The organism is Micromonospora sp. BQ32, from assembly GCF_059358895.1.
Window position 1 is genome coordinate 1 of record NZ_JCADBI010000027.1, and the last position, 51259, is coordinate 51259.

Here is a 51259-nt window from a genome sequence, read left to right on the forward strand (position 1 = left end):
CGCTCAGCCCACGTCAGATAGACACCCTGGCCGCCCTGTCGGAGGCGGTACTGGAGAGCATCCAGGACCAGGAGACGACCCCCAGGGCGGGCAAGCGGGGCGCATCCGCCGAGGCGTAGAGGCCGTGGCCCGCGTCCGGTATAACCTTTCCTTCGGATGGCCCGGGGCGGCCCGTCCCGGCGCTTCGCATCGACTGACGCGGTTTCAGTGGACGGCCGGCCGTTCGCTTTTATCCGTGAACTGTCACCTCACACTTCGTTTGAATACGCCGATTAAGTGATCAAAAGGGTCAGCGGTTGCAACGCCTGTTGCGTCGCGGTAGCGGCTCGGTTGTGCAGCTGCGGCGGGCGATGGCCGTGCTCGCCTCGGCCAAAGGGAACACCGTGCCAACGATCGCCCGCCTCGTGTAGGCGGGCGAGGACTCCGCGCGGCAGGGGAGGCCCAGCCTGGACCCTCAGTGGGCGGGTGGCCGCCCCCACCAGATCAGTCCTGACGATGAGGCTTCCATCGTCACGACGGCCAACACCCACCCGATGAAGCTCGGGCGCCCGTTCACGAGGTGGATCATCCGCAAACTCGCCGAGCACCTCGCCGGCAACCCAGACCGGGTCGTCACCCGGTCAACGTTGATGGTCACAGCACTGGGTGGAGCCTGGACGGCACCGCAACAGACACATTAAGCGATGTGTCGCGCGTCATTTTTAGGTGACGTGTCACCTCCGGGTGCCTACCATGGCCCTGAGCATCAAGCTGCGGACGACGCCATGACGCAGCCGATTCGGTTCGTTCGAGAGGAACATTTGCCATGTCCGACCCAGTGAAGCTTGCTTTGATCTACTACTCGTCGACCGGAACCGGCACGGCGATCGCCAACGAGATGGTCAAAGCAGCGGAATCCGCCGGCGCCGTCGTTCGTGTCCGCAAAGCCGCCGAGCTGGCGCCGCAAGCCGTGATCGACGCGAATGAACTCTGGGCCGCGCACCACGATGCCACGAACGAGATCCCAGCCCCCACGCTCGACGATGTCGCGTGGGCAGACGCGATCATTCTCGGCTCGCCGACCCGGTTCGGCAACGTCGCCGCTCAGCTCAAGCAGTTCCTCGACACCCTGTCGCCGCTGTGGTCGGCCGGACAGCTCGCTGACAAGGTCTACAGTGGCTTCACCTCAACCGGCACCCGGCACGGCGGGCACGAGTCCACCCTGCTGGCGATCTACAACAGTATTTACCACTTCGGCGGCATCATCGTGCCGCCCGGATACACCGACCCGGTGAAGTTCGTCGACGGCAACCCGTACGGCACTTCGCACCACGCCGAGTTCGGCCCCAACCTCGGCTCGATCAACGACGACACCCGCAACGCTGCTCGTCACCAGGCCGAACGCGTCGTGCGGATCACGACTGCGTTGAAGCGTGGGCTAGCGGTCTGACCCGCGACGGCATCCAGCCGACGGTCCCGGCGATCAATGGCGGTCGTCGGGACCGTTTCATTCATGGTGGGGACCGGCGCCGAAGCAGGCGTTGCCTTGAACCAGAGGCCCGAAACCCGTCGGCACAAGTGAATCGACCGAAGAAGCAACGCCGAGGTTTCGATTTCCGTGGCCTCCGGCCTGCCGCGTCAATTCAAGGGCTGACGAACATTGGCGCCATCATGACCGTAGCGCGAGCGTGACACTCGCGGCGAACGCGGCCAGCACAGCGCCGAACATCAGGGGTCGCCGGCCGTATCGGTCACTGAGCGCCCCGGTGATCAGGTACGCGGCACCAACCCGAGTACGGGCGCAGGTGGGGCAGGCGCAGCTGCCGCTCCAGGTCGTTCTCCTGGGTCATCGACGGCCGAAAAGCACCGGCCATGGCGGTGCCGCGCCAGGCCACGAGCGGGTCCTTGATGTGCAGCCGATTCATCCCGGTGTCCACCAAGACGTTCCGGCCGTCGTCTAGGCGGAGCAGGTACGCCGAGACCAGGAGATTAACCAGCTCCCGTCACTGAACCCTGGCGCGACGATCGCCGGACAGGCACCACGTCAGCCACTCGCTGTGCGACATTCTCATCCTCGTCCAACGCAAGGACGACGGATCTAGAGCACCCCACCGGGCACACCGAGCCGCGTCGCGCACCATTGACGAAAAACACACCACCCAAGACGTGCTGGGCTACGATCACACCCTGCGTCGGCATCTACCTGGATCCCATCAAACGCGAAACCATTTTCCTGCCCAATGCTGGGAAGACCCATCTCAGCACACGACGCGCCACCGAAAATACGCAGCCAACCGCCATGCAGCAGAATGCCGTCGGAATTCAACGCGATAGCACTCAACCAGGAGCTCGCCGCCTCCTGCAACTGCACGGGACTACCCGCGCCACCTCACCATCGGCCGGAATGACCCGCGGCGCCGGCAACGCTCCGCGACAACAAATCCAGCGACGACCACCACGAGGACTGACCATCCTCACCTGACAAACGGAACCCGGGTCAGCAAGTTCAGCGCTCGCCACGCGGGCCGGCTGCCGTCACCCGTCGGAGGCGCTCCGAACCCCGTGGTTACAGCGAGCACGGTCACACTCGTCAACCTTGACCCTCTCCCTGGGAGAAGGCCAACCGTTGTCACCAGGCCGCTTCGGTCAGCGGGATCGGAAACGGCCGAGAGAAGGTCCCTTCCCTGAAAGCAAGGATCAACCGAAATGAACACCTGGTTCATCACTGGCGGCACGCCGGGCGGGTTCGGCATGGCCTACGCCGAGGCCGCCCTGGAAAACGGCGACCGCGTTGCGTTGACCGCCAGACGGCCCGAAGAACTTCAGTCGTGGGCACAGCCGTACGGCGAGCGGGTCCTGGTCCTGCCGCTCGACGTCACCGATCCGAAGCTGGTCGAAGAATCGGTGCGTGCTGCCGAGGAGCACTTCGGCGGTATCGATGTGCTGGTCAACAATGCGGGCCGCGGCTGGTTCGGGTCGATCGAGGGCATGGCCGACGCCGACGTCCGGCGCATGTTCGAGCTGAACTACTTCGCCGTCCTGACGGTCCTTCGTGCGGTCCTACCCGGCATGCGGGCACGAGGCAGCGGATGGATCATCAACATGTCCTCAGTCGCCGGACTGCGCGGCATCGAAGGATTCGGCTATTACAGCGCCTCCAAGTACGCCCTCGAAGCGACCACCGAGGTGCTGCGCGGAGAGGTAGAACCGCTGGGCATCCGAGTGATGGCGGTCGAGCCGGGCGCCTTCCGCACCCGCGCCTACACCGGCTTCGCCGACGAAGCCGTCAAGGAGACCATCCCGGAATATCTGCCGACCCTCGAGAAGGTACGGGGCGTCATGATCGAACAGAACGGCAACCAGCCCGGTGACCCAGCCCGCGGGGCTCGCGCGGTGATCGCCGCCATGTCTCAGGAGACGCCTCCCCACCGGCTGGTCCTCGGCAGCGCCGGATTCGACGCGGTCGTCTCCACGCTGAAGGAAACCCTCGACGATGTCCGCTCCTCCGAAGCGCTCTCCCGGGGAGCCGACTTCCCCACCTCCTGAGGCGGCGCGCCGGGTGCAGTGAGGCTGTGCCCGGCCCCCGCATCGGCGGCGATCGAGGACATCAGGCCGGACGGAACAACTCGCACCTCACGACGGTCCGGGAACCCTGACGCTCGTAGACCGGCCGGCCCATCGGTGATGCCTAAAGGGTCGCCACACGCAGCCCGGACGGCGCCTCTCGGCGATCGCGGCCCAGGTGAGGAACGCATCCATACCGCGACGCCGGGGCCCGCCACCCTGACGTCCTGGCCGCTCAACGCTGCGGACGCGCGCGCGTCCGCAGCGAACGCCAACACCGCTGGGGCCAACCCGCTACCCGCGCGGCCTGACCCCAACCCGGCCAACGTTTCCGGTCAGAGCATTAGCGGCGATGTACGAGGCAGCCGTCCCCCTGCATCGCTCCGAGCAGTACGTGGTCCACGTCAGCGACAAGCACCCCGGCGTCTACACCTACAACGAGCGATGGCCAAGCGGAGCCGACTTGATCAGGCACATGGAAGAGGTTCAGCCAGTACCTGGAATTCGAGATCTCCTGGCTCCGGCCGATCGACGCGTGCCAGATCGAGCGTCCTCCCCGGAGGAGGCCCGATCATGACCGGATAGCGCCCGGCGCCGGCGAAAAATCGCCGGCGCCGGGCCTCTTTATCTCAAACATTGCTCTGTCTCAGCACTGCCGGGGTGGACCGACCACGCCGTTGATCGTCGCGCCCGCATGATGCCAAAGCGGAACCGTCGACTCGAGCATCGGGAACGGGAACGGGAGTTTCACCTTGGTCAGCTCATCGAGCCGGGCCAGGTCCTCTGCCGGGATCTCGACCTCCAGCGAGGCGAGGTTCGCCTCCAACTGCTCGACCGTACGGGCGCCGGTGATCGTCGTCGTCACCTCTTCCCGCCCGCACACCCACGCGAGGGCGACGGACGCGACCGAGGTCTTCAACTTCTTCGCGATGTCCGTCAACTCGTCGAGGAGCACGTACGTGGACTCCGGCAGCGCCTCGGACTTGCCCGTGGTGGCCCGGCCGGAATCAGCCGGCCGATGAACGGTCCGGGTGTATTTGCCGGACAGCACGCCTCCGCTGAGCGGGCTCCACGGGGTGACACCCAGGCCGAGCGCCCGTACGGCCGCGAACAGCTCGCCCTCGACCGTGCGCTCCAGCAGCGAATACTCCACCTGGATACCGGCGATAGCGCTCCACCCACGCAGTTCGGAGATGGTCACCATTCGCGCGACCGCCCAGGCGGGGGTGTCCGACAGCCCGATGTACCGGATCTTTCCGGCGCGAACCAGATCCTCGAGCGTGCCGAGAGTCTCTTCCAACGGGGTGTGCGGATCCAGGTTGTGCAGCCAGTAGAGGTCGATGTAATCCGTGCCGAGGCGACCCAGCGAGGCATCCACCTGGTGCATGATCGCCTTGCGTCCGGCCCCACCACCGTTGGGGTCGCCCGGGAACATGCTACCGGCGAACTTCGTCGCCAAGACGACACGGTCACGCCGGCCGGGACGCTTGGCGAAGAAGCCGCCAATCGATTCCTCCGAGCGCCCTTCCGTGTACCCGTTGGCGGTGTCCAGCGTGTTGCCGCCGGCGTCGAGGTAACGGTCGATGATCGCTTCGGACGTCCTCACGTCCGCGCCCCACGTCGGGTCGCCGAAATTCATCGTCCCGAGGGTGATCGGACTGACGCGCAAACCGGTCCTGCCGAAGGTGCGATAGTCAGTGAGTTGCATGATTCTCGCTTCGCCCGGTTACGGAAGGTCCTTGATGAACGCCAGGATGGCGTCTGTCACGGCCTGTGGCTGTTCCTCCGGCACCCAGTGCCCTGCCCCGGAAATAATGGTGGTGCCGCGGAATCCGGGGTGATTCTTCGTCAGGACCTTGACGAAATCCTGATAGTCGAACATCGAGCGAACCACGTCCTTCTCACCCAGGAGCAGCATCGAGGGCATGGAGAGCTTGACCGTCTCGAAGGGCGCGGTCAGTTCCCACGTGCGATCCAGGTTGCGGTAGAAGTTGAGCGACGCCGTGAATCCGTACTTGTCGAAGGAGTCCGCGAGCAGGTCGAAATATCGCTCGGACATCCAGTCGGGCAGACGCCCGGGATCGGGCCAGGTGTCGAGCAGTCCGTGGCCCGGCTGCACGATCATGCGCTCATCGGTCTCGCCTACCTCATAGCCGTACTGAAGTACGTCGAACGCGCCGCGCAGAGTAGCCCGCGGGTCGCGGTCGAACTCCGTGTCGACCGGTCCGACGTCTCGGATGTAGTCGAGGTAGAACCGCCTGCCGTCGGTGAACATGTCTCGCGAGACTGTGAGCATGCCGGCGGGACCCCGGGGAATCTGCGGCGGCCCGCTGATTCCGATAACACCGCGAACGAGGTCGGGTCGCATCATGGCGGTGCCCCACGCGGTCACGCTGCCCCAGTCGTGCCCGACGATGACCGCTTGGTCAGCCTCGACATGGGCCAGAAGCGCGACGAGATCCCCGACGAAGTGCAGAACCGTGTAGGCGTCGGCCTCGGCGGGATGGTCGCTGTTTCCGAAGCCTCGTAGGTCAGGTGCGATCACGCGGTAGCCGTTGGCCGTAAGGGCCTCGATCTGGTGATGCCACGAGTAGCTGCTCTCCGGCCAGCCGTGCAACAGGACGACGAGTGGACCGACGCCCTCGTCGATGTAAGCCACCCGGATGCCGTTCGCCGTGGTCTCGTGCTGGCGATATTGCTTTTTCAAAGCTCACTCTCCTCATGTGGTGCGTCGGCCTGATTGGCGATCAGGCCCAGTCGTCGCCCTTCGGCAGCAAGATCATGTTGTGAACCTTGAGGGCCTCCCCCATCGCCTCGAATCGCTCCTGCGTCCATTCCGGCGGCGGGTTGCCGGCCGGGTCGGGATCGTCGGCGTACTTGAGGAAGAACTGCTCGGCCCCGGCCGGCGTGTAGAACACCATCAGGGTGCCCGTGTCCGCGCCGATGTTCTTGAACCCGTGCCGGGTGAGCCGGGGGATGTACACAAAGTCGCCCGCACCGGCCTCGAAGGTTCCGGCGCCGTTGACGAAGCGGAACTCCCCGGACGCGATGTAGAAGGCCTCGTCCTCAGCCCCATGGGCGTGCGGGAAGTTGCCAAAGCCGGGCGCGACGTCCATCTCCATCAGACTGAGCTGACCGCCGGTCTGTTCGCCGGTCACCTTGACCTTGGCCTTCTCCCCACCGCCGTTGAGGAGTTTGAGCGGGCCCTCCTCCTTGCGCACCACGAAACCTCGCGCGGCGGTCCAGATCGGGTCGTCCTCAGCCGGAACGGGTACTTGCAGGTCCATACCAATTACCACCTTGATCGCTGTTGCCCGGCAATTTCGCTCTACCCAACCCGGAGCGAAGCGCGGGCGCCGACTGCGCTTTGGGTCAGCCGTTCGTGATTCGAAAAATTACTACCGGACACTGTGGAGCGCAAGAAAACATTGGCCATAGTCTTGTGAGTAACTACACCGGCCAAGTCTTGAACGAGCCTGAACACCGGACACTTTCATCCGTATCCGACGCGATCGAAAGCCGCCCGTGCACCCGACCGTAAGACGCGTCGCTGAAGACGCGAGCAAGGCCAGCATGATGAGGGGGCGGACATAAAAGTCTCACCCCCGAACAACGGGTTACCTCTTTAGTTGATTGCAAATTTCGAATGGTTTGCCGACCTCTCAGACCTCGGCCGCTCTGCGACGGTCCGAAAGCGTCGAAGGTGGCCCGTCGCTCCACCTTCGACGTTGACCCGCTGACCGGTGACAAATCTCGACTCGTCCGATACGAGGAACACCACCGCGCCGGCCACATCGGCCGGCTCTCCGACATAGGGCAGCATCTGGGAGCCCGGCAGCAACTGCGCCGGCGCGACCCTCGGGCGCGTCACGTCGCCGGAAGGTTGTGGCGCGGCAGGCGGCGGGACCAGTCCCGGACCATCCGGGCGCCTTCGGCAGCCATGGCCCGCACCCCGGCGAGCCCGAGACTGCCGGCCGCGCCGGTAACGATCGCCACTTTTTCCTTCAACCGGCCCATGATGCACCTCATCAGGTAGTTGAATATTCAGCTCGATGGCAACGATACCATCGGTGCTCGAACTTTCAACTACCTGTGCGAGGTCGAGAGATGACGGAGAGCCGGTGGCTGGACGACGAGGAGCAGCGGACGTGGCGCAGCTTCCTGATGGCCAGCAGACTGTTGTTCGATCGGCTGGAGCGGGACCTGAAACAGGATTCAGATCTTTCTTTCGCCTACTACGAAATCCTTACCCGGCTGTCGGAGGCTCCCGGGCGCTCGATGCGGATGGCCACCCTGGCGGCCGCGTGCGTCTTCGACCGCAGCAGGCTGAGCCACGCTGTCGACCGGCTGGTGAAGGAGGGCTGGGTCAGCCGGGTGCCTGCCGACGTGGACGGGCGAGGGCAACTGGCCGAACTCACCGACGAAGGCATGGAGCGGGTCCGGCAGGCCGCCCCCTTCCACGTCGAGCGGGTTCGTGCCCTGATGTTCGACCGCCTCACGCGAGAGCAGCAGACGACGCTAAGAGAGATCAGCGAAGTAGTGGCCTCCGGGATCACCGACATGGACAAGTTGACGAAGATGGGATGGCCGTCACCATGACACCTGGCGCCCACTCCCATCAGAGTGCGGCGATCCTGCCCTCGCACAGCTCGAGGTAGGTCGTCTCCAGAGCCTCGGCATGGGGGCCGAGCGCACCGGGGTGGCGATGTTGTGGCCGATACCCCAGGAGGCGGGGACGACGAAGCTGCTCGACCGGCCCAGCGACGACGTCACCACGGCGGTCCGATTGAGATCGATGAAGGTGTCGGCTTCCGAGGTGACCAAGCCGACCGACTTCGGCGCCCGCCTCGGCTCGCCGTCGAGGGTGCGGGCAATCCGCAGGTACTGCGACAGGGGCGCGTGCGAGAAGCCGCTGCTGTTGAAGTGGTCGGGCAGCAGCCGATTGCCGTACAGCACGATCACCGGCTTCACCTGCCATGCCGGCGCCTGCGACGCGGACGGGGCATAAATCGGTGACAGGGCCAGCAGACGGGCCAACGGCCGATGCGCCGTCAGCCAGGTCGCCAGCGCGGCGCCGCCCGAGATACCGACCAGCCCGGCCTCGTCGCCGAGGCCGACCGCAAGGTCCAGAGATTCCGAGGCGTACGCGAGAAGCTCGTCGACGTGCAACGCCGCCCGCGCCTTCGGGTCCGTGACACCGTGCCGGGGCGCGCGCGGAACGAACACGTCGTAGCCCTGGGCGTAGTAACGCTGGGCCAGCGACGAGAACTGGGCCGGGCATTCGGTATCACCGTGCAGCATCAGCACGGCCTTGGCCGCGCGCCCGGGATGGACCAGAGCCCGTGTACGGCACCCGGCAGTTACCGCCGAATCAGCCTCGTCCCGCGCGAACGTGTGAGCGACGCACGTCTGCGCCTCGGTGAACGAGACGGGATGGGCAGCGCCCTCGTCGAGGCCGAGCGGCCAAGCATAGATCGCGCTGACCGCCACCAGGACGGCAAGGAAAAGGGCGGCGCCGCCACGCAGAAACCACCGCAGGATCACGAAACAGCTGACGGACGGGGCAGCTCGAAGTTCACCTCTGAGGGCCCAGATCGCGCCATGCCGAGGCCGCAGAGGCGAGCAAGCGCCTGGCGCAGCGGGGCGAGCCCGAGCGGACCCAGATGAAGCGGGTCCCGGTGGAAGGGTCTTGAGATTGAGGACAGTTCCGTTTCGCCGCCTCGCCTCCTCGCGCCCTGCAATCAGACCCTTTCCCCAAGCTTGGCGGACGACGCCTGCCCGGGCCGCCCCAGGTATGCCCGGCCTGCTCCGCCACCTGCCAGCGGATCTTGATCTCCAGATCGGCGAGTACGCCGATGAGGAACCGGGCCCCAGTCCGGCGGGGTTCGACTCGGGCGAACCGGCCCGCGAACGAGCTGGTCAGCAGGTCGATGGTTCGTCGCCGGGGCAGGCTCCACGCTGTGGCTCTCGGCGACCGCAAGGTCTGATGCCCTGTCCACAACACAGACGATCATGCAGTGGCGTCCTCATGCCCTCGGAATCTGAGGCCACCTCACGAACGGCGGCTGCCGTGCTGGGTACCGATCCGGGGCTGGCGGGTGGACAACCAGTAGCCAGCCAATGTGAGCGCGATGAACAAGCTGGCCAGAAACAGGTTCAGCGGGATGCCGAACAGCAGCCCGACCTCACCCGGGAACTCCTCGACGCTCGTGCCTGGCACGAACAACGGCACAAAGAACGCAGCCCACACCACGACCGGCACGGCCGTCGCTACCCGAAGGCTCGTCGTCGGGTCCGCCGAGCGCCGCCACACCAGCCACAAACCTACGACCGACATCGCGATCCCGATCGCCAGCAACATCACTTCGTGGTAGCGGGCGTGCGGCGGCCAGTCCGCGTTGAACACGTGGCTGTCGTTGAAGTCGACAATCGTCGGACCCAGCAAGGTCGCGGCGAGCGCGACCGTCAGGATGATCTTGCCCGCACGCACGCCCATCGGCCGAATACTACGGGCAACGTCGCCGATCCTCACCCCCGGACTCCTGACTTTCGAGGTGCGGAGGCGGCGCCGGCAGATGAGGGCGCAGCCGAGCTTGAGCATGGCCTCTCGTGGATATCGTTATGGATTCCCAGCGGATGCTTAGCCGCCGGAACCAATGCAGAACGCGAAGCTTTGCTCGACCACTCAGCGCAGGTTGCCGAGCCCTGAGCCGTGCGCGGTGCCACGGCGGACAATGACTAGCGTGACGTCGTTGCGGTGCCGCCGGTCAGCAGCACCGAAAGCGGGCACGGCCGATGTCGTGTTCGTCAGCGTTGCACCGCAGCGGCAGGCGCTGCCGCTGCGCGTTGACCCTACGGCCGCCGGTCCTGGCCGCCGCCGCAGGTAGCACCGCGACGATCACCAGCAGCAGGCCAGACCAGAACCTGGCGTCGAACCTCTCGGCCGCGGCGGCCGCGGCCGCCCCACTGCGAAACCACTGAGACCCACACCGCCACGACCAGCGTCACGCCGGCCAACACGTACCGCCCGCCCCGCTGCACCCGCCGCCCGAACCGAACGCCACCATCTCGTCACGGCTTCCGATCTGACGTACGATCGACTGCCCTATACGGCACACACGTAAAGCCGAGGTGTCCTACCTGGCCGCCGCGGGAGCTCACTCGAAGGCGCTGCTGTATGCGTTGATGGCCGGTTGGCCGCCGAGATGGGCGTAGAGCACGTGGGAGTCCTTCGGGATGTCGCCGTTGCGGATTAAGTCGATCAGCCCAGCCATCGACTTCCCCTCGTACACCGGATCGATGATCATGCCCTCCAGGCGCCCGGTGAGCCGGATGGCGTCCACGGTGGAGTCGACCGGGATACCGTAGCGATCACCGGCCCACCCCGGCAGCACGGTGATCTCGTCGTCGCGCAGGTCGCGGTCGAGACCGATAAGTTGCGCGGTGTTGCGGGCGATCTTCTCGACCTGGGCCCGGGTTTCGTCGATCTTCGCCGAGGCGTCGATGCCGAGGATCCGGCGAGGCCGGTCCTGGCCGGCGAACCCGGCGATCATCCCGGCCTGGGTGCTGCCGGTGACGCTGCAGACGACGATGGTGTCGAAGAAGATGCCGAGTTCCCGCTCCTGCTGCTGGACCTCGGCCGCCCAGTTGGCGAACCCGAGGCCGCCGAGCGGGTGGTCGGATGCGCCGGCCGGGATCGCGTACGGTCTGCCGCCGGCGGCACGGACGCCGTCGAGGGCCTGGCGCCAGCTGTCCTTGAAGCCGATACCAAAGCCCTCCCGCACCAGGCGCACCTCCGCCCCCATGATGCGGGAGAGCAGGATGTTGCCCACCCGGTTGTTGACCGGGTCGGGCCAGTCGACCCAGCTCTCCTGCACCAGCACGGCCTTGAGGCCGGCGCGGGCGGCGACCGCGGCGACCTGCCGCGTGTGGTTGGACTGGACGCCACCAATGGTGACCAGGGTGTCCGCGCTCTGGGCCAGCGCGTCCGGCAGCAGATACTCCAGTTTGCGGGTTTTGTTGCCACCGAAGGCCAGTCCGCTGTTGCAGTCCTCACGTTTGGCCCAGATCCGGGCCCCGCCGAGATGGTCGCTGAGCCGATCCAGCGGGTGGACCGGACTGGGCCCGAAAAGCAACGGATATCGGGGGAACTCGCCTAGCATCATGCAACATATTGCATATGAATATGCGGCTACCTGTCAAGGTGCCCTGCGACGGATCTGAGCCCCAGGCCCTCGCCGCTCGTGAGCGTCGGGACGGGCGCTCGCTTCCACCAGAGCGGCGTGAGCCGCGCGGGGATCGGCCTGGTGACTGTCCGAGCCGTGAAGTAGAGCAATCTACAAACCCGCCGCGCTCACGTGATGGAACTCCGGCGGAGGATTTCAGCGGCCGCGGTCTGTTCCAGGCTCGTCAGGCGATCCTGGAGCTCGGCCACCTGGGGCACCCGGAGGTGACGAAGGAGGCCGAGCGCCTCCTGCCAAGCCGCCCGGGCACCGGCCTGGTCGCCCAGGGCCAGTGCGGTATCGCCCAGTTGCCGCAGGCAGTCGACCGAGTTCATGCGCCATCCGGTACGCCGGTAGATATGCACCGCCTGCTCGTAGCCAGCCCGGGACGCGGACAGATTCCTCTGGGCCCGATGGCCCTTGGCCATGGTCTCGTGACACAGACCCTGGCCGTTGAGGTCGCCGAGGGCCACGGCGATCGGCAGGGCCCGTTCGGCCAGATCCGTGCTGGTGTCGTATCGGCCGAGGCCGGAATAGGCATCGGCGAGAAGGCACAGCACGGAGACCTGGTTGGGCAGATCCTCCAGGGACTCGAAGAGGCGCAGGGCCCGCTCGTACCAGGCCACGGCATCGGGGTAGTTCTCCTGCGCGAAGCTGATCTGGCCGAGATTGCGGTACACCAGAGCCTGTTCCGGCCGGTAGCCGAGCCCGATGAACAGGTCGAGCGCTTCATGCAGATGCCGCGCCGCGGAGCCGTTGTCACCCAGCACGTGCTCGGCGCCGGCCAGGCTCCGCGCCATCTGAGCGCGGCCGATGTCGTCTCCGGCGGTGATGACCGCTTGCCGGCAGGCCCGGGCCACCGTCGCCCAGTCATGCCACCAGCCCTCGTGCTGATAGAACGTCTGCAGACTCAGCGCCAGCTGCCAGGCCGACCTCGGGTGGCCGTCGTCGATCAGGCGGTGGATCAGGGCCTTGAGGACGTGCCGGTCGGCGTTGAGCCAGGCGATGGCTCCGGTGACATCGCTCAGCCGGCCGACGACCACCGCCTCCAGCACCTTCGGCGGGTCCAGCGCCAGGCTGGGGGTCATCATCGTGGCAGCCACGTATGCCGTCTGCCGGTAGTGGTTGGCGAGCCGGCCGAACGCCTGCTCCCTGGCCTCGCCGTCCTCGTGCAGCTGGACGAGCTCCTGGGCGTAGGCCCGGATGAGGTCGTGCGTGGTGAAGCGGCCGGGCGTGTGTTCGGCGAGCAGCCCGGTTCGGACCAGCTCGCTGACGAGCAGCCGGGCGTCGCCCACCGACACCCCGGCCAGACTGGCCGTCGCCGCGACAGTGATGTCCGGCCCGGGATGCAGCGACAGCAGGCGGAATGTGCGGGCCGCACGGGTGCCGAGCATCCGGTACGACCAAGAGAAGATGGCCCGGATGTCGTTGCCCATGTCGGAGAAACCGTCCAGGCTGCCCTGGGCGTCGCGCAGCTCACGGGCGACGGCGGTCAGCGAGTGGTCCGGATGGGCCAGGGCCCGGCCGGCGACCACGGCCAGGGCCAGCGGGAGCCGTCCGCAGCGTTCGACGATCTCCGCCAGGGCCGCCGGGTCCGCGGCGGTGCGCGCCGCGCCGATCCGCGAGGTCAAGAAGGTACGCGCATCCTCCGGCGACAGCACGTCGAGCGTCATGAGGTGGGCCCCCTGCGCCGTGGCCAGCCCGGTAAGGCGCTTGCGGCTGGTGACCAGCACCAGGCAACCGGGAGCGCCGGGCAGCAGCGGACGGACCTGCTCGACGCTGTGGGCGTTGTCCAGCACGACCAGGACGCGGCGGCCGGCCAGGGCACTGCGGTACAGGCCGGACCGGGCGTGGTGGCTCGCGGGAATGTCGGCGTCGGGAACGCCGAGAGCGTTGAGGAAGCCCTGCAGGGCCTCGGCCGGATGCAGCACGGACTGCTCGGCGTCGAAGCCCTGCAGATCGACATAGAGCTGCCCGTCGGGGTACGCGTCGGCCAGTTGATGGGCGAGGTGGATGGCCAGCGAGGTCTTCCCGATGCCGGGGATCCCGTCGATGGCGAGCACCGGCATCGATGCCTGCGTCAGGACGTGACCGTTGACCAGGCTGAGCGTGCGGCGCTGGGCCTCGTCCCGGCCGGTGAAGTAAGGAAGGTCGGCCGGCAATTGCGCGGGCAGCACCTCGATGAGCGAGGGCGCCCGGGCGGTCCGGGCCCGGCCCGGGTGCGGACCGGAGGACCCGGACTCGGCGGCCTCCTGCGCCGCGGATCCGGCAGCGCTCTGCCGCAGCACCAGCTGATACGCCTCGCGCAGCTCCGGACCCGGGTCCACGCCCAGTTCGTCGGCGAGCCGGCGGCGCACGTTCTGGTACAGCGCGATCCCCTCCGCCTGCTGGCCGTCCGCGGACAACGCGAGCAGGAGCTGGGCTTGGAGTGCCTCGTCCCACGGGCGGTGCTCCGCCACGCGCCGCAGCACGGGCAGCACGGACCGGGCCCGGTCCACGCGCAACGCCAACGCGGCGGCCTCGCGGGCCAGGTCGGCACATTCGTGGTCGATGGCGCTGAACGCCAGGTGGTCGTTCGCCCCGAGGTCCGTCGCCCCGCCGCAGGGACCACGCCACAGGGCGAGGGCCCCCTCATAGGCCGACATCGCCTCGGCCAGCCGTCCGGCGCCCTGGTCCGACCGGCCCTGCTCGGCCAGCGCCCGCATGCGCAACAGGTCCAGGTTGTCGGCGTCGACCTGCAACCGGTAACCGGCGGGGCCGCCCAGCAGCCAGCGCCCGGCGGACCGGGCCGGCAGCTCGGGTTCGAACAGCCGCCGCAGGGCGCCCACGTAGCGGTGCACGACATTCACGGCGCTCCGCGGTGGCCGCTGGCCCCACAGGACCTCGGCGATGTCGCTGAGGCCGACGGGCTGTCCGGCGTTGGCCAGCAGCAGACCCAGTATCAGCCGTTGCTGGCGGGGACCGAGATCTACCTCCGCGCCCCGGCGCCAGACCCGCACCGGTCCGAGCACGCCGAAACACAGCGCCGTTCGATCGTCATGTGTGACAGGCACGAGCCCATCCCCTCCGTCTGCCTGGGAGCCGTCGCCACCGGAAGCGCACCCGGCCGAAGGGCCGGCCCGGCATGACGGCCGCCGGTGAGGCCGTCATGCCGGGCGTCCGCCCCGATGGCTCAGCGGGTGGTGGCGCGGGCCGCTTCGTCGATCAGGTCGGCCACCGCTTCGGGCTCGGAGACCGTCACCGCGTGCGAGGCGTTGATCTCCACCGTGCGGGACTGGGCCCGCTGGGCCATGAACCGCATCGACTCCGCCGGGATGGCCAGATCCTGCCGGGTCACCATGAACCACGACCGGATCGACTTCCACGCCGTCCTCGTCGCCTTCTCATCCAGCGCCGCGGCCGTGATCGGACGCTGCGTGGCCGCCATCAGCGCCGTCTCCCGACGCGGCACGTCCGCCGCGAACACCCGCCGGAACTGGTCCTGCTTGATATACAGATCCGTGCCCACCCCGGCGCCCGGCACCGTCACCGGCACCTGGCTCAGCGCCTCACCCAACTGCCCACCCGGGAACTTCGCCGCCAGAGCAGACGTGCTCTCGCCCTTGTCCAGGGCGAAACTGGCGATATACACCAGCGCCTTGACGTCCTTGTCACCGTCAGCGGCCTGACTCATCACCGAGCCGCCGTACGAGTGGCCGGCCAGCACGATCGGGCCCGGCACGCTGGCCAGCACACTGCGCACATACTCAGCATCCGAGTGCAGACCCCGCAACGGATTCGCCGCGGCGACCACCGGGTAGCCGTCGCGTTTGAGGTTCCGGATGACGCCGTTCCAGCTCGAGGAGTCGGCGAACGCGCCGTGCACCAGCACCACCGTGGGCTTGACCCACGGGCGGTGTCCGGTGACCGCCTGCGCGGAGCCGGCGATGAGCGCTGCGGCGGCAACGCCTGCGGCGATGGCGGCCCAGGAGGCCATCGGCCTCGACATACGCGAGAAGAGTCTCATGGCAGTTGTCCTTTCGGTTCGGTCACTGGTGGAAGGAAGCGTGGAGCCTCAGGCGACGGCTGCGGCTCGGAGGATGAAGTCGGCCACCGCCTGCGGCTGGGACGCCGGGAGGGCGTGGGACGCCCCCGCAACCTCGACCGACTCCCGGGCGTTGGCCCGCTCGGCCATGAACCGGAACGTCTCGAGCGGGATGGCCAGGTCACGTTCCGGCGAGATGAACCAGGACGGAATCGTCTTCCAGGCCGGCTCGCCCGACGCCTCGTTGAGGGCGTTGGTGTTGAAAGGGCGCTGCGTGACTGCGGCCAGCTCAGCCTGGTCGAACGGCAGGTCGGCAGCGAAGTGCTCGTGGTAGCACTCCGCGAGGACATAGACGTCGGCGGTCCCGTCGGCCAAGGGCACCTCGTAGAGGTGATCGCCGAGAGTGGCGCCCGGGAACTTGCCGAGCAGGTCCGGCGTGGTCTCGCCCTTGTCCGGGGCCAGCGCGGCCACGTACACCAGGGCCTTGACGTTGTCGTTGCCGACCGCGGCGTTGGAGGCGACAGCACCGCCGTACGAGTGACCGACCAGCACGACCGGGCCCTCGATGGTGGCGATGAGACCGGACACGGCGGCGGCGTCCGAGGTGAGACTGCGCAGCGGGTTGGCGGCCGCGATGGTGCGGTGACCGGCCGCCCGGAGCCGGCTGATGACACCGTTCCAGCTGGCGGACTCGGCGAAGGCACCGTGGACAAGGACGATGGTGGGTTTCATGGGGACTCGGCTCCCTGGTGCTCGATGAATTCGGTGGCGGTCCGACCGGCGGGCCGCTGATGGATCCACAATCGCCGCCCGGGCGGCCGGCCGAATCAGTCATTCGCCCTCGGCCGGGTGACGGGGCCGGACCGGCAGCAGCGCCGAAATGTCCCAATAGTCCGATGTGATGGGCCGGTCTGAGCGGTCACGGGTCTCAGGCGGGGACGCGCGGCCCGAGGGCAGCGGCCGACCGGGCGCGACCCGGTTAAGTCATTCGACAGATAGCGTCCCGGTCGCCCGGATCAGCGCCCGGCCCGGCAACGACAAACGCGGCCGGACGCGAGTGGTTGCGCGTCCGACCGCGATCAGGGGCGTGGACATACCTGTAGGACGTAACCAGGCACTGAACGAGCTGTTCGTGGCCTGGGTCACAGCCGGCGGGCCGGCGAGCGCCTAGTACTCCAGCCGCACCTGGTGAAGTTGGAGTCTTCGCTGACAGTAGGCTGTTTTGGCGCGGTACTGGTGTCGGCGTCGCCATCGTGACCATCGATGAATTTCGGCGAAGGCCTGAGTCGTGGTGATCAGGTGTGCCAGGAGACGTCGGACCTCGCCGAGGGTGAGGGGAATGAGGCCGTCATCGGATTCGGCGCCCCCTTTTGGCGTGGGCGGCGGTGACGGCGAGGTAGGCGTGGGCGCAGGTAGTAGGCCAGGTCCGTGGGGTCGGTGATGCTGCGTCGGATCAGCAGCCAGTGGCCGTACCCGTCGACCGTAGCGGGCAGGGAGGCCACGGCCAGTCGTAGAGTCGTGGCCCTTTGGCGCCGTCGCCGCAGCTGCGACGCTTCCATGCCAGGGCCGGCGCGTTGGCGGCGAGGACGTCCGGGCGTGAGTTGCCCACCAGCGGCGACAGCAACCCAACCAGGCAAATTCAGCGCCTGCCGGCGCGGCTCCGCACGCCCGAACCGGTGCGCGAATCGCGCCAGCAGATCATCCAGACCGGCCCGCCAGTCCACAATCTCATCGATCAACACAAGCACGGGAGCCTGCCCGCCCTGCGACTGGCCACAACAGACAGACGATGCGACCACGCAACCTACCCACCGAATAACATCGACATTCGCAGCTACGCGGCAGGCTCAACTACGACATCGATCATGCCGGTGAGCTGCCAAAACTCCAGATCAGGCAACTGCGGCTGGAGTACTAACCCCCCGCGAGCGGGAAGTGACAGTACTGCTCAGCGACGGACTGACCAACACCGAGCTGGCCCGGCGCCTCTACATCCCCGAAAACCGCCGCCGTTCACGTCTCGAACATCCTGCGGAAGCTGGGCGTCTCGTCCCGGACCGAGGTGGGCGACCTCGTCGGCGGCACTGACCGCCTGTGGCGTGGGTAGTCGTCCTGCCGGGACGGGCGCCCCGCTCACCGGGTTCCGAGGATGAGATCGGCAGCGCGTTCCCCGATCATCAAGGTGGCCGCGGCGGTGTTGCCCGCGGGCGTCGTCGGCATGACCGAGGCGTCCGCGACCCGCAGCCCGGTGACGCCGTGCACGAGCAGCTGCGGGTCGACGACGGCCAGCGGGTCGGTGCCGATGCGCGCCGTGCCGACCTGGTGATGACCACTGTCCGCCGAGGCCCGGACATAGTCCCGGAGTGCGTCCCGGCTGACGCGGTCACGACCGGGGTAGACCTCGGAGGTGATCCAGTCAGCGAGCGCGGGGTGCCGGGCGATGTCGCGCAGTGATTCGAGGTGGTCGACGATGGCCTCGATGTCGCGAGGGTCGGACAGGATGCCGGGGTCGACGAGGAGCGGGTCGCCGGGGTTCGCGGAGCGCAGTCGCACCTGGCCCTGGCTGTGCGGGTGCAGCAGGATCGCCAGCGCGGTAAACCCCTGCTCCGGCAGGTTCTCCGTGATGGTGGAGTAGACGAAGGAAACGAAGACCGCCTGATGGTCGGGCTGGGTCGCCCCGGTGTCTGCGGAGTCGGAGATGACCTGGGCCTCGATGCCGGTCATCCGGGGTGTCGGGACAGCGCGCCCGCTCTCCCACACGACGGGGCTGCCGACGTGGTCGCGGAGGTTCCGGCCGACACCGGGCAGGTCCGCCACCACCGCGATGCCGTGCTGACGCAACTCGGCGGAGGCGCCGATGCCGGACAGCATGAGGAGCTGGGGCGTGCCGAAGGTTCCGGCGGAGAGCACGACCTCCCTAGCGGCGCGGATGACGTGGCGCTCGCCGTCGTGGACGTACTCCACCCCGACCGCTCGGCCGTTCTCGATGACGATCTTCGTGACCAGCGCGTCGGTGATGACCCGCAGGAGCGGGGAGTCGGCTACCGGGCCCACGTACGCCCGCCATGCCGTTACCCGGTTCCCGCCGTCGACCGTGGCCTGGGTGTAACTGGCCCCACGGCTGTTCCCGACGTTGTAGTCGTCGTTGAAGCGATGTCCGGCCTGGACCGCGGCGTCGACGAAGGCGGTTACCAGGGGGTCCGGGTCGGTGTTGCGGTGCACATGCAGCGGGCCGCCGGTGCCGCGGGCGCCGTCGGTCGCCCCGTCGTAGTTCTCGAGCCGACGGAAGTAGGGTTCGACCTCGCGCCAGGACCAGCCGGTCGCGCCGGCCGCGGCCCACCCGTCGTAGTCGCTGTGCGCACCACGGATGTACAACATGCCGTTGAGGATTGTGCTGCCGCCGAGGCTCTTGCCGCGGGGCTGGTAGAGCACGCGGTCGTTGGCGTGCGGCTGCGGCACGGTGGACAGCGACCAGTCAACCTCACTGGCGAAGAGTGCGCCCGCACCGAACGGGCTACCGATTTCGGGCCGCCCGTCCGCAGGGCCGGCCTCGACGACGGTGACGCGGTGTCCAGCATCGATGAGCCGCCGTACGACGACGGAGCCGGCGGTTCCGCCACCAACGACCACGACGTCGGCGCTTTCAATGGTTGTCATGTCTTGTGCCTCTTTCGGCTTTGAGGGCTGGCCACTGCAGCCAGCTCAACAAGCATGTTCACCAAATGATTGCGTCGACAACCTATGTAGTGGGCAACACACCGCCTGGTAGAGTTGGCGCATGTCCGACACCCACGCGTGCGACCTGGCAGCCGACCGCCAGCGCGGTTCGAACTTCGGGTGGTCTCTCGGCATGGTGCTGCGCCGCTGGCACGAGTACGTGGAGGAGGCACTGAAGGACCTGCCCCACGGCAGTCGCGGATATCACATCTTGGCCGTGGTCGTCCACGAAGAGGTGCCGACACAGGCGGCCCTGGCGTCCCGCCTGGTGATTGACCGCAGTGTGCTGACATACGTGATCGACGACCTGGAGAACGCCGGCCTCATCGAGCGGCAGCTGGACCCGCGCGACCGCCGCGCCCGCCGGATCGTGGCCACCGAGCGCGGGCGGCTGGCCCTCGCCGACGCGGAGCAGCGGGTCGCGCACGCCGAGGACCATGTGCTGGCCGGGCTGCCGGAGGAGCAGCGTGTCACCTTCCGTGACTTCGCCGACCGCGCCGCCGAGGCGATTCAGGCCGTCGCACCCGGCACGGACCCCTGCGCCGCGGTGGCCAGCGTCAGCGACCCGACGCAGCGGTCCACCCGCTGACTCAGACCGGGCCGATGCCGGAGTGTGGTCCTCCTGTCGTTCACTCGGTCGCCGTGCCGGCGTAGCGGGGAGTTGGGACGGAGAGTTCCTTGCGGAGTACCGGTGCGACCTCGGTGGCGAGACGCTGCACGGACGCGAGCAGCTGCGCCTGGGGCATCCCGCCGAAGCCGACGTGCAGGAGGAGCCGGCTGATGCCGTACGCCTCGTGGTAGGCGGCGACCTTGTCGATCACCTCCTGCGCACTGCCCACCACGAGGGCACCCTGTGGGCCGGTGAAGGAGTCGAACTTCTCCGGGCTGAGCACGAATCCCTGGCCCCGCTGGTGGTTGTTGTCCCGGAACCCTGCGGTGAAATGCGGGTACATGGTCCGGCGCGCCTCCTGGCTGGTGCGGCCGACGTACCCCTGCACGGACACGCCGACCCGCAGCGTCGCCGGGTCGCGCCCCGCCTGTTCGGCCGCTCGTCGATAGAGGGTGACGTTGCCGGCGTGGCCGCCGACCGCCCCGAGCAGGACGCCGAGCATCAGCGGCAGCCCTCGGGCGCCGGTCTCCACCGCCGAGGCGGGGCTGCCGCCGACACCGACCCAGATCGGCAGCTTCTCCTGCAACGACCGAGGTGCGATGTCGGCCCCCTGCAGTGGCGGACGGAAGCGTCCGCCCGACCAGGTGAGAGGGTTTCTCTCGCGGATCCGGAGCAGCAGGTCGAGCTTCTCCCGGAACAGTTCCGTGTAGTCGGCGAGGTCGTAGCCGAACAGCGGGAACGATTCGGTGTACGAGCCACGTCCGGCGATGATCTCCGCACGGCCGCCGGAGAGCAGGTCCAGTGTGGCGAACTGCTCCCAGACACGGACCGGGTCGTCGGAGCTGAGCACGGTGACAGCGCTGGTGAGGCGGATCCGGCGGGTGTGTTCCGCCATCGCCGCCAGCACCATCGGTGGTGCCGTTGCGACGAAGTCGGAGCGGTGGTGCTCCCCGACGCCGATGACATCCAAGCCGCCCTGGTCGGCCACCTTGGCGAGTTCGACGAGGCTGCGCAGGTGCTGGCGCGGCTCGGGCAGCCGGCCGGTGGCCGGGTCGGCGGTGAGTTCACCGAACGTGATCAAGCCGATCTCAAGCGACATTGTCGGTCTCCTCTCCGGTCTGCTGGGCAGGTGCCGGTGGAATCGGGAAGTTGCGGTTGAAGATGTTGTCCGGGTCGTATGTGGCCTTGACGGCGCGCAGCCGGCTGAGGGTGGGCTCGGGCCAGGCGTCCAGTAGTCGCTTCGGGTCGGTGTCCGATTCGAAGCTGAGGTACATGCCGTCGAGGTGCTCGTACAAGTCGGCCCAGAGCTTGTCGAGTCGGGGCCTGCGGTCCGGGACCGTGGCGGCGAGTACCGAGAAGTTCTGCTCCCGGTGCGGGTAGGCGGTGGCGTCGCGGGCGACGTCGTTGACCGCTCCGCCGACGGAACGGAACTGCATGATCATCACGTCACCGGAGCCGATCATCGTTGCCATGACCTCCGCCGCCTGCGCTGTGATGTGATGCAGCAGGCCGCTGTGGGTGTCGTTCAGCCCCTGGCCCCGATGCTGGTTGCCGGGCGGTGCGACGATCGCCGGATACGGCACAAGCTGGGCCTGCTGGTCCAGGATCGGCCCGATCTGCAGGTACGGGCTCAGGGCGGCCTGCGCCGCTTCGATGTCGTCTCCGGCGTAGACCAGGGTGACCTGGGCCATCGGTGGGTTGCCACGACGTGCAGGGAACAGGGAGAGGAAGCTGGTCAGCTCCCGCGGCGCCTCCTCGATAAGCCGGCCCCACCGGCCGAGCAGCTCGGCGGTGTCGCTCGCGTCGACCACGAGTTGGCCGTAGACGACGTTGTCGACCTCGTATGCCTCCAGTTCGAGCGCAGTAACGACGCCGAAGTTGCCGCCGGCGCCGCGAACAGCCCAGAACAGCTCAGGGTGATGGTGTTCGTCCACCCGGAGCAGGCTGCCGTCCGCCGTGACGATCTCGGCGGCGACGACGTGGTCGATGGTCAGGCCGTACTTGCGCACCAGGTAGCCGACACCGGCGGTGGTGGCCAGGCCACCGACGCCCACGTCGCCGTAGTCCCCCGAACTCATCGCCAGCCCGGCCGGGGCGAGCGCCTGAGCGACGTGCCCCCAGCGGGCTCCCGGCTCCAGGCGGACCCGGCGGGTGACCCGGTCGAGCACCTCGACCTTGGCCATGGCGGACATGTCGACAACGATTCCGCCATCGTTCGTCGACCGGCCGCTGATGCCGTGCCCGCCGCTACGGACGGAGAGCGGGAGCTGCTGCGTCCGCGCGTAGGCCACGGCGTCGACCACCTCTGCCGCGTCTCGAGGGCGGATCACCAGAGCCGGAGACCCCTGCCAGCTGTAGCTGTGGCGGACCCGCTCGTACTCCGGGTCGCCGGGCTCGACGGACCTCGCGGCCAGCGACGCGGGCAGCGCGTCGTAGTCGAGGCCCGGCTGGCGCTTGGCCAGAGCGACGCTCGACCGGACCCGGCCGGTCACGGTCGCACCGCCTGAGCGCGCCTTGGCCACCGCCTCCCGCAGCGCGGGGGCGATCTCCTGCCCGAACGCCTCGATGAGGCGTGGGTCGTCACGCCCGATCAGGAAGGTGCTGAACCCCTCCTCCAGCACCAGCGGGAGGAGCTGTTCGACCCACTGCTCGGCCGGCCCCTGAAGAAAACCGCGGCTACGCGACGAGACGTCGACCTTGAACAGGTTCAGCAGCCGGCGGATCTGCCGCGGGTCTCGCCCGGCCGCCACCGCCGCCTCGTCGATGAGCCGGTTGGCGGTGGCCCGGTCCGGCGACCGGAGGTACTCCAGGGTGGGCAACCAACCGTCGGCCCTCTGGCCGGTCAACTCCAGCATCCGGGGCTGGTACGCGCCGAGCCAGATGTTGATGTCGTGCTCCGGCGCCGGGCCGCGCTGCATGCCGGGAATCGGGTAGTACTTTCCCTCGCGCTGCAGCGGCCCGGCGACGCCGTCGTCCCAGACGCCACGCAGGACGTCGATCGCCTCGCGCAGCGCCGCGACGCCCTGCCCGGCGGTCAGCCGACGTGCGCCCATCCCCTCGATCCCGTCCCAGAAGGCGCCGGCGCCGAGGCCGAGCTCGAACCGGCCGTGCGACAGCCGGTCCAGGCTCGCCGCGGCCCGAGCCAGGACGGCCGGCGGGCGCAGCGGCAGGCTCAGGACGTTCGCGGAAACCCGTAGCCGCTCCGTCCGGGCAGCCACCCAGCTCAGCAGAGTCCAGGTGTCGAGGAACTCAGCGTTGTAGGGATGGTCCTGGAAGGTGGCGAGGTCCAGCCTCACCGCCTCGGTCAGCTCCGCCAACGCCACCACCCGGTCCGGGTCCTGCGCATTCGGCGTGAGGAACGTCCCGAACAGGAGATCGTGTCCGTAATCGGGCATTGCGGTACCACCAATCTCACTCGCTGGTCGAATTCAGTCCGTTGATCCACAACTCGTTTGCAGGACCAAGTATTCCAGATGTATTGGTCACAACATGAGTTGTCAAACAGATGATCTGCGGCACATGCTCAATCACCAGCACGGCACCCACACCAGGGCGCGCTGACCGTCGAAGCGAGGGGATCATGGAACACTTACTGGCCAGGTCGCGGTCGTCACCGGCGCCGCCCAGGGCATCGGAGCCGCCACGGTTCCAGTTCGACGTGAACGTCTTCGGGGTCATCCTGGCCACCCGGGAGGCCGTGCGGCATTTCGGCCCGAACGGCGGCAACGTCGTCAACATCAGCTCGACCGCCGTGCACATGTCCCAGCCGAATCTGATGATCTACACCGCCACGAGGAGTGCCGTCGAGGCCATCACCCGGGTACTGGCCAAGGAACTCGGCCCGCGGCAGATCCGGGTGAACGCCGTGGCGCCCGGCGGAACGGAGACCGAGGGTGGGCACGAGCACGGGCTCATCGACAGCCCGTACCTCAAGCAGTTGATCGCCCAGACCCCGCTCGCCCGGCTCGGCCAGCCCTCGGACATCGCCGGCGTCGTCACCTTCCTCGCCGGCCCGGATGCCCGGTGGCTGACCGGAGAGGTCATCCTGGCCTCGGGCGGCCTGCGACCGTAGGCCGCGTCCACCACGCCACCGCATTCCGGGACGGGGCCCTCCCCGCCCAGGCGTGGTGCCGGTTGTCCGCCGGCGCGGGTGCGCACGGACCGCGCGAGTACTGGTGGGCGCGGGTGCCGGTACGTATCTGCTGGCAACCCGGCCGCGGGCACTGGCTGCTTGCCCGGCGCAGCATGACGACCGGGGAGATCGCGTACTACGTCTGCTACGGACCCCGCCGCACTCGACTGGTCGACCTGGCCCGGATCGCGGGGGCGCGGTGGGCGATCGAGGAGTGTTTCAGCAGGCCAAGAACGAAGCCGGCCTCGACGAGTACCAGGCGCGCGACTGGCGAGCCTGGTACGCCCACATCACCCCTGTCCATGGCCGCCCACGCCTGGCTGTCCGTGGCGCGATTCCTTACCACAAGACTCGAGTCCTGCCCGTATGCCTCGTCCGCGGTGACCCACCTTGCCGGCAGTCCGGCGGTGATGGCGCGTTCGAGCATCCGCAGGCCCAGCGCGGGTTTCGTGGCGAACCCGACGCTGGCGGCGATGCCGGCTTCCTCACGGCGGGCGAGGTTGTCGCACCAGCCGCGGGGCAGATACAACTCCCGGTCGATCAGCGTGCGCCCGGCCGGGCTGGCGTAGGCCAGGAATACCCCGAGTTGGCAGTTCTCCGTCCGCCCGGCCGTGCCCGAGTACTGACGCTGCACCCCGGCGGATTTGACGCCCTTCTTCAGGAATCCGGTTTCGTCGACGATCAGCACCCCGTCGTCGTCACCGAGATGTTCCACCACGCAGGCAAACAGGTCGTCGCGAACAGCATCCGAGTCCCACGCTGACTTGTTGAGCAGCCGTTGCATCCGGTCCGACGTAGAGCCGCCAGCGGCCTCGGCCAGGGTCCACCCGATCTTGCTCACCAGCGGCGACAGCAACCCAACCAGGCAAATTCAGCGCCTGCCGGCGCGGCTCCGCACGCCCGAACCGGTGCGCGAATCGCGCCAGCAGATCATCCAGACCGGCCCGCCAGTCCACAATCTCATCGATCAACACAAGCACGGGAGCCTGCCCGCCCTGCGACTGGCCACAACAGACAGACGATGCGACCACGCAACCTACCCACCGAATAACATCGACATTCGCAGCTACGCGGCAGACTCAACTACGACATCGATCATGCCGGTGAGCTGCCAAAACTCCAGATCAGGCAACTGCGGCTGGAGTACTAGGGCGTGAGCTGGAAGACCGGCCAGCCGATCTCGGTGCGCCACCGCCCGGCGTCGGGGGTGTCGCGCGGTCCCACCAGGTACGTCTCGTGGACGGGCCCGTCGACGCGCAGGGCGTGCGAGACGACCCAGTCCCCCAGCTTGCCGTAGGTGACGTCGATGTCGTCGTGCGGGCCGGCGTGGACGGTCACGGCCAGCTCGGCCGCCGGCAGGTCGACGACCTCGATCCGGCCGGCGCGGCGCGGGCGGCGGACCGGGCGGAAGACGGTCAGAGCGCCGGCGCCGTGGGTGAACAGTTCGTTGGCGTACCGGCCACCGGGTGGGCCGGTGTGTTCGGCCGGCGGGAAGGCCGCGTCCAGCTCGTCCATGGCCGTACCGAACCAGGTCAGCGATTGGTCGAGCCGGATCTCGGTGGTGACGGCGGCCACGGTCCGGGCCGGGACGGACCGCAACTCGACGTCGAGGGCCGCGGTACCGGGCTGCAACAGCTGGCGCAGCGACACGACGGCCATCCGCGTGCGGTCGAGCTCGGCCTCGAGCCGGTGCAGATGACCGGCTATGAGATCGGCCCGCTGCTGCGGATCATCGGTCGCGATGATCGACTTGACCTCGGCCAGGGGTACGTCGAGCTCGCGGAGCTTGTGGATGACCTGCGCCGTCGCGATCTGGTCGGGCAGGTAGTACCGGTAGCTAGTGAACGGGTCCACCTTCGCCGGCTCGAGCAGCCCGGACTCGTGGTAGCGCCGGAGAGTCCGGACGCTGAGGTGCGTAATCGTGGCGAATTCGCCAATGGTCAAGCCCTTTCGCATCGTCACAGTCTCCATTCTTAACCTTCTCCCGGGGAGAGGGTCGACATCGGGACAGCCGCGGTGTCGGACTGAGCGGCGGGTTTGGTCAGGGCCGGGACAGCAGGGCCTTGTGGTTGGCCCGGAAGATCCCCCGGGCGAAGTGCCGGAACAGCACGCGGCGGACCGGGGCCGGCAGGTGCCGGGCCTGATCCCGCCGGTGGTTCTGCTCGAGCACGAAGCGCAGCCGGTCACCGCGACGCTTCCGGTAGGCTGCCAGCGTGGCCTCGACGGAGGTTCCGGCCGGGGCCGCGGCCAGCGTTTCGGCCAGCACCAGCGCATCCTCAACAGCCATTCCGCTGGCCTGTGACATGCTGGGTGAGCAGGCATGGGCCGCGTCGCCGATCAGCACGGCACGCGGGTGGGGCTGCTCGAAGGCCCGCACCTCGTACAGCGGTGCGTAGTGGGCTTCGTCGGCGTGGGCGAGCAGGTCAGCGGCCGGCGCCCCGAAATCGGAGAAGTTCGAGCGCCAGTCCGCCGGGATCCGATCCGGATCCGCGCTGTCCATCGCGGCCGAGCAGTACACCTGCCCGCCGCCGACCGGCACGGTCAGGAACGTCCGGCCGCGGCTGCCCAGCATCACCATCCAGGTGTCCTGGGCCAGGCCCGCCGAGGGCGCGAGGAAGCGCCAGGTGACCTGGCCCAGATAGCGGGGCCGCACCTCGGCCAGAGCGGTCTGCCGGACCACCGAGTTCAGGCCGTCGGCCCCGATCACCAGGTCGTAGTCGGACTGCCGGCCGTCGGCGAAGGTCACCCGGCCGTCGCGGCCGACCTCACGGACCCCGACCCCGAACCGGATCCTCGCGTCACCGACCGCCTCGAGCAGCAGGCTGTGCAGGTCCCTCCGGCGGATCCCCAGGCAGCCGCCCACGGTCCCCCAGATCGCCCGGACGGGGAACTGCGCCAGTAGCTGCCCCCGCTCATCCCTGAGCTCCTGCCGGCGCACCGGCTGGGCTCGCTCGGCGAGCTGGTCGGACAGCCCGAGATCGTGCAACGCCCGCACCGCGTTCGCCGGCAGGTAGAGGCCGGCTCCGGTGATCCGCGGGGTCTGGTCGCGTTCGGCGATGTCCGCGTCGATGCCGCGCAGGGCCAGTGCCCGCTTGGCCGCCAGGCCGGCGATGCCGGCCCCGACGATGAGTGTGCGCAGTGCTGTCATGACTGTTCCCCCTTCTCCCGGACCGACGCGGCCTGCGCCCGCTGGTTCGAGCGCGCGCACCGATGTGGCGCAGGACGCACAGCGTCGAGGTGGTGGAGTTCACCGCGGCCGCGATAAGCGACGGCGGCGGATCTGCGTCAGGACCAGTGAAGGGTCCGGGAGTCCGAGCGCACAGAAGGCGAAGCCCATGACTGACAGGGAGACACGGCAGACCCGATTCGTCCAAGCGGTGCAGGCGGCCGGCGAGGTCGAGCACTGATCGGCCGGTGCGCAGGCTCTCGCTCTGCTCACCGCCGTACACGAAGGGGATTGGACGCAGTTCCTGAGCACGCCCCAGGACATCGACGCGCTGGCCGAGTTCGCCAAGCTGCCGATCGCCCGAGTCGTGGAGGTCGTGGACGCCCTGCAGACGCACGGCGTCGTCCGGCGCGACGGCACCTCGGTGTGGCTCAGCCCGCCCTTCGCGGCGCTCGCGGTCGACGATGCCTGGCTCAGCCTCGGTGATGTTGTGGACAGCGCCGCCATGACGGGTCAGTTGATCCACGAGATCGTCCAGGGCGCCGGAGCGCCCCGCGCCAGCGACGCTCTGGTCCTCGCCCGCGCCACCGGTGGCGATCGCGCGACCGCCAGCAGGACGAGAACAGCCAGGGCTGCGCCGACACGCAGATACCATCGCAGGATCACGACACAGTTGGCGAGTCCGGCGGACCGAAGTTCACGGGCGGGCCTGGTCACTCTCCCGCGTACTCCTCGGAGAACATCCTGGCGACCGGGCCGGCCGAGCGCAGCTCGTTGATGGTCGCCACCCGCAACTCGTTCGAGAACGCGGTGTGTGGCACGTTGCCGGGAGCGCTGTGCAGCAGGCCGATGAGCCAGTGCGAGAAGAGCACGGCTTTCCAGATCTTGGGCTGCCGGTCGGTGGTGTAGCTCGCGAGCGGCTGTTCGTCGTCGCTCCGGTAGTAGGCCGCCAGGGCCGCGGCCAGGACCTCGGCGTCGGCGATGGCGAGATTCATCCCTTTGCCGCCGGCCAGGGAGATCGTGTGGGCGGCATCGCCCAGCATGAAGATGCGCCCGCGTTGCATGGTCCTCGAGATGTGGTCCGACCGGCCGATGATCGACTTCTCGGTGATGGCGCCGGTGGTGACGGAGCGGCCCTTCACGACCAGGACGTCGCCGAGGGCTGTCCAGATACGCTCATCATCCCAGTCACCGAGGCTGTCCCCGTCCTGAATCTGCAGGTAGAAGCGACTGACGGTGGCCGTGCGGGGCATCTGGGCGGCCCCGTTGGTGGGGTGCATCCCGTAGACGATCTCGTTGACGAACGGCGGGACATTCGCGAGGAGGGCCAGCCAGCGGAAGGGATGCCGGTGCACGACGGGCCTCCGGACTGCCTTGGGCACGGCTTGATGGGCGACGCTGTCGCTCCCGTCGCAGGCGGCGATGAAATCACACCGGATCTCCACGGAGTCTGCGCCGTCCGCCGGGCGGGCCAGGATGGTCGCGGCCTCTGCCGGGTTCCCACCGTCGAGGAGTGTTACTTCGTGGGAGAAGAGTACGTCGCCACCTCTCTCGGCATAGGTGGCGATGAGGTCCCGCACGAGGAACTGCTGGGGGTAGATGTGGTGCTTGCGCCCTCCGGCCAGCTCGGCGTAGGGGACGGAGAACGCTTCTCCTTCGTGGATGAAGGTGCAGCTGCCGTGTTGCAGGCCGTTTGCGAGCAGCCCGGCGGCCAAGCCGGATCGTTCGAGGAAGGCAACCGTCCGGTGCTCGATGAGTCCGGCACGAGCCTTCGTCTCCACCATCTCACGCGAGTCCTTCTCCACGACGACCGAGCTGATCCCGTGCTCACGCAGCACATTGGCCAGGGTGAGCCCGGCTGGTCCGGCCCCCACGATTCCGACGTTGACATCGAGACGCTTCAAATTCAGTCCTTAATCTCGGGGAATGACGGCAGGCCGGTGCGACTCGAATTCGAGCCGCCCCTGAGCCGGCGCGCGGTCCTCCGGCCTCATCCCCAGTGCGCGGACATGGTGGCCAGCAGGATCAGAACGCCGGTGATGCGGTTGGAGACGAACAACAGGCGGCAGCGCACCGGGTCCTCGATGTCAAGCGTGGCCACCTGCCAGCTGAGATGGGCGGCTGCCGCGGCCATGAAGGCGTAGAAGGGCCATTGGACGTGGGCCGCGAATCCAGCGGCACACAGGCCTGCGATCGCGGCCGCGTAGAAGAGAGCCACCCACGGGCGGGTGGCCCGGCCGAACAGGAGGGAGGTCGACTTGACGCCGATCCGGCGATCGTCCTCCCGGTCCTGATGGCCGTAGATGGTGTCGTAGCCCAGCGTCCAGAAGACGGCCGCGGCCCACATGAGGACAGCGGGCATGCCGATCGTTCCGGTCACGGCCGCCCAACCCGCGAAGGCGAGGGTGTTGAAACACAGGCCGAGCCACGCCTGCGGAAGAGAGATCAACCTCTTCATGAAGGGATAGACGATGTACGAGGGCAGGCAGACAGCGACAATGATGGCGGCCTTCTCGCTGGCCCACCAGAACAGCGCGAGCGACGCGGCGGCCTGAACTGCCGCGAAGAACCAGGCATCGGTGACGCTCACCGCCCCGGAGGCGACCGGCCGCGAGGCGGTGCGGGCGACCTGAGCATCGAACTCGCGGTCGACGATGTCGTTGACCGCGCAGGCCGCACCGCGCATGAGAAGCGCACCGAGCCCGAACAGGACGAGCAGCTTGAGGTCGGGGACGCCCTCGGCGGCCAGGCTCAGTGCCCACCAGCCGGGCAGCACGAAAAGCCAGGTCCCGATGGGCCCTTGCAGCCGCATCAGCCGCAGATAGGGCTGAACGCCGGTGGGCATGTGCGCGACGAGGGCCGTCGCCACCGTTCCGGACGGCGGCGGCAGATAAGCAGGCCGTCGGTAGAGGCGATTCGTCCCGGCTGTCGGATCCGCCATGTCACCACACCTCCTGAGCGGACGGCCCGAGAGACGACGTGTCGGTCAGCGCCCGGGACGAGAACCTTTCGTGGACATATCCCAGGGCTGTCGGCCCGCGATGCAGAAGCGTCCGGGTCACGACGGTGTTCCGGTCCGGATCGCCACCATCTTCGATGTCGACCGAAATAGTGGTCCGGCGGAGTCCGCGCGCCTGCAACATCCGGCCGAGCGACCCGGGAGTTCGCGTCAGCCGCAGGCGCTCCTCTTCTGCGATCCGGCTCAGGACAACCGCTGAGTAGGCGACGCCGACCGTTCCACGGGAGATGCTCAGCCGTACCGAACGATGCTGCAGCATCGTCGGCCGGGACAGCTCCAACAGCTCGGCCAGCACCAGCGGGGACGGTCGATCGACGAATCCGGTGCCCGGCCGAAGGTCGTCATCCGACGACGCCGTAATCCGTTCGATCAGCTCGACGGCGACATCTTCGCCGTGCCACCGGGCCAGACTCTCCGTGGCGAGCCGTGCGGGTTCGAGCAGCAACTGGGCCAGGGTGCGCTGATCAGCGGATTGCGCGGGTCTCATCGTCACGGAACCTCCTCGACCCCTCACGACGCTCCGGAGCCGCAAAAGTTCACGAGCTGTCGTCGTCGACGCCGTGCTCCCGGCTGAACTCCGCCGGCGTCCATTCGTCGTACTGGGTGCACCACACCGCACCCCTCATCGAGAGGCATCACTCGCATGGTCGACGACAAGACAGCCGCCACCATCACACCCGAGTTCAAGGCCGACGCGCCGCGGGAGCTAGCCGCGCTGCGCGCCGGTGGCCCCGTCCGGCGGATCCGCCTGGGCAGCGGACTCGAGGCGTGGGCCGTGCTGTCCTACGGCGAGGCCCGGACCGCGCTCACCCATCCGCACCTGCTGAAGAATCCCGAGCCTGCGCTCCAGGCGCTGGAAGCGGTGGGCATGACCGGGCACAAGGTCGGCGAGGGCTTCGGCGGCTCAATGCTGTTCTCCGATCCCCCGGACCACACCCGGCTGCGCCGGCTGGTCGCGCCCGCGTTCAGCGCCCGCCGCACCGGGCTGCTGGCCGGCCGGGTGCAGGAGATCGCCACCGAGCTGCTCGATGTCATGGAGAGCTCGGGCGAGGTCGACCTGATGGAGGCGTACTGCGCGCCGCTGCCCATGACCGTCATCTCCGAGCTGCTCGGCGTACCGGTCGAGGACCGGGCCCGATTTCGGGTCTGGTCGCAGTCCCTGGTCGGCATTCCCTCCACCGCGCAGCGCGATCACGCCGTCCTCATGCACCGCTATCTGGCCGAGCTGGTCGAGCGCAAGCGGGCCGCACCGGCGGGTGATCTGCTGTCCGACCTGATCGCCCAGCACAACGCGGAAGACGGCCGGCTGTCCCAGACCGAGCTGATCGCCATGGCCGTGCTGCTCGTCGTGGCCGGTAACGACACCACCATCAACCTGATCGGCAACGCCGTCGTGGCCCTGCTCCGGCAGCCCGAGCAGGCCGATCGGCTGCGGACCGAACCGGATCTGATCCCCGGGGCGGTCGAGGAGTTCCTGCGCCTCGACTCATCCGTCGAACAGGCCACCTTCCGGTTCGCCGCCGAGGATCTCGAACTCGGGGGCGCCCGCGTCCGCCGCGGGGACGTGGTCGCTGTCTACCTGAGCGAGGCGAGCCGCGACGCGCCCCAGGATGATGACGGCGACCTCACGCTGCTCGACGTGACCCGGCCGAACGCGCGACACATCGCCTTCGGCCACGGCATCCACCACTGCATCGGTGCACCGCTGGCCAGGATGGAGGCGGGCATCGCCATCGGCTCTCTGCTGCGGCGCTTCCCCGCCCTGCGCCCGGCGGTCCCGCTCACCGACGTGCCGTGGATCCCGAACGGCATGATGCGGGGCCCGGTCAGCTTGCCCGTCCGCCTCCACCGCTGAGCTGAGCCGCCTCAGGAGGCGAGGGCACCATCGACGATCGCGCACGCTTCGTCCAGGTGCACGCCAGCACCGGCTGCCTTGCTGAACAGCCGCCGGAAGACGGCACGCCTCTGGTCGTCCAGAGCGCCCAGCGCGGCGGCCTCTGCCTCGGCCACCCGGCCGCAGAGCGCCGCCACCGCGTCGCCACCGTGGCCGGTGGCGACGATGCGGCGCCGGCGCCGGTCCTCGGGGTCCGGCCGGCGCTCGACCAGCCCGGCCGCGACGAGGTCGTCGATCAGGTACGTCATCATCGTGCGGTCGATGCCCAGCCGGGCAGCCAGCGCGGCCTGGCTGGGCACGTCGCCGCTCACCTGAACTCGGCCGGGCCGGATCCGTCGTGCCGAGGGTAGGAGTGGACCTGAGCCACGTCCAAGGAGGCAGTCGCATGACCGTTTTGCCGATCCGGAAGGTCGGAGATCCGGTGCTCCGGCAGGTCGCCGAACCGGTGACGGTCTTCGACGCCGAGCTGCGCAACCTGGTCACGAACCTCACCCGGACGCTGGCCCGGGCCAACGGCGCCGGGCTGGCCGCCCCACAGGTCGGGATCGGCCTGCGGGTGTTCGCCATCAACCCGGACCTGCCGGGCAACGACCGCAAGCTGACCCACCTGATCAACCCGGGTCTGGAGTTCCCCGACGACCAGGAACAGAGCGGGCCGGAGGGCTGCCTGTCGATTCCGGGCATCTACCTGGACACCAAGCGCCGGATGAACGTCGTCGCCCGCGGCCTGACCCAGCACGGCGACCCGGTCCAGGTTGTCGGGGCGGGTCTGCTGGCCCGCTGCATCCAGCACGAGACCGACCATCTCGACGGTATGCTGTTCATCGACCGGCAGGACCGAGACGGCCAGGATCGGATCCTGGCGACGCTGCGCGAGGCCGCCTGGGGGTCCCGCGTCGAGGTGAGCCCGCACTGATCGGATCGGGGGCCACCGCCCGGTGGCCCCACCCGGCGGTGCTCGCCGGCCGGCGGACTACGCCGCTTCGGCTGGCCGGGCCGCGGCGATAACGCCGGCCAGGACGCTGTGCAAGTGTTCCACGTCCTCGACCGGCAGGCCCAGGCCGTCCAGCACGGCTGACGGGACGGACTCGGCCCGCGTCCGCAACGCCTCGCCCCGGGCGGTGAGATCGACGATCACACTGCGCTCATCCGCCGCACTGCGCTCGCGGCGCAGGTGTCCCAGTGCTTCGAGTCGTTTGAGCAGCGGCGACAGGGTGCCGGAGTCGAGTTGCAGCAGGTTCCCGAGTCGGCGGACGGACAGCGGGCCGTGCTGCCACAGGGCGAGCATGACCAGGTACTGCGGGTGGGTCAGGTTCAGCTCGGCCAGCAGCGGCCGGTAGATCGCCAAGACATGGCGCGCTGCCACGGACAACGCAAAGGACACCTGCCGTTCCAGGGTCAGAGCGTCAGCAGCGTACGGCGACGGCCTCATGCGATCCTCCCGCTTGCGTAATGCAATATATCACCGCGGTGCGCGCTTCAGAAGATGGCCTGACGTAGCATTCGCGGATGGACAGCGTCGGTGGGCCGGAGCGCCGGGTCCGTTCCGACGGCGTGCGGAGCCGGCGGGCGATTCTCGAGGCGGCGGTCGCCCTGACCACCGTCGTCGGCCTCGACGGGCTCTCCATCGGCCGCCTGGCCGACCAGGCCGGCATCAGCAAGAGCGGGCTGTACGCGCACTTCGGCTCCAAGGAGGAACTCCAGCTCGCCACCATCGAGGTGGCGACCGACACGTTCCTCACCAACGTCGTGCGACCCGCCCTGGCCCTGCCCGAGCCGCTACTGCGGCTGAACGCCCTCTGCGAGAACTTCCTCTCGCGCCTCGAGGCCGACGTCCTCCCGGGAGGATGCTTCTTCGTCTCGGTCAACGCCGAGTTCGACACCCGGCCCGGCACGGTCCGCGATCGCCTCACCGAACTCCACACAACCTGGCTGCGGACGCTCCAGGAGCAGTACGCCGCAGTTCAGGCGGCCGGCCTGCTCAGCGGTGATCCGTCGCCCGAGCAAGCCGCGTTCGAGTTGAACGCCTACCTGCACATGGCCAACAACATGTACGTGCTGTACCGCGACGCCGCCTACATCCAGCTGGCCCGCCAGAGCGTCGCCAACCGCCTGAGGTCCCCGCGCCGCGCCCCCAGCCCGGCGGGATGAGGCCGTCCCGAGCCACCACCGTCTCAACCGGCTAGCAGTTCGGCCGGATAACGCCCCAGGACGCTGTCGAGCTGTCGCCCCTGTCGCCGGGCGGCCTCATACTGGCGGTCGAGAATCTCGGCCATGGGCACGACGGTCCTTGTCCGGTCGCGTCCGGCGGTGGCCGCCTCCTCGCTCCACAGCGGAGGAGAAGCGGCGATGCCCTGGTCGGCGCGGAGGGCCAGCACGTCGGTGCGCCAGCCCGGCCAGAGCCGGCCGTCGTAGAAGTTCGGCAGGTCCCCGGACACGCACCAGGCCAGCCACTCGCTGTGGGAAATCCGCATCCTGGTCCAGCTCAGCGAGGCCGGGTCGAAGTAGATCACCTCTCCCGGTACACCGGGCCGGCCCGGACCCGGCCGCAGCCCGTTGAGCGCGAACACGCCCCCGATGACATCGTGGGCGACGACCAGGCCCTGCGTCGGCGTCCAGGTCCGGTCCAGGTGGGCCGGGAAGGCGTTGATCTGCCCGATGCTGGGCAGGCACACCTGCGGGCAGGGTGAGCCGCCGAAGATGCGGAGCCAGCCGTCGTAGAGCAAAATCCCCCCACTGTTGAGCGCGATGGCGCCGAGCGCCGAGCCCGCAGCGATGTCGAGCTGGAGCAGGCTGGCCCGCGCCTGGTCCCGGAGGACGGGAAGGATCCGCGGCGCGGCGAAGCTCCGCAGCAGGGCGTCCGTCAGGGCCAGCCAGGATGTCCCGTCGTCGGCAACGAGGTCCAGCTCATTGGTCATCGGGTCATGCCTCTTCCGACCGCGTATCTCATACCCGACACGACGAAGCCGGGTACGGCAAAGTTCAGCGCCTGCTGGCCATTCGTTCGCCTTTCCCGGCCTCCAGCTGTGACAGGCGGTCCTCCAGTTGGACGGCCAGCGGCAAATGCCGGTGTCCGCTCAGCAGATCCAGGGCCCGCAGCCACGTCGCGCGGGCGCCCGCCGGGTCGTCCAGGGCGAGCTCGGTGTCGCCCTGGTGCAGGAGGGTGTCGACCAGGCCCATCCGGTAACTGGTCGACTGGAACGACGCGGCCGCCCGGCGCCAGAGGGTCAGCGCGGCGGACAGCTCTCCCCGGGCATGCCGGCACTCGGCCAACGTCCAGGAGCAGAGGCCCTGGGAGTCGGGGTCACCGAGCGCGTCGGCGATCGGCTCGGCCCGGGCGACCAGGTCCAGGCAGATGTCCGACTGGCCGAGGGCCGTACGCGCGGAGCCGATGCAGCACATGGTGGTGACCTGCCGGTGCAGGTCGCCCAGCGTCTCGAAGATACGCAGGGCCTGCTCGAAGTAGGCGATGGCGTCCAGGTAGTTCTCCTGCGCGTCGCTCACCTGGCCCAGGTTGAAGTAGACCATGGCCTCCTCCCAGCGATTGCCGAGCATGACGAACAGGTCCAGCGACTGGTAGAGCAGCAACGTCGCCGAGTCGCGGTTGCCCAGGTTGTACTCGGCGCCGGCCAGGGCCCGGGTCAGGTAGGCGCGGCCGAAGTCGTCCCCGGCCGCGGTGGCCGCCTGCAGGCAGGCCCGGGAGATCGAGGCCCAGTCGCGCCACCAGCCTTCGCGGTGGTTGAACCGTTGCAGGCTGGCGGCCAGCCGCCAGGCCGAGTCGGCATGGCCGTACTCGATCTCGCGCTGGATCACGGCCTTGATGGCCTGCCGGTCCGCGGCGAACCAGGCGATGGCCTCGTTGTCGTCGCTCAGCCGGGTGGTGACCACGGCCTCCAGCGGCTCCGGCGGGTCCAGCACGATGGGGGGCCGCAGGAGCAGGTCCGCCCGGTAGGCGGTTTGCCGGTAGTGGGAGACGAGCCGGTCGAACGCGCGGTCCCGGGTCTCGTCGTCCTCGTGCAGGTGGACCAGTTCCTGGGCGTACGCCCGGATCAGATCATGGGTGCTGTACCGGCCCACCGTGTGTTCGCCCAGCAGGCCGGTCCGAACCAGTTCCCCGGCCAGCAGCCGCGCCTCGGCCAGCGGCACACCGGCGAGACTGGCCATCGCCGGAGCCGTGATGTCCGGTCCGGGATGCAGCGACAGCAACCGGAACATGCGCGCGGCCCGGGCCCCCAGCATCCGGTACGACCAGGAGAAGACCGCCCGGATGTCGTTGTCCAGGTCGTCGCCGCAGAAGCCGTCCAGACTGCCCTGCGCGTCCCGGAGCTTGCGGGCGATGTCGCTCAGCCGGTGATCGGCGTGGATCAGCGCCCGGGCCGCCACCATGGCCAGCGCCAGCGGAAGCCGGCCGCAGCGCTCGACGATCTCGTCCACCGCTGCGGGGTCGGCCGCGGTCCGGGCTGTCCCGATCCGCGAGGTCAGGAAGCTGCGCGCGTCGGCGGGTGACAGCACGTCGAGGGTCATGAGGTGCGCGCCGTGGGCGGTGGCCAGCCCGGTGAGCCGCTTGCGGCTGGTGACCAGGACCAGACAGCCCGGGGCGCCCGGCAGCAGCGGACGGACCTGCTCGACGCTGTGGGCGTTGTCGAGCACCACCAGGATCCGGCGGCCGGCCAGCACACTGCGGTACAGGCCGGACCGGGCATGGTGGCTGGCCGGGATCTCGGCGTCCGGGACACCGAGCGCGTTGAGGAAGCCCTGCAGGGCCACCGCGGAATGCAGCACGGACTGCCCGGCGTCGAAACCCTGGAGATCGACGTAGAGCTGCCCGTCCGGATAGGCGTCGGCCAGCTGGTGGGCCAGGTGGATGGCGAGGCTGGTCTTGCCGATGCCGGGGATGCCGTCGATGGCGAGCACCGGCATGGAGGTCTGGGTCAGGACGTGGCCGTTGATCAGGCTGAGCGTGCGGCGCTGGGCCTCGTCGCGGCCGGTGAAGTAGGGCAGGTCGGCCGGCAACTGGGCGGGCAGCACCGTGGTGATGCCCGGCACCCGGTTGATCGACGTACGGCCCGGATACGGGGGTACGGGCGAGGACTCGGGCGCACCGGTCGGGGCCGGCTCGGCGGCACTCTGCCGCAGGACCAACTGGTACGCCTCGCGGAGCTCCTCGCCCGGATCCACGCCCAGTTCCTCGGCGAGCCGCCGGCGCACGTTCTGATGCAGCGCGATCGCCTCGGCCTGCTGGCCGTCGGCGGACAACGCCAGCAGGAGCTGAGCTTGCAGGGCCTCGTCCAGCGGGCGGTGCTCGGCCACCCGCCGCAGCACGGGCAGAACCGACCGGACCCGTTCCAGGCGCAGCGCCAGGGAGGTCGCCTCCCGGGCCAGATCGGCGCACTCATGGTCCACCACGCTGAACGCCAGATGGTCGTTGGAGGCCAGTTCGGCCGCCCCGCCGCACGGGCCGCGCCACAGGTTGAGGGCTGCCTCGAAGGCTGACATCGCCTCCGGGAGCCGCCCGGTCGCCTCGTCCGATCGCGCCTGCTCGGCCAGCGCACGCAGTCTCAGCAGGTCGAGATTGTCCGGGTCGACCCGCATCCGGTAGCCGGTCGCGTCGCCGAGCAGCCAGCGCCCGGCCGACCGGGCGGGAAGTCCGGGCTCGAACAGGCGCCGCAACGCGCCCACGTGGCGGTGCACGATGTTGACAGCGCTCTGCGGCGGCCGCTGATCCCACAGCACCTCGACGATGTCGCCGACGCCGACCGGTTGACCCGCATGAGCCAGCAACAAGGCCAGGATCAGGCGCTGCTGCCGGGCGCCGAGTTCCAGTTCCGTGCCCTGCCGCCAGACGAGCACCGGCCCGAGCACGCCGAAACAGAACGCCGTTTCGTCGCCGTTGGTCAAAGGCACGGGACTATCCCCCTACGTGCACCAGAAACTGTCACGTCCGGAAGCGCTGTGTCGGAATGGTGATTCATAGTGACTGCGCACCTAGAACGACCGATCGTGCTATTTGCACTTTACACACGGTCGGAAACGGTCGGGAGCCGAGACAGCACCCATAACTGACATGGCGAGCACCGTCACAGTCCGCATTGTTGACTCTCTCCGAGGGAGAGTCGACCGTTGGCCAAGACGATGTCGTAGGCAAGGACGGGAACACGATCATGAGAACCTGGTTCATCACCGGTGACACCCGGGCGGATCCGGCCTGGCGTACGCGCAGGCCGCGCTGGACGACAGCGACCGCGTGGCGGTGACCACGAGACGACCCGACGGACGGCTGCCTGACCTGGCAATCCTGCCCGGAACACGAGGCTGATCAGCGAGTGCGCCGTACGTCGCCCACCCTCCCGTCGACTGGGCCCGACCGGACAGCCCCGTTTCGAGCTGGATGTGGCCCGGCGCCCGGCCTCGGACCCCGGATCGGCACCCTGACGTTCCACCCGGGCGGGCCGGGTCTGTCCGGCGTCGACGCGGTGTTCGACGACCGGTACTTCAACCCCGAGATCCTCCGCCGCTTCGACATCGTCGATTTCGACCCGCGTGGTGTCGGCCGCAGCAACCCCGCCGTGTGCTCCGCCGAGCTGCCGGCGAGGCGGCCACAGCCCGTGCCGGCGAGCAAGCGCGACTACGACGACCTCGTGACGTTCAGCCGCACGCTGGACGAGGACTGCCGGCAGCGCACCGGCCCGTTGGCCCCCGCGCCCGGCGGGCAACCACCACGCCCACCAGTGCAGCCCCTCCCCGACCTCGCGTTCCGCCAGGACTGGGAACTCGGCATCCGGAGCTTCCGGGACTTCTCCCGCCTGATCGAGCGGGCCGGTGCAGTCGCCCCGCATCTGCGGGTCAGCGCGGCCGGTGCGGAGTCGTTCAGCTTCTGCCTCGGCCGGACCGGGAAGGTCGCCAATCCGCAGCATCGCCTGGACGTCGACCTGCGCCGCCCCCCGTCCTCGTGGTAGCAGCCCAGCACGATCCGGCTACTCCGCGCCACTGGGCCGCGACCGTCGCCGGACAGATCGGCCGCATGGCGCGGCTGTTCACCTAACACGGGTGGGTGGGGCCACGGCGTCCACTGCCAGCACCTACCCTGCCCCGACGCCTCGTCGACCGTTACCTGATCAACGGACGGCTCCCGGCGCCGGGGGGCGGCCTGTTCCGCGGTGGACCCGCGCCCTTGATCCAGCCGACCGATGAAACAGGCGTCGCGGCCGGCTGCCGGATGAGATGCACCGGCAGCCGGCGGTGGCACCGTCCTGGCGGCGCCTACGGCTCGATCACCAGCCGGGTGATGTGATTCCCGTCCAGGGTGAACCGGTAATGCAGATCGACCGATCCGCCCGGAAAGTCGCCTTCCAGGTGCTGGATGACGTCCCATCCGGTCGGGCCGTCCTGGGAGGCGCCGGCGAACTCGGTGGTGAACGTGTACTCGCCGGCCGACTTGTCCAGCCAGCCCAGGATCTCGTCACGGCCATGGTAGGTCTTGCCCTCGTCCGTCACGGCGGCCTCGGCGGCGAAGGCGCCGATGGCCGTGTTGTTGTCGTGCACCTCGTGCGCGGGCAGATACGTGGTGATGGCGGCCGGCAACTCGTCCCAGGAGAGGTTGGTGCCGCTGCTTGCTGTCGTGTCCATGTCTTCACGGTCCGGTCTCTCCCTGGGAGAGGGTCAAGGCGCCCGGCTCCATGTCACTCCGGCTCAAAAATTCTTCAGCGGGCTCTTCCTAGGTTCGGGGCAAACCGTGACAAAAGGATCTCTACCGACGAGGGGATGCCCTGTCCGATGTCCCGCCCGGGGGCACTCGTCCGACGCCGACGCCCGGATGCGTCAGCTCGTGTCCCGGCATTGCCGGTCGTTGACCCGCTTCATCTCGGCCATGTCCCCCGATCAGAGCACCGAGGACCTGGTCCAGGGGACGATGCTGCGAGCGTGGCAGAATCTGAGCGCGCTTCCGGCCGGCGAGCAGGCCGGCCAGCGCTGGCTGTTCACTGTCGCCCGGCATGTGGTCATCGACGACTGCCGCCGGCGGCGGGCACGCCCGACCGAGGTGGCGCCGCTCGCCGAGCAGGCCACGCCCGAGGATCTCACCGCCGCACGGAACAAGCCGTTCGTGGCCTCGATCACACCTGCCAGCGTGCCGGTCCGCCGTCGGCCGGTTCGTAGCGGAAGTAGCTGCCGGTGCGTACCGAGGCCCGGAGATGGGCCGCAGTGACGGGCGTGAGCGACTCGAGCCGGGTGAGCACCGTCCGGATGGCGCGCGTCGCGTTGACCCGCGCGCGTTCCGCCTCGGCGTTGTGCCCCCGGGTACGGCCGGCGAGTCCGGCGGCCCGCTTCACTTCGCCCACCAGGGCCTGCCGCTCGGCAGCGAGCTTCGTGGCACGCTCGACGTCGCCGGCGCGGTCGGCGGCATCCAACTGTTCGGCCAGGTCCGCGAGCCGCTTGCGGTACGCGGTGCGAGCCGTGGTGTCGAGCAGGGGATCAGGCGCAGATGTCACGAGTCCGGCGCCTCCCGCCACCAGGTCCAGGGCGGCGATCTCCTGACCGGGATTAGCCAGCAGCATGCGCAAATGCCGCAGCCCCCGCACGTCGTGCAGGCGCGCATGCTCCGAGCCCGCGTCGATGACCCAGTCGTCGCCGTCGTGCAGCAGTCGCCACACCTCGGCGCTCCGGCGGCCGTCGGGCCCGGCCTGGCCCCCGGCCGCCTTCAGGGACGGGGGCGCCGGGACGCCGGCCGGGGTCAGGCCGGCTGCCGGCAGGCCGAGCTCCTCGGCGATCGCTGCGGCCCGGGCCTGGTCGCCCCGAGCCGCGAGGGTGGCCGCCAGCCACGGCAGTGCCCCGAGCCGCTCCTCCTGGGCCGTCGCCTGGTCGAAATGGGCTCGGGCCACGTCGGAGCGGCCCAGCCGGGCGGCGAGCCGACCGAGATAGTCGTCGACCGGACCGGTGATGGTGTTCGCCCCGCCCCAGACGACGAGTCGGCCGGCATAGGGAAGGAGCGCGTCGTAGAGGGCCTGAACAGCCGCGGGGGCCGCGCCGAGTGACGCCACCAGAGCCAGGTCAGCCACGGCGCCGATCCAGCGGGGACCGGCCCCGGCCAGCACCGCCGGCAGCAGGCGGTCCACCTCGAGCAGAGCCTGCGCGACCTGACCCGACTCGGCCAGGGCCCGGGCCGCGGTCACCTCGAAGAAGTGGCCAGGCAGCCGCCGGGCGAGCGCCCGCAACGGCTCTACCTGGCCGGCCCCGTCACCGCGCAGCAGGGCCAGCCGGCCCACGAGCGACGCGGTCAGCCGGGCGGCGTCGGCCAGCCCGACCTGCCGCCCGGCCTCGGTCACCTCGGCGGCGAGCGCCTCGGCGAGTTCGAGACGGCCCCGGACCAGCGCCAGCACAGCCTGCCGGGACAGGGCGACGACTGCCGCTTCCGGGTCACCGTCGCGCTCCCCCGCCCGCGCGTACGCCACCAGGGCGGCCTCCGCCGCGTCCAGGTCGCCGAGCTCGGCCAGCGCGATGAACCGCCAGAACAGCCCGCGCCGCTCGAGTCCCGCGTCCCCGGCCCGGCGGGCCAGGTCGACGATCCGGGACGCGGTGGACAGCCGTTCGCCGGCGGCCGCCGGGTCCCACAACGCGTGCAGCCGGCCGTCCAGCACCTCGGCCAGGGTCCCGGGGTCATCAGTGGTCCGGGCCAGCCGGACCGCCTCGTCCACCAGTTCCCGCCGCCTCGTCGCGGCCGACGGATCGCCCAGCAGTTCGCCGGCCAGCCGTACGAGCACCCGGGCGCGGGCGGCCGGCGGCAGCGGCCGGGACGCGAACTCCTCCAGCAGCCGGATCAGCGCCATGTCGAGGGTGAGGAACTCACCGCGGGACGGCGAAGTGAGGGCCAGCTCCACCACCGCGTCCTCGCCGGAGCCCGGCGGCACGGCCGCCGCGAGATCGAGCGCCGGACCGGGCCAGCCCGCGGTGAGCAACCACACCGCGTGCACCGTCCCGGGCGGCCGTCCGGGCAGCAGCTCAGCCAGTTCCGCCTCGGTCAACGGGGCGAGATAGAGATGGCGGCCGGATCCCCTGGCCTCGGTCGCCGTGATCAGCACAGCCGCGCCGGCGCTGACCAGCCGGTCGACGTCCGCCGTCTCCGCGGTGCGCTCGGGTTCCAGGACCACCAGCCGGGGACCCGTGCCGTCGGCCGCAGTCGTCCGGCTCACCGGCAGCCCGCGTTCCCGGGCCAGATCCGCCGCGACGCCGGCCAGCTCCGTCTTGCCGGACCCGGAAGGGCCCACCACGGTCAGGCACCCACCCGCACCGGCGACCGCCTGGTCCAACCACCGTTGCACGGCGGCGAGCTCTCGGCGGCGTCCGATCATGATGCGAGCGTAGGCGGTTCGTCCCGTGTCACGGCCGTCAGGCCGGGCCCCCAGGCCGGCCGGCCGATCCCGCTGCGCCGTCGCCCGGCGCCGCCGACGGCCCGTGGGATCGGCCGCCGGCATCTCGCGGATCCCGGCCCGGGTGCGGTCGAGCCCGGACTCCAGCCGCCGCAGGTGCCCGGTGATGAGCTCGGTCCGTTGCTGCGGGTCGTCGGTGGCGAGGATCGACCCGACCTCGGCCAGGGGCGCATCGAGCTCCCGGAGCCGGTGGATGACCTGCGCCGTGCCGATCTGGTCGGGCCGGTAGTACCGGTACCTGGTGACCGGGATCCACCGTGGCCGGCTCCAGCAGCCCGGTCTGGTGATAGCGGCGCACGGTCCGCACGCTCAGGTGACTGAGCGTCGCGAACTCACCGATGGTCAGGCCGGGATCTGACCGACCCGCTCTTCAGCCACCTCAGCATCGCGCGGATAGCGGCTCGCTGGTGCTTCGCCAGCCAGGCTCATGTCACCCGGACGTTCCAGGCCCACTACTGCGTCTCGCCGTCGACGCTCCGCCGCGCGGCCGGCGCAGTGGGACCAGCTTGACATTCGATCGCAGGCATTATGCAATATATTTCATGTCAGATGACCGCCTGGTCAGACCCGGCGATGTTCGCGCCATGCGGGTGGCTCTGTCGGTGATCTCGGCCATGCACGAGCTAGCCGTGCGTGAGGCCCTCCCGAGTCTGGCGGCCACCGACTTCGCCGCCATGCGGCAGGCCAACAGGCGCTTGGCCGACGCCCTGCAGGCTGATGACGTTGACGCGGCGATCGCCGCCGACGACCAGTTCCACGCGCTTCCGGTCGCCGTCTCCGGCAACGCCGCCCTGCGCACGGTTCTCGAGCAATTCGCGCAGCCGCTCGGCCGGGCCGGGCGGCTGCGGTTCTCCGCACCGGGTGGCCGCGACCTGGTCGCCCAGCACGACCGCGTCCTCGAGCTGGGCGAGGCCGGCGACCTCGACGCCGCGGTTGCCGCCACCCGCGCCGAGTGGTTGAGCCTGGAGCCACTGCTGGGCCTGGCCGGTAACCGCCCGGACCCGGCCTGATAGAGACTTGGCCATGGTCAACCTGTTCGGGCGCGAGGTGGAGCTGGCGCGCATCGCCCGTTTCCTCGAGTCGGTGCGGCAGAGCGGTGACGTGCGGATTGTCCGCGGCGGCACCGGCATCGGCAAGTCGGCGCTGCTGGCGGCCGCGGCTGACCTCGCCGACGCCGATGGGTTCCAGGTGCTGCGCGCGGCCGGCTCACAGTTCGAGGCCGAGGTCAGCTATTCGCTGCTCAACCAACTGCTCCTGCCGCTGTACCCCGAGATCCAGCGGCTGCCGCCGGCGCTGCGCGACGCCCTCACCGTCGCCCTCGGCTTCGGGCCGGGCACGGCACCCGGCTCCCTGCTGGTCAGCAACGCCGCCCTGTTGCTCCTGACCACCATCGCCCGCCAGGCGCCCGTGCTGCTGATCGTCGACGACGTCCAGTGGATCGACCGGTCCAGCGCCGTGGTGCTCGGCTTCATCGCCCGGCGGGTGAAGGGATCATCCGTGGGCGTCATCACCGCGTCGCGGAACGGCACGGAGAGCTTCCTCGACCGCCGCGGCCTCACCGAGGCGATGGTCCAGCCACTGAGCCCGGACGCCGCCGCCCAGCTGGTGGCCGACCGCTTCCCCACGATGACAGCACAGGCCCGGCAACGCCTGCTCGACCTCGCTCAGGGCAACCCCCTGGCCCTCATCGAGTTACCGGCCACCTTGACCGATGCCCCCAACCACTCCTCGGAGCAGTCCGGCCTGGTGCCCCTGAACGAGCGGCTCCAGGAGGCGTTCGCCCGGCGGGTCGCCGGACTGCCCGACGCCACCCGACTGCTGCTCCTGCTGGCGACCTTCGAAGGCAGCGGCGACGTACGCGCCCTGCGTGGTCTGACCGACCTGGCCGACCTGGCCGCGGCCGAGCGGTCCGGGCTGGTACGGGTGGACGACGTCACCGGGCTCATCTCCCTGCGGCATCCGCTGCTCCGGTCGGCGATCGTCGCGACGTCCACCCACGAGGAGCGCCGCCACGCCCACCTTGTCATCGCCGACGGGCTGCGAGCAGACCCGGAACGCCGCGCCTGGCATCTGGCCGCCGCCGCGGCCGGGCCGGACGAGTCGGTGGCGGCGCAACTGGAGGACGCCGCCCACCGGGTGATGCAGCGCGGTGACGCCCTGGCCGCCGTCGCCGCCCTGGTCCGGGCAGCGGAGCTGAGCGCCACCGTGGAGGACCGCACCCGGCGGCTGGCCGAGGCGGCCTACGTGGGCGCGGAGGCCGGGGGCACCACCGATGCGACCACCCTGCTGGCCGACGCCGGAGTGACCGGCCTGACCTCGGCCGGATCGCTGCACGCGGCCAACGCGGCGGCCCTGCTCATGGTCAACGGCGACGGTGACGGTGACGTGCACACGGCCCACCGGCTGCTCGCCGGGGCGATCGAGACCGGCGACCACGACTGGCGGGCCGACGATCCCGCCCTCGACGAAGCGCTACACACGCTGCTCCTGCTCTCCTGGTACGCCGGCGACGTCGACCACTGGGACGTGTTCCACCGCGCCCTGGCCCGGGTCACCCCGCGACCGAACACCCTCCTCTCGGTGCTGAGCCGGACCTTCTCCGACCCGGTCCGCACCGGCGCGGCCGCTCTGCCCGAGCTGGAAGCGCTGATCTCCACCCTGGCCGACGAGCAGGACCTGACCCGGGTCATGCGAATCGGCACCGCCTCGACCCACGTCGACCGGCTCGGCGACAACCGGGAGCACTCCTGGCGGCTGGTCCGGCAAGGGCGTGAGGGAGGCGCGCCGCGACGGCAGCTCGTCGCGCTCATGCACCTGTGCCTCGACGACTACCTCACCGGCCGCTGGGACGAGATCGAGGAACTGACCCGGGAAGCCCTGGAGGTCTGCGCCGCCGGCGGACTGCCGTTCCTGAGCTGGTACTTCCTCTACAACAGAGCAGTCGTCGCGGCGGGCCGGGGCCGGAGCGATGAAGCCTTCAAGCTGGCCGACGAGATCACCCATTGGGCGCTGCCGCGGGGCGTCGCCAGCGCGACGGCCATGGCCCACCATCCCCGCGTCCTGGCGGCCACGGCTGACGGCGACTTCGAGGCTGCCTACCAGCACGCCACAGCCATCAGCCCGGCCGGCACCCTCGCGCCCTACGTCACGATCTCCACCTGGGTCATGTTCGACCTGGTCGAAGCCGCCCTGCGCACCGGGCGCAGGACCGAGGCCCGGACGCACGCCGAAGCCATGCGAACCGCTCAGGTCGCCGAACTGTCCTCCCGCATGAGGCTGATCCAGCACGGCGTCGACGCGCTCGTGCTCGACAGCGCGGACGCCGAAGCCCGTCTGGAACGGTCGCTGCAGGATCCCACCACCGAACGCTGGCTCTTCGAGGCATCCCGGATCCGCCTCGCCTTCGCCGAGCAATTGCGACGGCGGAAGAACATCACGTCGGCCCGCGCACACCTGACAGCGGCGCGTGACGGATTCGCCGCCATGGGCGCCGAGCCATGGCTGGCCCGCACGCTGACGGAACTCCGCGCCACCGGATACCGGCCGGTCGCCGCCGAGCGGCCGTCCGCCGCCCTGACCGCGCAGGAACTCGAGATCGCGAGCCTGGCCGCCGGCGGCCTGACCAACAAGCAGATCGCCGACCGCCTCTACCTCTCGCACCGCACGGTCGGCGCCCACCTCTACCGGCTCTTCCCCAAGCTCGGCATCTCGTCGCGGGCGGGGCTGCGTGATGCGCTCGCGGCGCACGACCTGGCGGCACCCCTCGGTTCCCGGCCGGACTGAGCAGGCTGCACCTGTCCACGACTGGCGGGAATGCCTTCCCGGCCGCATTGTCCGGATGACATGAGCTGCGCCACAATGCATGTGTGTATTCGTCGAGGAATCCGCTACACATCGGCGTAACTAGCGCTTAAGTAGAATTACACAGAGGTCCCCTTAGGCTTTTCCGTACCTACTGGAATTGCTACGGGGATGGATCCCATGACCACCGCGACAAGCATTGTCGACCGCCACACCACACCGGGGCGAAGCAGATTCGTCCCGGAGAGCCGGGGTTGCCGGGCCGAATTCCAGATGCGCGAGATCCACCGCAACAACGGTGGGGCGTTGCTGCACTTCCTGCGGAGCCTGATCTCCTCCGGCGCCTCGCACACCGCCGAGGACCTGGTCCAGGAGACCATGCTCCGGGCCTGGCGGAATCTCGACGCCGTACCGGTCGAGCCCGAGTCGCAGCGGCGCTGGCTGTTCACGGTGGCCCGCCGGCTGGCCATCGACGCGTACCGCAAGCGGCAGTCGCGGCCCGTGGAGGTCAGCCTCATCGACACCGAGCCGGCCGCATCCGGAGCGGGAGCCGCCGAGACGGTGATCGCCGAGCTCACGCTGCGGCACGCCGTCGGCGGGCTCAGCCCCGCCCACCGCTCCGTCCTGCAGGAGCTGTACGTCGAAGGCCACACCCTCGACGAGACGGCGACCCGGCTCGGCGTTCCGATCGGCACCGTCAAGTCCCGGGCTCACTACGCCACGCGGCAACTGCGCGACGCACTGATGGGTGCGTGAGTCTTCCGCGCCGGCGGACGGACCCACACCGAGGAGCCGAAGGGGCGAGGAATGCCGGAGAAGACACAGCACCTCGTACCGGCACCGCATTTCCATCAGCTCCTCGGGAGCCTTGGTGGGCACCTCTGCGACGACTTCGTCGCGGACCTGAGGACGCGGCTGGCCGAGGGCCATGTGGTCGAGGTCGCGAACGCTGTCGTGTTCGCTGCGGTCGGCACACCCGTGGCCCTGACCGACTCCGAGATCGATCTGCTGATCACCACGCTGGCCGGCCACGGGGAAGCCACCGCGATGGCCGAGACCATCAGGCGTACCGCATGCCGATGACCCCCGGGAATACGACGAAGTACAGCGACCAGGCCAGGGACGGACTCGATGGACCAGCATTCTGCAAGCCGGGCCGGCGTTCCGGTGCTGTCGCTGTCGGAGGAGCAGTTCTTCGACGCTTTCCTGCGCGCAGCGGCGGCAGTCCGGCGACGGGTCAGCGCCGATCTGCTGGAGGTGTACAACATCACGCTCAGCGACTACCAGACGCTTCGGCATCTGGCCGGTGCGCCGGGCCGCCGTATGCGCCTGCAGGACCTCGCCGAGGCCCGCTTTATATCACGCAGCCGGATCAGCCGGATGGTCCACAGCTTCGAGCGACGCGGGTTCATCGAGCGCGAACGGGCCGAGGGTGACCGTCGTGGCTGGTACGCGATCCTCACCCCGTCCGGGCAGGATTGGCTGGAGCGCTGCGAGCCGACGTACGCCTCGAGCGTGCACCGTCACGCCGTGAGCACGCTCGGCCCCGACACCATCCAGGTCATCACGGCTGCGGCCCACCTGCTCGCGTCGCCCGCCCGGCTGAAGGGCTTCGAGGCGCCGGGTGATGAAACGGCAACAGCCGGCAGATGACCCTCCGTCCGCCGGCCGCCCCTACCAGAGGATCAGGCCCAGTCGTCGGATCGAGGGAGGGGAATCACCTTGTGCGGATCCATCGACGCAACCATTGACGCAATCTTCTCGGGCGTCCACGGCGCCGGCATCCGGCCCGACGGATCGGGGTCGTCGCCGTGGTCGAGGAAGAACTGCTCGGGTCCCGCCGGCGTGTAGAAGACCAGCAGCGTAGCGGTCTCAGTGGTCAGATTCTTGAAGGCGTGCCGCGTTCCGCGGGGGATGTAGACGAAGTCGCCCGGGCCGGCGTCGAAGGTTGCCGAACCGTTGATGAAACGAAACTCGCCAGAGGCGATGTAGAAGGCCTCGTCCTCATCGCCGTGAGCGTGAGCGATGTTGCCGAATCCCGGAGCCACGTACATCTCGAGCAAGGACAACTGGCCGTCGGTCCGATCGCCGCTGACCTTGACGCGGGCCTGCTCCACTCCACCGTTGAGAAGCTTCAGCGGCCCTTCGTCCTTGCGCACCAAAAATCCGTTCGCGGCGGTCCAGATGGGATCACTCGGATCGGGAACAGGCACTTGCAGTTCCATGGTGATTACCGCCCCTGATCGTTTTTTGCCGGAAAGCCCGGTCATTCAGAGGAGGAAGTTAGCCGAGAACATTGTGGAGCTCAACGTGAGCATTGGCACGGACGATGAGCGAGCAGACAATGAATTCCGCCGCCTCCGACACGTCTGGCGATATAGGTTCTCTGCTCCTGGCCCAGCCACCGAGTCCCGGTCATCTCGGCCTCGGCCTCGGCCTCCGCCCCGCCGCGATCGTTATCTATCTCTCAGAAGATAGTTGAAAATTCATCATCAACATAGGCTCGCACAGTCGCTGAATTTTCAACATCTCAGAGAGGACCTCTCCGTGCGAAAGTCGAAGAGCAAGTCCGTGGGGACTGCCCTGACCCCCGTGCTGACCGTGCTGCTGTCGGCCGCCTTGGTCGGCACACCCGCCGCCGCTGCCGGACCTGCCCCGGTCACCCGACCGAACGCGCCGGCCTCGACGGCCCGGCCGTTCCCGGCCGTGCTGCCACTGCCGAATGGGTTCTCCCCGGAAGGCATCGTGATCCACGGCAAGCAGGCCTACACCGGATCGCTGTTCAACGGCGCGATCCAGCGCATCGACCTGCGGACGGGTAAGGCCGAGCAGTTCGCCGCGCCGCCCGGTGCGGGCCGGATCTCCGTCGGTATGGACGTCGACCGCTTCGGCCGGTTGTGGGTTGCCGGCGGCGGTGCCGGCGGACCGTTCCCAGGCATGGTCAGCAGTTTCCGGGTGTACGACACCAGGACCGGCGCCCTGCGGGCCGACGTGCCGTTCCCGGCCGCCGGATTCTTCAACGACGTGAAAGTGACCCGTGACGCGGCCTGGTTCACCGACAGTGCCGCTCCCGCGGCCCTAGTCCGGGTGCCGATCACAGCCACCGGCCGGATCGGTACGCCGCAGCAGGTCGTGCTCGGCGGTGACTGGGTCCCGGGCGGTGCCATCAACGCCAACGGCATCGAGGCGACTCCCGACGGCAAGCATCTGATCGTGGACCAGACCACGGCCCCCGGTGGGGGTGCCGCGCTCTACCTGGTGCCGGCCACCTCCTCGGGGACCGCCGTCGCGCGGCGGATCTCCCTGCAGGGCCACCTCGAGTCGGCCGACGGCCTGGTCCTGCTGAACCGGACCCTCTACGTCGTCACCCACGACGGCGTGGTCAAGGTCCAGCTGTCCCGCGCGCTGACGACCGGAGTGATCCGGGGTATCACCGAGGTACCGGGGGCCGCGTTCGCGAGCACGGGTGACGTGTTTGGTTCCCGTCTCTACGTCGTAGACGCCAACCTCGGCGACAACCTCGCCAATGTCGGCAACCCGGCCGCTTCGTTCGAGATCTCGGCGATCCGTCTCCCGTAAGTCCGCCCCGCCTGGCGGAGGTCCGACCGGAGGGAACCTCCGCCAAGGCGGCGACGTGCGCAGGGAACGCCGTCCGAGGGCAACGGGGCCGCCCGCCTACTGCGGCAGGCCCTGGTAATCAGCCTGGCCGGCGACCCGACCGCCGTCGACCAGGACATCGCTGCCGGTGACGAACGAGGACTCGTCGGAGGCGAAGAACAGCACGGCCTGGGCGATGTCCTCGGGGGACGCCGACACGGTCAAGCGCGATGTTGCCGGTGGGGAAGTCGACACCTTCGGTCATCGGGGTCCTGATCTGCCCGGGGTCCACCATGTTCACCCGGATGCCGTCCCGGCCCAGCTCCAGGGCAGCCGTCTTGGTCAGTCCCCGCAGACCCCATTTAGAGATCACGTAGCCGAGCATGCGTGGCACGCCCTGGGAAGCTGCCACCGAACCGATGTTGATGATCGATCCGCCCCCGGCGCGTCGCATGCCCTCGGTGACTGCCTCCAGGCCGTTGAAGGCCCCGATGAGGCTGACGTCCAGCGTCTGCTGCAATCGCGCGACGTCCCAGTTGCCAAGAACGCCGGAATCGGCGACGCCGGCGTTGTTGACCAGGATGTCGACTGGCCTGAAAACCGTCTCGGCCTCCCGGACCACCTCGACCCAGCCCGCCGGGGACCGGACGTCCAGTCGGCGAGCTAACACGTGGGCACCCAGCCGCGCTGCCAGTTCCTCGGCGGCGCTGGTGTCGACATCGGCGGCGATCACGTGAGCGCCCTTGGCGGCGAGCAGGCACGATGGCCGCCCCTATCCCTTCGCCCCGCCGTTGACGATTGCTGCCTTGCCCTCTACCCGTTTCATGTCCGATTTCCTTTCCGGACTGGCGTCCCGGCGGCGGAAAAACCGGGCCGTCACTTCGACTGTTCATTGTGGACTGAAATATCGACGGCCAGGCGATCTAGCTGCGGATTTGCAGCCTAGGATCTACGCCCTCAAACTCAGGGTTCTGGTCCACTGCCTAGACTGGTGGGGTGTCCGAGGCCGAACAATTCGACGAGCGCGAGCGACGCGCCTGGTACAGCTTCCTGACGATGCAGGAGGACCTGCGTCGGCACATCAACCGTCAGCTTCTCGCCGACTCCGGGCTC

At 69.1% G+C, this 51259-nt stretch carries 50 protein-coding genes and 5 pseudogenes; 21 read left to right on the plus strand and 34 right to left on the minus strand.

Annotated elements, in window-relative coordinates; genetic code table 11:
• Positions 1–482 precede the first annotated feature (482 nt).
• A complete protein-coding gene (locus AC5L30_RS31250) occupies positions 483–680 on the plus strand; it encodes a hypothetical protein (protein WP_494871790.1) in 198 nt (65 codons plus the stop codon).
• 125 nt (positions 681–805) lie between these two features.
• Positions 806–1429, plus strand: coding sequence for an NAD(P)H:quinone oxidoreductase type IV (wrbA, locus tag AC5L30_RS31255; RefSeq protein WP_494871714.1), 624 nt, complete (start codon positions 806–808; stop codon positions 1427–1429).
• A gap of 301 nt (positions 1430–1730) precedes the next feature.
• On the opposite strand, the gene AC5L30_RS31260 is transcribed toward wrbA, so the two are convergent.
• Together AC5L30_RS31260 and AC5L30_RS31265 are read right to left on the minus strand one after the other, a co-directional pair.
• A complete protein-coding gene (locus AC5L30_RS31260; RefSeq protein ID WP_494871716.1) occupies positions 1731–1904 on the minus strand; it encodes a hypothetical protein in 174 nt (57 codons plus the stop codon).
• A 173-nt stretch (positions 1905–2077) separates the two neighbouring features.
• On the minus strand, positions 2078–2350 hold the full coding sequence (locus tag AC5L30_RS31265) for a DUF2625 family protein (protein ID WP_494871718.1): 273 nt from the start codon (positions 2348–2350) through the stop codon (positions 2078–2080).
• A 335-nt stretch (positions 2351–2685) separates the two neighbouring features.
• On the opposite strand from AC5L30_RS31265, the gene AC5L30_RS31270 reads away from it, so the two are divergent.
• The gene (locus AC5L30_RS31270; protein WP_494871719.1) at positions 2686–3525 is read left to right on the plus strand and encodes an SDR family NAD(P)-dependent oxidoreductase; all 840 of its coding nucleotides are present in this window, start codon (positions 2686–2688) and stop codon (positions 3523–3525) included.
• Positions 3526–3737: 212 nt separating this feature from the next.
• Positions 3738–3854: pseudogene (locus AC5L30_RS31275) on the plus strand (integrase); the annotation flags it as partial.
• 335 nt (positions 3855–4189) lie between these two features.
• On the opposite strand, the gene AC5L30_RS31280 reads toward AC5L30_RS31275, so the two are convergent.
• The 5 genes from AC5L30_RS31280 to AC5L30_RS31300 all read right to left on the minus strand — a co-directional run bounded on the left by AC5L30_RS31280 (position 4190) and on the right by AC5L30_RS31300 (position 7560).
• Positions 4190–5251, minus strand: coding sequence for an aldo/keto reductase (locus AC5L30_RS31280; protein ID WP_494871721.1), 1062 nt, complete (start codon positions 5249–5251; stop codon positions 4190–4192).
• A gap of 18 nt (positions 5252–5269) precedes the next feature.
• Positions 5270–6250 carry an alpha/beta fold hydrolase gene (locus AC5L30_RS31285; protein WP_494871723.1) on the minus strand — a complete coding sequence of 327 codons (981 nt, stop codon included), beginning with the start codon at positions 6248–6250 and terminating at the stop codon, positions 5270–5272.
• 40 nt (positions 6251–6290) lie between these two features.
• Positions 6291–6764, minus strand: coding sequence for a cupin domain-containing protein (locus AC5L30_RS31290; protein WP_494871724.1), 474 nt, complete (start codon positions 6762–6764; stop codon positions 6291–6293).
• 404 nt (positions 6765–7168) lie between these two features.
• Positions 7169–7366, minus strand: a complete 198-nt coding sequence (locus AC5L30_RS31295) for an SDR family oxidoreductase (protein ID WP_494871792.1) — start codon at positions 7364–7366, stop codon at positions 7169–7171.
• 44 nt (positions 7367–7410) lie between these two features.
• A complete protein-coding gene (locus tag AC5L30_RS31300) occupies positions 7411–7560 on the minus strand; it encodes a hypothetical protein (protein ID WP_494871726.1) in 150 nt (49 codons plus the stop codon).
• 90 nt (positions 7561–7650) lie between these two features.
• Between AC5L30_RS31300 and AC5L30_RS31305 the strand changes: the two genes are divergently transcribed.
• Positions 7651–8142: a MarR family winged helix-turn-helix transcriptional regulator gene (locus tag AC5L30_RS31305; protein WP_494871728.1), complete on the plus strand. Its 492-nt coding sequence runs from the start codon at positions 7651–7653 to the stop codon at positions 8140–8142.
• On the opposite strand, the gene AC5L30_RS31310 is transcribed toward AC5L30_RS31305, so the two are convergent.
• The 7 genes and pseudogenes from AC5L30_RS31310 to AC5L30_RS31340 form a co-directional block, all read right to left on the minus strand.
• Positions 8134–9087, minus strand: a complete 954-nt coding sequence (locus AC5L30_RS31310) for an alpha/beta hydrolase (RefSeq protein ID WP_494871730.1) — start codon at positions 9085–9087, stop codon at positions 8134–8136. The two genes, AC5L30_RS31305 and AC5L30_RS31310, sit on opposite strands and share 9 nt — an antisense overlap.
• 508 nt (positions 9088–9595) lie before the next feature.
• Complete coding sequence (locus AC5L30_RS31315; protein WP_494871731.1) at positions 9596–10039, minus strand: DUF6640 family protein; 444 nt, start codon at positions 10037–10039, stop codon at positions 9596–9598.
• A gap of 661 nt (positions 10040–10700) precedes the next feature.
• Positions 10701–11708: a 1-aminocyclopropane-1-carboxylate deaminase gene (locus AC5L30_RS31320; RefSeq protein ID WP_494871732.1), complete on the minus strand. Its 1008-nt coding sequence runs from the start codon at positions 11706–11708 to the stop codon at positions 10701–10703.
• Between the two features lie 188 nt (positions 11709–11896).
• A complete protein-coding gene (locus tag AC5L30_RS31325; RefSeq protein WP_494871734.1) occupies positions 11897–14818 on the minus strand; it encodes an AfsR/SARP family transcriptional regulator in 2922 nt (973 codons plus the stop codon).
• Between the two features lie 119 nt (positions 14819–14937).
• A complete protein-coding gene (locus AC5L30_RS31330) occupies positions 14938–15771 on the minus strand; it encodes an alpha/beta fold hydrolase (RefSeq protein WP_494871736.1) in 834 nt (277 codons plus the stop codon).
• A gap of 48 nt (positions 15772–15819) precedes the next feature.
• A complete protein-coding gene (locus AC5L30_RS31335; protein WP_494871737.1) occupies positions 15820–16521 on the minus strand; it encodes an alpha/beta fold hydrolase in 702 nt (233 codons plus the stop codon).
• Positions 16522–17198: 677 nt separating this feature from the next.
• Positions 17199–17368 (minus strand): annotated as a pseudogene (locus AC5L30_RS31340) (IS701 family transposase); the annotation flags it as partial.
• A gap of 447 nt (positions 17369–17815) precedes the next feature.
• On the opposite strand from AC5L30_RS31340, the gene AC5L30_RS31345 reads away from it, so the two are divergent.
• Positions 17816–17896 carry a hypothetical protein gene (locus AC5L30_RS31345; RefSeq protein ID WP_494871794.1) on the plus strand — a complete coding sequence of 27 codons (81 nt, stop codon included), beginning with the start codon at positions 17816–17818 and terminating at the stop codon, positions 17894–17896.
• Between the two features lie 26 nt (positions 17897–17922).
• Here the strand turns inward: AC5L30_RS31345 and AC5L30_RS31350 are convergent, their stop codons facing one another.
• Positions 17923–19446: a GMC family oxidoreductase gene (locus tag AC5L30_RS31350; protein ID WP_494871739.1), complete on the minus strand. Its 1524-nt coding sequence runs from the start codon at positions 19444–19446 to the stop codon at positions 17923–17925.
• Between the two features lie 121 nt (positions 19447–19567).
• Here AC5L30_RS31350 and AC5L30_RS31355 point away from each other — a divergent pair, with 121 nt between their 5' ends.
• Positions 19568–20095 carry a MarR family winged helix-turn-helix transcriptional regulator gene (locus AC5L30_RS31355; RefSeq protein WP_494871741.1) on the plus strand — a complete coding sequence of 176 codons (528 nt, stop codon included), beginning with the start codon at positions 19568–19570 and terminating at the stop codon, positions 20093–20095.
• A 40-nt stretch (positions 20096–20135) separates the two neighbouring features.
• Here AC5L30_RS31355 and AC5L30_RS31360 read toward each other — a convergent pair whose 3' ends face one another.
• From AC5L30_RS31360 to AC5L30_RS31370, 3 genes are read right to left on the minus strand one after another with little or no spacing between them, the layout of a single operon-like run.
• A complete protein-coding gene (locus AC5L30_RS31360) occupies positions 20136–21215 on the minus strand; it encodes an LLM class flavin-dependent oxidoreductase (protein ID WP_494871743.1) in 1080 nt (359 codons plus the stop codon).
• The gene (locus tag AC5L30_RS31365; RefSeq protein ID WP_494871745.1) at positions 21205–23511 is read right to left on the minus strand and encodes an LLM class flavin-dependent oxidoreductase; all 2307 of its coding nucleotides are present in this window, start codon (positions 23509–23511) and stop codon (positions 21205–21207) included. Before AC5L30_RS31365 ends, AC5L30_RS31360 begins: the two co-directional genes overlap by 11 nt.
• 16 nt (positions 23512–23527) lie before the next feature.
• Positions 23528–23794, minus strand: a complete 267-nt coding sequence (locus AC5L30_RS31370; protein ID WP_494871747.1) for a hypothetical protein — start codon at positions 23792–23794, stop codon at positions 23528–23530.
• Between AC5L30_RS31370 and AC5L30_RS31375 the strand changes: the two genes are divergently transcribed.
• Together AC5L30_RS31375 and AC5L30_RS31380 are read left to right on the plus strand one after the other, a co-directional pair.
• Positions 23775–24188: an SDR family oxidoreductase gene (locus AC5L30_RS31375; protein WP_494871748.1), complete on the plus strand. Its 414-nt coding sequence runs from the start codon at positions 23775–23777 to the stop codon at positions 24186–24188. The genes AC5L30_RS31370 and AC5L30_RS31375 overlap by 20 nt on opposite strands.
• 35 nt (positions 24189–24223) lie before the next feature.
• Positions 24224–24607, plus strand: a pseudogene (locus tag AC5L30_RS31380) (IS701 family transposase); the annotation flags it as partial.
• On the opposite strand, the pseudogene AC5L30_RS31385 reads toward AC5L30_RS31380, so the two are convergent.
• The 6 genes and pseudogenes from AC5L30_RS31385 to AC5L30_RS31410 form a co-directional block, all read right to left on the minus strand.
• Positions 24607–25219: pseudogene (locus AC5L30_RS31385) on the minus strand (IS701 family transposase); the annotation flags it as partial. The pseudogenes AC5L30_RS31380 and AC5L30_RS31385 overlap by 1 nt on opposite strands.
• A 175-nt stretch (positions 25220–25394) precedes the next feature.
• A complete protein-coding gene (locus AC5L30_RS31390) occupies positions 25395–26204 on the minus strand; it encodes a MerR family transcriptional regulator (protein WP_494871796.1) in 810 nt (269 codons plus the stop codon).
• Positions 26205–26289: 85 nt separating this feature from the next.
• On the minus strand, positions 26290–27396 hold the full coding sequence (locus AC5L30_RS31395; protein WP_494871750.1) for an FAD-dependent monooxygenase: 1107 nt from the start codon (positions 27394–27396) through the stop codon (positions 26290–26292).
• Between the two features lie 731 nt (positions 27397–28127).
• A complete protein-coding gene (locus AC5L30_RS31400) occupies positions 28128–29318 on the minus strand; it encodes a 4-hydroxybenzoate 3-monooxygenase (protein WP_494871752.1) in 1191 nt (396 codons plus the stop codon).
• Between the two features lie 86 nt (positions 29319–29404).
• Positions 29405–30355, minus strand: a complete 951-nt coding sequence (gene ubiA / locus AC5L30_RS31405) for a 4-hydroxybenzoate octaprenyltransferase (protein ID WP_494871754.1) — start codon at positions 30353–30355, stop codon at positions 29405–29407.
• A 1-nt stretch (position 30356) separates the two neighbouring features.
• Complete coding sequence (locus AC5L30_RS31410) at positions 30357–30926, minus strand: hypothetical protein (protein WP_494871756.1); 570 nt, start codon at positions 30924–30926, stop codon at positions 30357–30359.
• A gap of 150 nt (positions 30927–31076) precedes the next feature.
• Between AC5L30_RS31410 and AC5L30_RS31415 the strand changes: the two genes are divergently transcribed.
• Entirely contained in the window at positions 31077–32288 is a 1212-nt protein-coding gene (locus AC5L30_RS31415) for a cytochrome P450 family protein (protein WP_494871758.1), read from the plus strand.
• Positions 32289–32299: 11 nt separating this feature from the next.
• On the opposite strand, the gene AC5L30_RS31420 is transcribed toward AC5L30_RS31415, so the two are convergent.
• Positions 32300–32638: a MarR family transcriptional regulator gene (locus AC5L30_RS31420; protein ID WP_494871759.1), complete on the minus strand. Its 339-nt coding sequence runs from the start codon at positions 32636–32638 to the stop codon at positions 32300–32302.
• A gap of 74 nt (positions 32639–32712) precedes the next feature.
• Here AC5L30_RS31420 and def point away from each other — a divergent pair, with 74 nt between their 5' ends.
• A complete protein-coding gene (gene def / locus AC5L30_RS31425; RefSeq protein ID WP_494871760.1) occupies positions 32713–33243 on the plus strand; it encodes a peptide deformylase in 531 nt (176 codons plus the stop codon).
• 57 nt (positions 33244–33300) lie between these two features.
• Here the strand turns inward: def and AC5L30_RS31430 are convergent, their stop codons facing one another.
• The gene (locus AC5L30_RS31430; RefSeq protein ID WP_494871761.1) at positions 33301–33759 is read right to left on the minus strand and encodes a MarR family winged helix-turn-helix transcriptional regulator; all 459 of its coding nucleotides are present in this window, start codon (positions 33757–33759) and stop codon (positions 33301–33303) included.
• Between the two features lie 77 nt (positions 33760–33836).
• On the opposite strand from AC5L30_RS31430, the gene AC5L30_RS31435 reads away from it, so the two are divergent.
• On the plus strand, positions 33837–34478 hold the full coding sequence (locus AC5L30_RS31435; RefSeq protein WP_494871763.1) for a TetR/AcrR family transcriptional regulator: 642 nt from the start codon (positions 33837–33839) through the stop codon (positions 34476–34478).
• Positions 34479–34501: 23 nt separating this feature from the next.
• Here the strand turns inward: AC5L30_RS31435 and AC5L30_RS31440 are convergent, their stop codons facing one another.
• Entirely contained in the window at positions 34502–35245 is a 744-nt protein-coding gene (locus tag AC5L30_RS31440; RefSeq protein WP_494871765.1) for a DUF2625 family protein, read from the minus strand.
• A gap of 64 nt (positions 35246–35309) precedes the next feature.
• Complete coding sequence (locus AC5L30_RS31445) at positions 35310–38231, minus strand: AfsR/SARP family transcriptional regulator (protein ID WP_494871766.1); 2922 nt, start codon at positions 38229–38231, stop codon at positions 35310–35312.
• A gap of 569 nt (positions 38232–38800) precedes the next feature.
• Between AC5L30_RS31445 and AC5L30_RS31450 the strand changes: the two genes are divergently transcribed.
• The gene (locus AC5L30_RS31450) at positions 38801–39283 is read left to right on the plus strand and encodes a hypothetical protein (protein WP_494871767.1); all 483 of its coding nucleotides are present in this window, start codon (positions 38801–38803) and stop codon (positions 39281–39283) included.
• Positions 39277–39369 (plus strand): alpha/beta hydrolase, encoded by a 93-nt coding sequence (locus AC5L30_RS31455; RefSeq protein WP_494871769.1) that lies wholly within the window; start codon positions 39277–39279, stop codon positions 39367–39369. The genes AC5L30_RS31450 and AC5L30_RS31455 overlap by 7 nt, the downstream gene beginning before the upstream one ends.
• Before the next feature lie 218 nt (positions 39370–39587).
• Here AC5L30_RS31455 and AC5L30_RS31460 read toward each other — a convergent pair whose 3' ends face one another.
• Positions 39588–39953 carry a nuclear transport factor 2 family protein gene (locus tag AC5L30_RS31460; RefSeq protein WP_494871771.1) on the minus strand — a complete coding sequence of 122 codons (366 nt, stop codon included), beginning with the start codon at positions 39951–39953 and terminating at the stop codon, positions 39588–39590.
• 187 nt (positions 39954–40140) lie between these two features.
• Between AC5L30_RS31460 and AC5L30_RS31465 the strand changes: the two genes are divergently transcribed.
• Entirely contained in the window at positions 40141–40530 is a 390-nt protein-coding gene (locus AC5L30_RS31465) for a sigma factor (protein ID WP_494871772.1), read from the plus strand.
• Here the strand turns inward: AC5L30_RS31465 and AC5L30_RS31470 are convergent.
• The gene (locus tag AC5L30_RS31470; RefSeq protein ID WP_494871773.1) at positions 40439–42670 is read right to left on the minus strand and encodes a hypothetical protein; all 2232 of its coding nucleotides are present in this window, start codon (positions 42668–42670) and stop codon (positions 40439–40441) included. The two genes, AC5L30_RS31465 and AC5L30_RS31470, sit on opposite strands and share 92 nt — an antisense overlap.
• Positions 42671–42707: 37 nt before the next feature.
• On the minus strand, positions 42708–43055 hold the full coding sequence (locus tag AC5L30_RS31475) for a hypothetical protein (protein WP_494871775.1): 348 nt from the start codon (positions 43053–43055) through the stop codon (positions 42708–42710).
• Positions 43056–43290: 235 nt separating this feature from the next.
• On the opposite strand from AC5L30_RS31475, the gene AC5L30_RS31480 reads away from it, so the two are divergent.
• From AC5L30_RS31480 to AC5L30_RS31500, 5 genes are all read left to right on the plus strand, one after another.
• Positions 43291–43758, plus strand: coding sequence for an FCD domain-containing protein (locus tag AC5L30_RS31480; protein WP_494871777.1), 468 nt, complete (start codon positions 43291–43293; stop codon positions 43756–43758).
• 13 nt (positions 43759–43771) lie between these two features.
• Complete coding sequence (locus tag AC5L30_RS31485) at positions 43772–46531, plus strand: helix-turn-helix transcriptional regulator (RefSeq protein ID WP_494871779.1); 2760 nt, start codon at positions 43772–43774, stop codon at positions 46529–46531.
• Positions 46532–46729: 198 nt separating this feature from the next.
• Positions 46730–47305: a sigma-70 family RNA polymerase sigma factor gene (locus AC5L30_RS31490; RefSeq protein WP_494871780.1), complete on the plus strand. Its 576-nt coding sequence runs from the start codon at positions 46730–46732 to the stop codon at positions 47303–47305.
• Between the two features lie 51 nt (positions 47306–47356).
• Complete coding sequence (locus AC5L30_RS31495; RefSeq protein ID WP_494871782.1) at positions 47357–47632, plus strand: hypothetical protein; 276 nt, start codon at positions 47357–47359, stop codon at positions 47630–47632.
• Positions 47633–47680: 48 nt separating this feature from the next.
• Entirely contained in the window at positions 47681–48202 is a 522-nt protein-coding gene (locus AC5L30_RS31500) for a MarR family winged helix-turn-helix transcriptional regulator (protein WP_494871784.1), read from the plus strand.
• A gap of 32 nt (positions 48203–48234) precedes the next feature.
• On the opposite strand, the gene AC5L30_RS31505 is transcribed toward AC5L30_RS31500, so the two are convergent.
• Positions 48235–48819, minus strand: coding sequence for a cupin domain-containing protein (locus tag AC5L30_RS31505; protein ID WP_494871785.1), 585 nt, complete (start codon positions 48817–48819; stop codon positions 48235–48237).
• A 208-nt stretch (positions 48820–49027) separates the two neighbouring features.
• Here AC5L30_RS31505 and AC5L30_RS31510 point away from each other — a divergent pair, with 208 nt between their 5' ends.
• The gene (locus AC5L30_RS31510) at positions 49028–50128 is read left to right on the plus strand and encodes an SMP-30/gluconolactonase/LRE family protein (RefSeq protein WP_494871787.1); all 1101 of its coding nucleotides are present in this window, start codon (positions 49028–49030) and stop codon (positions 50126–50128) included.
• A 96-nt stretch (positions 50129–50224) separates the two neighbouring features.
• Here the strand turns inward: AC5L30_RS31510 and AC5L30_RS31515 are convergent, their stop codons facing one another.
• Positions 50225–50401: an SDR family oxidoreductase gene (locus AC5L30_RS31515; RefSeq protein ID WP_494871789.1), complete on the minus strand. Its 177-nt coding sequence runs from the start codon at positions 50399–50401 to the stop codon at positions 50225–50227.
• Positions 50402–50405: 4 nt separating this feature from the next.
• A pseudogene (locus AC5L30_RS31520) lies at positions 50406–50903 on the minus strand (SDR family NAD(P)-dependent oxidoreductase); the annotation flags it as partial.
• Positions 50904–51259: the final 356 nt, after the last annotated feature.

What these genes read in the sequence shown, in the direction of transcription:
- wrbA (WP_494871714.1), top strand. Translation starts at nt 806, where the DNA reads ATGTCCGACCCAGTGAAGCTTGCTTTGATCTACTACTCGTCGACCGGA.
- AC5L30_RS31260 (WP_494871716.1), bottom strand. Translation starts at nt 1,904, where the DNA reads ATGAATCGGCTGCACATCAAGGACCCGCTCGTGGCCTGGCGCGGCACC.
- AC5L30_RS31270 (WP_494871719.1), top strand. Translation starts at nt 2,686, where the DNA reads ATGAACACCTGGTTCATCACTGGCGGCACGCCGGGCGGGTTCGGCATG.
- AC5L30_RS31280 (WP_494871721.1), bottom strand. Translation starts at nt 5,251, where the DNA reads ATGCAACTCACTGACTATCGCACCTTCGGCAGGACCGGTTTGCGCGTC.
- AC5L30_RS31295 (WP_494871792.1), bottom strand. Translation starts at nt 7,366, where the DNA reads ATGCTGCCCTATGTCGGAGAGCCGGCCGATGTGGCCGGCGCGGTGGTG.
- AC5L30_RS31300 (WP_494871726.1), bottom strand. Translation starts at nt 7,560, where the DNA reads ATGGGCCGGTTGAAGGAAAAAGTGGCGATCGTTACCGGCGCGGCCGGC.
- AC5L30_RS31305 (WP_494871728.1), top strand. Translation starts at nt 7,651, where the DNA reads ATGACGGAGAGCCGGTGGCTGGACGACGAGGAGCAGCGGACGTGGCGC.
- AC5L30_RS31315 (WP_494871731.1), bottom strand. Translation starts at nt 10,039, where the DNA reads ATGGGCGTGCGTGCGGGCAAGATCATCCTGACGGTCGCGCTCGCCGCG.
- AC5L30_RS31320 (WP_494871732.1), bottom strand. Translation starts at nt 11,708, where the DNA reads ATGATGCTAGGCGAGTTCCCCCGATATCCGTTGCTTTTCGGGCCCAGT.
- AC5L30_RS31330 (WP_494871736.1), bottom strand. Translation starts at nt 15,771, where the DNA reads ATGAGACTCTTCTCGCGTATGTCGAGGCCGATGGCCTCCTGGGCCGCC.
- AC5L30_RS31335 (WP_494871737.1), bottom strand. Translation starts at nt 16,521, where the DNA reads ATGAAACCCACCATCGTCCTTGTCCACGGTGCCTTCGCCGAGTCCGCC.
- AC5L30_RS31350 (WP_494871739.1), bottom strand. Translation starts at nt 19,446, where the DNA reads ATGACAACCATTGAAAGCGCCGACGTCGTGGTCGTTGGTGGCGGAACC.
- AC5L30_RS31355 (WP_494871741.1), top strand. Translation starts at nt 19,568, where the DNA reads ATGTCCGACACCCACGCGTGCGACCTGGCAGCCGACCGCCAGCGCGGT.
- AC5L30_RS31360 (WP_494871743.1), bottom strand. Translation starts at nt 21,215, where the DNA reads ATGTCGCTTGAGATCGGCTTGATCACGTTCGGTGAACTCACCGCCGAC.
- AC5L30_RS31365 (WP_494871745.1), bottom strand. Translation starts at nt 23,511, where the DNA reads ATGCCCGATTACGGACACGATCTCCTGTTCGGGACGTTCCTCACGCCG.
- AC5L30_RS31370 (WP_494871747.1), bottom strand. Translation starts at nt 23,794, where the DNA reads ATGACCCCGAAGACGTTCACGTCGAACTGGAACCGTGGCGGCTCCGAT.
- AC5L30_RS31390 (WP_494871796.1), bottom strand. Translation starts at nt 26,204, where the DNA reads ATGCGAAAGGGCTTGACCATTGGCGAATTCGCCACGATTACGCACCTC.
- AC5L30_RS31395 (WP_494871750.1), bottom strand. Translation starts at nt 27,396, where the DNA reads ATGACAGCACTGCGCACACTCATCGTCGGGGCCGGCATCGCCGGCCTG.
- ubiA (WP_494871754.1), bottom strand. Translation starts at nt 30,355, where the DNA reads ATGGCGGATCCGACAGCCGGGACGAATCGCCTCTACCGACGGCCTGCT.
- AC5L30_RS31415 (WP_494871758.1), top strand. Translation starts at nt 31,077, where the DNA reads ATGGTCGACGACAAGACAGCCGCCACCATCACACCCGAGTTCAAGGCC.
- def (WP_494871760.1), top strand. Translation starts at nt 32,713, where the DNA reads ATGACCGTTTTGCCGATCCGGAAGGTCGGAGATCCGGTGCTCCGGCAG.
- AC5L30_RS31430 (WP_494871761.1), bottom strand. Translation starts at nt 33,759, where the DNA reads ATGAGGCCGTCGCCGTACGCTGCTGACGCTCTGACCCTGGAACGGCAG.
- AC5L30_RS31435 (WP_494871763.1), top strand. Translation starts at nt 33,837, where the DNA reads ATGGACAGCGTCGGTGGGCCGGAGCGCCGGGTCCGTTCCGACGGCGTG.
- AC5L30_RS31440 (WP_494871765.1), bottom strand. Translation starts at nt 35,245, where the DNA reads ATGACCAATGAGCTGGACCTCGTTGCCGACGACGGGACATCCTGGCTG.
- AC5L30_RS31460 (WP_494871771.1), bottom strand. Translation starts at nt 39,953, where the DNA reads ATGGACACGACAGCAAGCAGCGGCACCAACCTCTCCTGGGACGAGTTG.
- AC5L30_RS31465 (WP_494871772.1), top strand. Translation starts at nt 40,141, where the DNA reads ATGCGTCAGCTCGTGTCCCGGCATTGCCGGTCGTTGACCCGCTTCATC.
- AC5L30_RS31470 (WP_494871773.1), bottom strand. Translation starts at nt 42,670, where the DNA reads ATGATCGGACGCCGCCGAGAGCTCGCCGCCGTGCAACGGTGGTTGGAC.
- AC5L30_RS31480 (WP_494871777.1), top strand. Translation starts at nt 43,291, where the DNA reads ATGTCAGATGACCGCCTGGTCAGACCCGGCGATGTTCGCGCCATGCGG.
- AC5L30_RS31485 (WP_494871779.1), top strand. Translation starts at nt 43,772, where the DNA reads ATGGTCAACCTGTTCGGGCGCGAGGTGGAGCTGGCGCGCATCGCCCGT.
- AC5L30_RS31490 (WP_494871780.1), top strand. Translation starts at nt 46,730, where the DNA reads ATGACCACCGCGACAAGCATTGTCGACCGCCACACCACACCGGGGCGA.
- AC5L30_RS31495 (WP_494871782.1), top strand. Translation starts at nt 47,357, where the DNA reads ATGCCGGAGAAGACACAGCACCTCGTACCGGCACCGCATTTCCATCAG.
- AC5L30_RS31500 (WP_494871784.1), top strand. Translation starts at nt 47,681, where the DNA reads ATGGACCAGCATTCTGCAAGCCGGGCCGGCGTTCCGGTGCTGTCGCTG.
- AC5L30_RS31505 (WP_494871785.1), bottom strand. Translation starts at nt 48,819, where the DNA reads ATGACCGGGCTTTCCGGCAAAAAACGATCAGGGGCGGTAATCACCATG.